General features: G+C 58.2%; 52 protein-coding genes. 29 read left to right on the forward strand and 23 right to left on the reverse strand.

Translation table 11 applies throughout. The features are described from left to right. Positions 1-1220: 1220 nt before the first annotated feature. The 9 genes from JTP94_RS10145 to JTP94_RS10185 all read right to left on the reverse strand — a co-directional run bounded on the left by JTP94_RS10145 (position 1221) and on the right by JTP94_RS10185 (position 10709). Entirely contained in the window at positions 1221-1658 is a 438-nt protein-coding gene (locus tag JTP94_RS10145; protein WP_204850376.1) for a RidA family protein, read from the reverse strand. An 18-nt stretch (positions 1659-1676) separates the two neighbouring features. Further along, positions 1677-2588 carry a bifunctional methylenetetrahydrofolate dehydrogenase/methenyltetrahydrofolate cyclohydrolase FolD gene (gene folD, locus JTP94_RS10150; protein ID WP_204850377.1) on the reverse strand — a complete coding sequence of 304 codons (912 nt, stop codon included), beginning with the start codon at positions 2586-2588 and terminating at the stop codon, positions 1677-1679. After that, a complete protein-coding gene (gene purU, locus JTP94_RS10155; protein ID WP_204850378.1) occupies positions 2585-3469 on the reverse strand; it encodes a formyltetrahydrofolate deformylase in 885 nt (294 codons plus the stop codon). Before purU ends, folD begins: the two co-directional genes overlap by 4 nt. Positions 3470-3569: 100 nt before the next feature. Next, a complete protein-coding gene (locus JTP94_RS10160) occupies positions 3570-4553 on the reverse strand; it encodes a threonine/serine dehydratase (RefSeq protein ID WP_204850379.1) in 984 nt (327 codons plus the stop codon). 58 nt (positions 4554-4611) lie between these two features. Continuing rightward, positions 4612-5727: a low specificity L-threonine aldolase gene (locus JTP94_RS10165; protein WP_204850380.1), complete on the reverse strand. Its 1116-nt coding sequence runs from the start codon at positions 5725-5727 to the stop codon at positions 4612-4614. Next, on the reverse strand, positions 5678-6301 hold the full coding sequence (locus JTP94_RS10170) for a sarcosine oxidase subunit gamma (protein WP_204850381.1): 624 nt from the start codon (positions 6299-6301) through the stop codon (positions 5678-5680). Before JTP94_RS10170 ends, JTP94_RS10165 begins: the two co-directional genes overlap by 50 nt. Position 6302: 1 nt before the next feature. After that, positions 6303-9188, reverse strand: coding sequence for a 2Fe-2S iron-sulfur cluster-binding protein (locus JTP94_RS10175; protein WP_204850382.1), 2886 nt, complete (start codon positions 9186-9188; stop codon positions 6303-6305). Continuing rightward, a complete protein-coding gene (locus tag JTP94_RS10180; RefSeq protein WP_204850383.1) occupies positions 9185-9460 on the reverse strand; it encodes a sarcosine oxidase subunit delta in 276 nt (91 codons plus the stop codon). Before JTP94_RS10180 ends, JTP94_RS10175 begins: the two co-directional genes overlap by 4 nt. 10 nt (positions 9461-9470) lie before the next feature. Then, entirely contained in the window at positions 9471-10709 is a 1239-nt protein-coding gene (locus JTP94_RS10185; RefSeq protein WP_204850384.1) for an FAD-dependent oxidoreductase, read from the reverse strand. Positions 10710-10830: 121 nt separating this feature from the next. Here JTP94_RS10185 and JTP94_RS10190 point away from each other — a divergent pair, with 121 nt between their 5' ends. Further along, positions 10831-11886, forward strand: coding sequence for a GlxA family transcriptional regulator (locus JTP94_RS10190; protein WP_246754782.1), 1056 nt, complete (start codon positions 10831-10833; stop codon positions 11884-11886). Positions 11887-12214: 328 nt separating this feature from the next. On the opposite strand, the gene JTP94_RS10195 is transcribed toward JTP94_RS10190, so the two are convergent. The 3 genes from JTP94_RS10195 to JTP94_RS10205 form a co-directional block, all read right to left on the reverse strand. Next, positions 12215-13624 (reverse strand): amidase, encoded by a 1410-nt coding sequence (locus tag JTP94_RS10195; protein ID WP_204850385.1) that lies wholly within the window; start codon positions 13622-13624, stop codon positions 12215-12217. After that, entirely contained in the window at positions 13617-13832 is a 216-nt protein-coding gene (locus tag JTP94_RS10200; protein ID WP_204850386.1) for a hypothetical protein, read from the reverse strand. The genes JTP94_RS10195 and JTP94_RS10200 overlap by 8 nt, the downstream gene beginning before the upstream one ends. Before the next feature lie 62 nt (positions 13833-13894). After that, on the reverse strand, positions 13895-15130 hold the full coding sequence (locus tag JTP94_RS10205) for a Xaa-Pro peptidase family protein (protein ID WP_246754784.1): 1236 nt from the start codon (positions 15128-15130) through the stop codon (positions 13895-13897). Positions 15131-15263: 133 nt separating this feature from the next. Between JTP94_RS10205 and ehuB the strand changes: the two genes are divergently transcribed. The 8 genes from ehuB (at position 15264) to JTP94_RS35890 (ending at position 20857) form a co-directional block, all read left to right on the forward strand. Continuing rightward, positions 15264-16109, forward strand: coding sequence for an ectoine/hydroxyectoine ABC transporter substrate-binding protein EhuB (ehuB, locus tag JTP94_RS10210; RefSeq protein ID WP_246754785.1), 846 nt, complete (start codon positions 15264-15266; stop codon positions 16107-16109). A gap of 63 nt (positions 16110-16172) precedes the next feature. Continuing rightward, on the forward strand, positions 16173-16838 hold the full coding sequence (gene ehuC / locus JTP94_RS10215; RefSeq protein ID WP_204850387.1) for an ectoine/hydroxyectoine ABC transporter permease subunit EhuC: 666 nt from the start codon (positions 16173-16175) through the stop codon (positions 16836-16838). Positions 16839-16841: 3 nt separating this feature from the next. After that, complete coding sequence (gene ehuD, locus JTP94_RS10220) at positions 16842-17507, forward strand: ectoine/hydroxyectoine ABC transporter permease subunit EhuD (RefSeq protein ID WP_204850388.1); 666 nt, start codon at positions 16842-16844, stop codon at positions 17505-17507. After that, a complete protein-coding gene (gene ehuA, locus JTP94_RS10225) occupies positions 17507-18322 on the forward strand; it encodes an ectoine/hydroxyectoine ABC transporter ATP-binding protein EhuA (RefSeq protein WP_281434790.1) in 816 nt (271 codons plus the stop codon). The genes ehuD and ehuA overlap by 1 nt, the downstream gene beginning before the upstream one ends. Positions 18323-18335: 13 nt before the next feature. Further along, positions 18336-18785: an NAD(P)-binding domain-containing protein gene (locus JTP94_RS10230; protein WP_204850389.1), complete on the forward strand. Its 450-nt coding sequence runs from the start codon at positions 18336-18338 to the stop codon at positions 18783-18785. Beyond that, positions 18782-19129 carry an aspartate dehydrogenase domain-containing protein gene (locus JTP94_RS10235; protein ID WP_204850390.1) on the forward strand — a complete coding sequence of 116 codons (348 nt, stop codon included), beginning with the start codon at positions 18782-18784 and terminating at the stop codon, positions 19127-19129. Before JTP94_RS10230 ends, JTP94_RS10235 begins: the two co-directional genes overlap by 4 nt. Continuing rightward, positions 19126-19917 (forward strand): GntR family transcriptional regulator, encoded by a 792-nt coding sequence (locus JTP94_RS10240; protein WP_246754787.1) that lies wholly within the window; start codon positions 19126-19128, stop codon positions 19915-19917. Before JTP94_RS10235 ends, JTP94_RS10240 begins: the two co-directional genes overlap by 4 nt. A 115-nt stretch (positions 19918-20032) precedes the next feature. Continuing rightward, on the forward strand, positions 20033-20857 hold the full coding sequence (locus tag JTP94_RS35890; protein ID WP_204850391.1) for an NAD(P)-binding domain-containing protein: 825 nt from the start codon (positions 20033-20035) through the stop codon (positions 20855-20857). Positions 20858-21036: 179 nt separating this feature from the next. On the opposite strand, the gene JTP94_RS10250 is transcribed toward JTP94_RS35890, so the two are convergent. The 3 genes from JTP94_RS10250 to JTP94_RS10260 all read right to left on the reverse strand — a co-directional run bounded on the left by JTP94_RS10250 (position 21037) and on the right by JTP94_RS10260 (position 26014). After that, a complete protein-coding gene (locus JTP94_RS10250) occupies positions 21037-21765 on the reverse strand; it encodes a hypothetical protein (RefSeq protein ID WP_204850392.1) in 729 nt (242 codons plus the stop codon). A 5-nt stretch (positions 21766-21770) separates the two neighbouring features. Continuing rightward, positions 21771-24650 (reverse strand): class I SAM-dependent DNA methyltransferase, encoded by a 2880-nt coding sequence (locus tag JTP94_RS10255; protein ID WP_204850393.1) that lies wholly within the window; start codon positions 24648-24650, stop codon positions 21771-21773. A gap of 236 nt (positions 24651-24886) precedes the next feature. Then, positions 24887-26014 carry an RHE_PE00001 family protein gene (locus JTP94_RS10260; RefSeq protein ID WP_204850394.1) on the reverse strand — a complete coding sequence of 376 codons (1128 nt, stop codon included), beginning with the start codon at positions 26012-26014 and terminating at the stop codon, positions 24887-24889. Positions 26015-26545: 531 nt separating this feature from the next. Here JTP94_RS10260 and JTP94_RS10265 point away from each other — a divergent pair. Beyond that, a complete protein-coding gene (locus JTP94_RS10265; protein WP_204850395.1) occupies positions 26546-27463 on the forward strand; it encodes a recombinase family protein in 918 nt (305 codons plus the stop codon). On the opposite strand, the gene JTP94_RS10270 is transcribed toward JTP94_RS10265, so the two are convergent. The 3 genes from JTP94_RS10270 to JTP94_RS10280 are packed head-to-tail and all read right to left on the reverse strand — an operon-like array spanning position 27414 to position 31098. Next, a complete protein-coding gene (locus tag JTP94_RS10270; RefSeq protein ID WP_246754789.1) occupies positions 27414-28646 on the reverse strand; it encodes a TniQ family protein in 1233 nt (410 codons plus the stop codon). The two genes, JTP94_RS10265 and JTP94_RS10270, sit on opposite strands and share 50 nt — an antisense overlap. Next, positions 28544-29461 carry a TniB family NTP-binding protein gene (locus JTP94_RS10275; protein ID WP_204850397.1) on the reverse strand — a complete coding sequence of 306 codons (918 nt, stop codon included), beginning with the start codon at positions 29459-29461 and terminating at the stop codon, positions 28544-28546. The genes JTP94_RS10270 and JTP94_RS10275 overlap by 103 nt, the downstream gene beginning before the upstream one ends. Further along, a complete protein-coding gene (locus tag JTP94_RS10280; protein ID WP_204850398.1) occupies positions 29458-31098 on the reverse strand; it encodes a Mu transposase C-terminal domain-containing protein in 1641 nt (546 codons plus the stop codon). Before JTP94_RS10280 ends, JTP94_RS10275 begins: the two co-directional genes overlap by 4 nt. Positions 31099-31291: 193 nt before the next feature. On the opposite strand from JTP94_RS10280, the gene JTP94_RS10285 reads away from it, so the two are divergent. After that, positions 31292-32443, forward strand: a complete 1152-nt coding sequence (locus JTP94_RS10285) for a site-specific integrase (RefSeq protein WP_204850399.1) — start codon at positions 31292-31294, stop codon at positions 32441-32443. A 69-nt stretch (positions 32444-32512) separates the two neighbouring features. Here the strand turns inward: JTP94_RS10285 and JTP94_RS10290 are convergent, their stop codons facing one another. Further along, on the reverse strand, positions 32513-33583 hold the full coding sequence (locus JTP94_RS10290) for a hypothetical protein (RefSeq protein WP_204850400.1): 1071 nt from the start codon (positions 33581-33583) through the stop codon (positions 32513-32515). A gap of 486 nt (positions 33584-34069) precedes the next feature. Here JTP94_RS10290 and repA point away from each other — a divergent pair, with 486 nt between their 5' ends. From repA to repC, 3 genes are all read left to right on the forward strand, one after another. Beyond that, the gene (gene repA, locus JTP94_RS10295; RefSeq protein ID WP_204850401.1) at positions 34070-35281 is read left to right on the forward strand and encodes a plasmid partitioning protein RepA; all 1212 of its coding nucleotides are present in this window, start codon (positions 34070-34072) and stop codon (positions 35279-35281) included. Beyond that, positions 35278-36321 (forward strand): plasmid partitioning protein RepB, encoded by a 1044-nt coding sequence (gene repB / locus JTP94_RS10300; protein ID WP_204850402.1) that lies wholly within the window; start codon positions 35278-35280, stop codon positions 36319-36321. Before repA ends, repB begins: the two co-directional genes overlap by 4 nt. Positions 36322-36475: 154 nt before the next feature. After that, entirely contained in the window at positions 36476-37690 is a 1215-nt protein-coding gene (gene repC, locus JTP94_RS10305) for a plasmid replication protein RepC (RefSeq protein ID WP_204850403.1), read from the forward strand. Between the two features lie 898 nt (positions 37691-38588). Here the strand turns inward: repC and JTP94_RS10310 are convergent. Together JTP94_RS10310 and JTP94_RS10315 are read right to left on the reverse strand one after the other, a co-directional pair. Beyond that, a complete protein-coding gene (locus JTP94_RS10310) occupies positions 38589-39926 on the reverse strand; it encodes a hypothetical protein (protein WP_204850404.1) in 1338 nt (445 codons plus the stop codon). Positions 39927-40079: 153 nt separating this feature from the next. Further along, on the reverse strand, positions 40080-40580 hold the full coding sequence (locus JTP94_RS10315; RefSeq protein WP_204850426.1) for a ProQ/FINO family protein: 501 nt from the start codon (positions 40578-40580) through the stop codon (positions 40080-40082). A 79-nt stretch (positions 40581-40659) separates the two neighbouring features. Here JTP94_RS10315 and JTP94_RS10320 point away from each other — a divergent pair, with 79 nt between their 5' ends. The 13 genes from JTP94_RS10320 (at position 40660) to JTP94_RS10380 (ending at position 55102) form a co-directional block, all read left to right on the forward strand. Beyond that, the gene (locus JTP94_RS10320; RefSeq protein WP_312038146.1) at positions 40660-41085 is read left to right on the forward strand and encodes a hypothetical protein; all 426 of its coding nucleotides are present in this window, start codon (positions 40660-40662) and stop codon (positions 41083-41085) included. Continuing rightward, entirely contained in the window at positions 41086-41547 is a 462-nt protein-coding gene (locus tag JTP94_RS10325) for a hypothetical protein (protein ID WP_064682844.1), read from the forward strand. Positions 41548-41828: 281 nt separating this feature from the next. Further along, on the forward strand, positions 41829-43958 hold the full coding sequence (locus JTP94_RS10330) for a ParB/RepB/Spo0J family partition protein (RefSeq protein ID WP_204850405.1): 2130 nt from the start codon (positions 41829-41831) through the stop codon (positions 43956-43958). Between the two features lie 104 nt (positions 43959-44062). After that, positions 44063-44719, forward strand: a complete 657-nt coding sequence (locus JTP94_RS10335) for a hypothetical protein (protein WP_204850406.1) — start codon at positions 44063-44065, stop codon at positions 44717-44719. A gap of 75 nt (positions 44720-44794) precedes the next feature. Continuing rightward, entirely contained in the window at positions 44795-45985 is a 1191-nt protein-coding gene (locus tag JTP94_RS10340; protein WP_204850407.1) for a DUF932 domain-containing protein, read from the forward strand. Between the two features lie 90 nt (positions 45986-46075). Beyond that, on the forward strand, positions 46076-46330 hold the full coding sequence (locus JTP94_RS10345) for a DUF6117 family protein (RefSeq protein ID WP_204850408.1): 255 nt from the start codon (positions 46076-46078) through the stop codon (positions 46328-46330). A gap of 129 nt (positions 46331-46459) precedes the next feature. Next, the gene (locus JTP94_RS10350) at positions 46460-50851 is read left to right on the forward strand and encodes a strawberry notch-like NTP hydrolase domain-containing protein (RefSeq protein WP_204850409.1); all 4392 of its coding nucleotides are present in this window, start codon (positions 46460-46462) and stop codon (positions 50849-50851) included. A gap of 13 nt (positions 50852-50864) precedes the next feature. After that, on the forward strand, positions 50865-51899 hold the full coding sequence (locus JTP94_RS10355; RefSeq protein ID WP_204850410.1) for a toprim domain-containing protein: 1035 nt from the start codon (positions 50865-50867) through the stop codon (positions 51897-51899). Positions 51900-52231: 332 nt separating this feature from the next. Then, positions 52232-53173: a DUF2493 domain-containing protein gene (locus JTP94_RS10360; protein ID WP_204850411.1), complete on the forward strand. Its 942-nt coding sequence runs from the start codon at positions 52232-52234 to the stop codon at positions 53171-53173. 82 nt (positions 53174-53255) lie between these two features. After that, positions 53256-53516, forward strand: coding sequence for a type II toxin-antitoxin system Phd/YefM family antitoxin (locus tag JTP94_RS10365; protein ID WP_064245283.1), 261 nt, complete (start codon positions 53256-53258; stop codon positions 53514-53516). Next, positions 53506-53925, forward strand: a complete 420-nt coding sequence (locus JTP94_RS10370) for a hypothetical protein (protein ID WP_113397258.1) — start codon at positions 53506-53508, stop codon at positions 53923-53925. The genes JTP94_RS10365 and JTP94_RS10370 overlap by 11 nt, the downstream gene beginning before the upstream one ends. Before the next feature lie 464 nt (positions 53926-54389). Next, positions 54390-54713 carry a DUF736 domain-containing protein gene (locus tag JTP94_RS10375; protein WP_064245277.1) on the forward strand — a complete coding sequence of 108 codons (324 nt, stop codon included), beginning with the start codon at positions 54390-54392 and terminating at the stop codon, positions 54711-54713. A gap of 56 nt (positions 54714-54769) precedes the next feature. Continuing rightward, a complete protein-coding gene (locus JTP94_RS10380) occupies positions 54770-55102 on the forward strand; it encodes a hypothetical protein (protein WP_204850412.1) in 333 nt (110 codons plus the stop codon). Positions 55103-55165: 63 nt separating this feature from the next. On the opposite strand, the gene JTP94_RS10385 is transcribed toward JTP94_RS10380, so the two are convergent. Further along, complete coding sequence (locus JTP94_RS10385; protein ID WP_204850413.1) at positions 55166-55444, reverse strand: HU family DNA-binding protein; 279 nt, start codon at positions 55442-55444, stop codon at positions 55166-55168. 416 nt (positions 55445-55860) lie between these two features. Between JTP94_RS10385 and JTP94_RS10390 the strand changes: the two genes are divergently transcribed. Next, complete coding sequence (locus tag JTP94_RS10390) at positions 55861-56025, forward strand: hypothetical protein (RefSeq protein ID WP_168320284.1); 165 nt, start codon at positions 55861-55863, stop codon at positions 56023-56025. Between the two features lie 201 nt (positions 56026-56226). Here JTP94_RS10390 and JTP94_RS10395 read toward each other — a convergent pair whose 3' ends face one another. Continuing rightward, on the reverse strand, positions 56227-56502 hold the full coding sequence (locus JTP94_RS10395) for a WGR domain-containing protein (RefSeq protein WP_130760009.1): 276 nt from the start codon (positions 56500-56502) through the stop codon (positions 56227-56229). Between the two features lie 503 nt (positions 56503-57005). On the opposite strand from JTP94_RS10395, the gene JTP94_RS10400 reads away from it, so the two are divergent. After that, entirely contained in the window at positions 57006-57413 is a 408-nt protein-coding gene (locus JTP94_RS10400; protein ID WP_204850414.1) for a hypothetical protein, read from the forward strand. Positions 57414-57671: the final 258 nt, after the last annotated feature.

Raw genomic sequence — 57671 nt, forward strand, 5'->3', positions numbered from 1 at the left:
CGCAGCGTCCGGACGGCGCAAATATCGACGATCTGCTCCCATTTAACTTCGCCAAATCCACTGCCGCATAAGCCGCTGCGGGCCTCACAATCCACTGCGTCAACGCGCAGCGAAATGAGCGCTTACGGTTGACTAGCCGAACTAGAGAACCTCTGACCTGCCTCTGGGACATCAGTTCATGAACGATCACGTTGGCAGAGAGGAGCCGCTAACCATTTTGGTCGGCAATAACCTCGGTCGGACGACGTGGGTATCGCAAGTCCCGTTAGGAAGGATCGTACATTCGGCTTTCTGCCCGGAGGAATTGGCGGGATCCACCCTCACGAGGGAGGCTGTCCGGTCTATGGCCAGGCAGATCATCTTCGGGCTGGTAAGCAGCGCGCGAGCGCAACGGGTCGAGAAGGGCATCGCAATCCTTCCGGAATTCGACAGAATTCTGTCGTTGCTGCGAGTTCCTTTCCCCCGCAGGCTCCGACCTCTCCTTGCTCATATCCAGGAAGTCGTTCCCGGCAATGCTGCCGTCCGTGCGGAACGCATATTTTGGCATACCAGAGAGACCTTGGTTTTCGCGTCTACCTCCGGTCCGAATACGCCTGGAAAATGATGTTCGGTCACGCAGACATTGCGGCTATCAGGCTCGCGCTTGACATGTGCGGCACTATCCTTCGCACGAACCAATACCCGCCCGGAGAATTTCTGCCGGACACGGAAGTAAGCCACGACGAACTGAGTGTCTGGCGGGAGGCTCGCGCGTGTTCGCAGTCGTTCACCAAAGCGGCGATGGAGTTGTACCTAGAGATGTCGCGGGACGAAGAGCGCGAGTTGTTCCTAAGGCTGTAGTGGACGACGCGACGCACGTCGAGGGCGGGATCGGTAAGACTCCAGGAAATATAAATCGTCGTCGATCGGCACAATTCGGGCGCGAGGATGACTGGCGCCAAAATCGCCATAAGATATTGAGGACGTAACCACGTGGTTTCGGGTCAGCACTTAGCGCATACGAAGCTTTGAGCCCACACGTCGAGGAATTCTCGGCATTGTTCGACTTCCAGAAGTGAGCCATTGAGAGGACGTGAACGTCACCGCTGCAATGAGTGCCTTTGGCAAAGTCGGGAGACATAGCGGGTTCTGTATCGCGGAGCCGAAAGATTTTCTTGGCTGAGTTCGATGGCTGGCACACTGTGACACTGTGACTGGAATATCCGATGAATAATCCCCGCTCACAGCGAGACGATAACGGTCATCTGGATTTCGACCATTGACCCGCCGGGCAAGGAGCTCACACCGACCGCCGCGCGCGTCCCAACAGCCTCTTCTCCAAGTTTCGCCAGGAGGAAGTTCGAGGCAAAGTCCGCCAGACGGGAATGCTCCCGAAAATCTTGAGAGGCCGCAATGAACACAGTCATGGTCAGGACTTCCGATAACCTCTCGCCTGGCCCCAACACACTACCGGCCGCTTTGAGGGCATTCGATGTCGCGAGTTCGACTGCCTCCTTATAATCATTAAGGTCGTCATCACATGTGACCGTGCCGGTCCGCACTAGCGCGCCTTGAAATCGGGGGGTCATGCCTGAGGTGTAAACGATGTCGCGATGACGTTTTGCGACCACATAGTTGCCTTGAGCGACAGGAGTGCCGGTTTCCGGTTGAATTTGCATATGTATCTCCTCTTGAACTCAGAATGATCTCAGCTCAAATTTCCTTCCGACCGCTCGATGCGACGCTGCGACAGTATTCGCGATGAGCATTGCTATTGTCATTGGGCCGACCCCGCCGGGGACGGGCGTGATAACGCCGGCAATGCTTGCGACTTCCTCGAATGCCACGTCACCGACGAGGAGGGTTTTGCCCTCACCTTTTTCCGGGGCTTCAACCCGGTTGATACCGACATCGATCACGGTCGCACCCGGCTTCACCCAATCAGACTTGACCATCTGCGGACGGCCGACAGCTGCAACGAGAATGTCCCCTCTTCTGCAAATGGCGGCCAACTCTTTTGTCTTGGAGTGCGCAATCGTTACAGTCGCGTTGGCGTTTAGCAACAACTGGGCCATTGGCTTACCAAAGAGATTGGAACGACCAATGACAACTGCGTTGAGACCCGAGAGATCATCACCGTGGATGCGGCGCACGAACACCATTGCACCAGCGGGTGTGCACGATATCATTCCGCTTTTCAGATCGCCTGTCGCCAGCTTGCCGGCATTGACTACGTGTAGACCGTCGACATCCTTCTCCGGCAGGATAGCCTGAATGATCGCATCACTGTTCAAATGCTTCGGGAGCGGCAGTTGAACCAGAATGCCGTGAACCTCTGTATCAGCGTTGAGAGACTCAATCAGGGTTAGGAGCTGCTGCTGTGTCGTGTCAGCCGGCAACGTGTGCTGCGCAGATGCGAACCCGCATTCTTTCGCCATACGGCTTTTCGCACTAACGTAGGTATGACTTGCTGGGTCATCTCCGACGATAACCACAGCTAATCCCGTTCGGGCGCCGGTCTCCTTTTCGAGTGTGGCGGCCGCAGCCTTCACCGCATCGATTACCGAGGCCGCAACAGACTTTCCGTCAATAATTGTCGCGCCAGTCATCCCATGCGTTCCGATGCAAAGCTGCCAGGGCTGGCTGGAAACACCACCGTTCGATTGCCGTTCAAGAATACCCTGTGATGGATGTGCGCGTGGATGGCGCGGGCCAGCACCTGACTTTCGACATCGCGACCGATGGAAACATAGTCCTCGGCGCTTTGGGCGTGGGTGATGCGAGCTGTGTCCTGCTCGATGATCGGCCCCTCATCGAGGTCGGCAGTGACGTAGTGCGCGGTTGCACCTATGAGTTTCACACCACGCTCATAAGCCTGTTTGTAGGGATTGGCTCCCTTGAAACTCGGCAGGAAGGAGTGATGAATATTAATGATCTTTCCCGACATCTTTTGGCACATGGCGTCGGAAAGAACCTGCATGTAGCGGGCCAACACGATTAGCTCGGTCCCAGTCTGCTCGACAAGATCCATAATCTGAGCTTCGGCTTTAGGCTTGTTCTCTTTAGTGACCTTGATGTGATGGAAAGGAATGTCGTGATTGACGACAACTTTTTGATAGTCGAAATGGTTTGAGACCACCCCGACGATGTCAATTGGAAGCGCACCAATACGCCAGCGGTAAAGCAGATCGTTGAGGCAGTGTCCGAACCTCGACACCATCAGGAGAACCTTCATTCTCTGGGTGTGAATATGAAGCTCAGCCTCCATCTCGAACTTCTCGGCGATCGGAGCAAGCGCTTTTGTCAGCTCTTCGGCGGTCGCACCTTCCTCCGAGACGAAGGACGTCCGTATAAAAAAGCGTCCAGTGCTTAGGTCATCAAATTGCGAGCTGTCGACGATATTACAGCCCTTCTCGGAAAGCAAACCCGACAATGCGGCGACGATCCCTCTCTTGGATTGGCATGTTGCGGTTAGGATATAAGTGGTCATTGCACACCTTCTTTAGTTTTCAAGCCGACAACCGATCTGCTGGAAGCGCGTTGAAAAGCTTTTTATCTATTTGGCGGAGGCTTCGGGACAGCTTCGGGTTCTAACGAAGGCCGTCGGAAGAGTTGAGATATGATCGCCACGTATCGAGGTCCGCATTACCGCCAGAGACGACGACGATGACTGTTTTGCCCTTCCAAGTCTCGTGGTCGCGCAAGGCTGCAGCCGCCGCTGCCGCGCCGCCGGGCTCAACAACAAGTTTTAGATCGTCAGCAAGCGTCCGCATGGCACGAATGACGTCAGCCTCCGACACAGCAAACCCCTCTGCGACCAGCGCTTTGTTGATCGGAAAAGTTTTTTCCCCTGGGATTTGCGTTACGATGGAATCGCAAATCGAACTATGGCCAGGCTCGTTCGCAACACGGTCACCAACAAGGAGAGATCTTCGAGTATCGTCGAAATGTTCAGGCTCGGCTGTGTAAATCACTGTTTTAGGAGACTCGTGAGCCATCGCCGTCGCGACTCCGGCTATCAGACCGCCTCCACCAACAGGACATATCAATGCATCCGCTGTAATGTTGCGCTGCGTTAACTGATTTGCGATCTCCAGCCCGATTGTGCCTTGTCCAGACATCAGGACATAGTCGTCATAGGGAGGTACGAGCACCGCTCCGGTCTCGTCGGCGATATCACGGGCGATCTTAGCCCTGTCACCCGTAATTCTGTCGTAGGTAACGACCTTTGCACCGTACTCAGCGGTGTTGCGTAATTTCACCGCAGGCGCATCATCCGGCATGACTATCGTGGAGTTTACTCCAAGTTCCGAAGCTGCGGCAGCTACTCCCTGAGCGTGGTTTCCAGATGAAAACGCGACGACCCCGGCTGCCCGTTCCTCTTTAGTAAGGGAGGCAATTTTTACATATGCACCCCTAATCTTAAACGATCCGGTTCGCTGCAGGCATTCTGCCTTGACCAGTAATCGGAAACCGATCCTCCTATTCAGGAGTTCAGATTCAAGTAAAGGCGTTACACGCGTCACTCCCTTGAGGGTGCGCGCAGCCTTGGCGATCATCTCGAAATCAAGCATTCTCGTACTTTCTGTAATTAGGCTGACTGTTAGTCAAAACATGTCGAGCCGAAGCCGCCTAATCGGCAACGTCGCTTGAAGAGGCGTACTCGTTGCAGGTGTCTTCGAAGCGTTGGATTTCTTCAGCTTTGTCGCAATACGACATGACCAGTCGAAATCCGTCACGACCCTCCCCTAGATCCCATGGCCGGAGGTGAAACCCTCTCTGTCGAAGAGATTCTGAAAGACGTCGAGGCAGGAACACGAACAACTCGTTGATCTGCACTGGATGAGCAAATTCAACACATGCGCATCGCTTTAGTGCTGCCTCGATTCGGGCGGCATTTTTGTTTGCTTGAAGCGCATTGGTACGCCAAAGATCATTGTCAAGAAAGCTCAGAAGCTGCGCGGACATGTAGCGCATCTTCGAGAACAGATGTCCCGCGCGCTTGTGCAGGAACCCAAGCACTCTGGCGATCCCAGGGTCAAAGGTGATGACCGCTTCCGCGTTCATTGTACCGTTTTTGGTCGTGCCGAACGTCAGGATGTCGACACCGGCCTTCCAGGTCATTTCGGCGGGAGTGACACCTGAACTGACCAAAGCGTTCGAGATCCTTGCGCCATCAAGGTGAACCTTCAGACCCGCTCTATGAGCGATTTCGCTCAACTCGCTGAGTTCGCCTGTTTCGTAGAGAACACCCGCTTCGGTCGCCTGCGTGACGCTGATGGCACTTGCCGCCATGTGATGGACATTGCCGATCCCGTGCTTTCGCAATGCCTCTTCCAAGCTCGCGGACGATATCTTATTGTGTTCGCCCTGGAGAAGTGTCATCCGGCCACCACCGCTGTAGAATTCGGGTGCACCGCCTTCCGTCGTTACGATATGCGAGCTTTCATGGCAGACAATGGTGCCATAGGGTGGCGTGATGGCTCCAAGCGCGAGACCGTTGCCATCAGTGCCTGTCGCTACGGGAAACACAAAAGACTCGCGCTCGAAAAACTCGCCATAGGCAGTGCTAAGTCCTGCCGTGAGGTGATCCGCGCCATAGGCGGTTTCCGTGCCCTGGTTGCAGCGCAACACGGCACTCATGACCTGGTCACAAACGGGTGCCCCGTTGTCCGAATTGAAGTGATAGGTGGCTATTTCACTTCCTCCCGGCCGGAGCAAAACCGCCGCCATATTCGGCAGACGCATCTTCCAGCACTTCCCAGAGGTAGTCGGCAGAAGCAAAGTCGGTGAGAAGGTGGAGTCCTTCAGGCGCGCCTCCGATTTCCCGGATGATAACAGCCCCGATCCGTGCAACGATTGTTTGCGCGGTTTCACCTTGAGGAAAACTCGCGTCACGAAGATCGACGCCGCAGATCTTTGACATCATGTCCCGAACACGGACGCCTTCGAGGAAAAGCCAGCTATGGCTGTCAGCACGCGGCAGTGGATAGCCCATGCGAACCGCGCCGCTAGCACTCTCTGCGGCCCAGGATGCCTCAAGTTCGGCTGCGACACCGCTGGAGGAGGCACGGCCGTCTAGAACGAGGTACTCTTCCTTCCCGAGCCGAGCAACCACAGTGCCGTCGGAAAGCGTGACCGCTCTGTTCGGTCGCTCCGGGAGAACGGAGAGCTTGGATGCAAGCCACTCACCCGTTCCGACACCCTTGAATCCAGTCCGTCCGATAGGCGTCAGATCATGAATGACCACGTTTTCGGGTTGGCGGAGAGCACGACTTTGCCCGATCCGATGAGCGAAAGGGCTTTTTGCGATCGCAGCCATTTTACATCTCCTGTCGCTTGTTGTCGGGATCATAGAAGTGCGGGTCGACGACCTGGGCCTGATGCTGGCTGCCGTCGATCGAGCGGAGCGTGATACGGCTCCCGAGATCCGCGTCGGCCCGGTCGGCGTAAGCGAGCCCAATGACCTTTGAGAGACTCGGAGAGTTGGTGAGAGACGTGATGAAGCCGGCGATCTGCCCGTCTTTCACGACCAGATTAGATTCCTGCAAGCCTGACGCAGGAATTCGGTCAAGAGTAAAGCCGACGAGCTTACGGTTCGACAAAGTCTTTCCGCGGATCTCAAGACTGCGTTTGCCAATGAAAAAGGGCTTGGAGTTCGCGACGGCCCAGCTCATGTCGAGTTCTTCGGGCGTCGTCATACCGTCCGTGTCTTGTCCGATGATGACATGACCCTTTTCAAGCCGCATGACACGCTGCGCTTCGAGACCAAACGGCTTGATCCGGTATTCCTGGCCCGCTTCTTTTATCGCACGCCAAAGGGCCGCGCCGTAGCGTGAAGGAACATGAATCTCATAGCCCAACTCTCCGATAAAACCGACACGGAACACCCGCGCAGGGATTCCAGCGACTTTACCCTCGCGGTAGGCGAGATAGGGAAACTGCTCAGACGATACGTCAATGTCCTCCGTTAGCTTTTCAAGCACCTTTCGGGCGTTGGGGCCTGCAAGATTTACCCCTGCATACGCCGCAGTGACGTTTGCAATGTCTACATCAAGCCGCCACTGGGCATTCCACCACAGCATGTTGCGATAAATGCGATCGACACCGGTCGTAGTAGCGGTGACATAAAAGTAATGCTCGCCTCTCCGGCATGCCACGCCGTCGTCAATGACAGCGCCGGCTTCGTTCGTCATGAGAAGATAGCGCGTCTTGCCGACCGGAAGCTTCGCATAAGCGAATGTGTACATGCGGTTCAGAAACTCGGCAGCATCCGGGCCGCGTATATCCAAGCCGCCCAGCGTCGATACATCGATCATACCGACGTTGTTGCGCGCGTTGCGCACTTCGTCAGCAATAATGTTTTTGTCGTCAGGTCCAGTTCCGTAAAAGGCCGGTCGCATCCAGTTTCCGGCGAGAAGCCAGGAAGCTCCTTCTGCGCTATGCTGCTCATGCATCGGCGTCCGGCGCATGGGGGTGAACTTCCGACCAGCCAGAGTCGCAATCTTTTCGGTCGTGACCGGAGGCCGCGCTGTCGTCACACCGACCTCGCTAATCGTGCGACCCGTTTCCTTTGCTACCAACATTGCTGTAGCCAGTGCGGCATGGCGCCCCTGGCTTGGACCCATTCCAACTGTGGAGAAACGCTTGACAAGTTCAAGCTCGCGATACCCATCCGCGACCGCGTTCTTGATATCCTTGATCTGCAGGTCTTCATCGAAATCGACGAAATCTTTGCCAGCCGGGTGCGGAAAGATTGGACGCGGATGGTTGGGCGACACTGGAGTGCGCGTCGGGCGCGCTGGCCGATCTCCAACCGACAGGCCACAATTGGCAGCCGCCTGCGCACCTTGCGCAAACCCATCGGCGATACAGGATTCGATATCGAAGAAGCCGTCGACAGAACCTGTCAGTAGCACGCCTTCGTCTTGCCCTTGGATGGTGAATTGGGCAGAGATGTCGTCATAGGCCAACTTGCCTTTGGCCTGAAGCGGCAGTTGATAGGCAGGCGCATATCCAACCGACATACACACAAGATCACAGTCCAACCGGAGTCGGATCTTGCTAGCAGTTCCGGACCCATCGAGCTCAGCAAGCTCGACCGCTTGGACATGCCTGTGGCCGACGGCAGGCATGGCATCCCAGACGCACCAGCCATCAAGTACTTCAACCTTTCGCGACTTCAACTCTTCGCGATTTGGTCCATCGACGACGCTCTTGCGAAGGTCGCAGACAGCAGCGAGCCTCACGCCAGCATCGAGAAGATCCAGCGCGACACCGTAAGCATCATCATTCGAGGCAAGCACAACTGCGCGCTTTCCTGGTTTAACACCGAAAAGCTTCATGAGCCGTTGAGCTGCCGACCCCTGCATAATGCCGGGCAGGTCGTTGTTGCGAAACTGCGATGGTTGTTCGATCATGCCCGTGGCGAGGATGACCTGCTTCGCCCGGAGCTTGTACAGTCGGTTGCCACGGATGACAGGAAGCCAGTTGTCCGCGTACCAGGCGTTGCAGGTAGCGCTCGTCCAAATTTCGATCCCTGGATGATCGGTGGCCTCCCGAACAAGGTCGCGGTCCGTCTCGACGCGCGCATAGGTAAGCGCTCCTCCAATCACTGGGTTCTCATCAACTACCAGAACAGAAGCGCCAGCATCGGCCGCAGCGATCGCCGCAGCCAGACCTGCAGGCCCGGCTCCGACCACAAATATATCGTACCAGCCGTAGGCCTTGTCGTAATATCCTTCTGTGGCCTTGGTGGTGTCCAGCTTGCCCAAGCCCGCCCTTGCCCGAATCCGCGGCTCCCAAACCCGCTCCCAGATGCCCTTTGGCTTAAAGAAGGTTCGGTAGTAAAACCCAACAGGCATGAATCGCGACAATCGGTTCATCGCGAATCCACTGTCCCTGCGGGCCGAGTGGCTGACATTCTGCGCTCGAACGGCGAGCCCTTCTGAAATCGGATGGCGATCCGCGAAGACGCTTACGTCGTTGCCGATCTGTACAAGTGTGTTTGAGTCTTGCGCGGCCATCGTCAGTATGCCCCGCGGCCGATGATATTTGAACGACCTCGACAGTATCCATTCGTCGTTCGCGGCAAGCGCCGACGCGACAGTGTCCCCCGCAACGCCTTCGTATTCTCTGTCATCGAACGTGAAGCGGATCTTTTTCGATCCGTCGATCAGCAGTCCCTGCCTCAGTCTTGGCTTATTCATTTAACCTCTCCCAAAGGACCGTCAGCAGGCACGGCGAAGGTGGCAAGTATCTCGTCGGTCACGGTATTTCGCTCGGCGAGGAACCAGAGGTTCGTGGGTGTATGGCACCACCACTCGCGTACGACGCCAGCTGAGTTGTTCGACATCCAGAGGTAATCCGACCACTGCTTGTCGCTCGCCTGGATCGGATCGACGTGCAGATGGACTTCGCCATGGCACTGGAACTCGGTTATGTTTCGCGGCCCATTGAGAGGGCATGTCATGATTTTCATGTAAGGCTCCTCAGTGGCTTGCGGCCGTAGCGCCCATTTCGTTGACCAGGTCAAAGCGTTCGAAACGATCCAACTGGAATGGGAGGATTTCCTCTGGGACACGATTGTCAGCGATGGCCTTCGCCAGGAAGAAGCCACTGGCGGGCGTCGCCTTGAAGCCCCATGTTCCCCATCCGGCGTCCAACCAGTAATTTGCAAGAGGGCTCTGACCCATGATTGGACTGTAATCAGGCGTCATGTCGGTAATACCTGCCCATTGACGCAAGACCTTCAGCTCTCCGATAAATGGGAACAGTTCCAAAGCCGAGGCGGCAAGCCCCTCCTTAAGTTCGAGGGTCGATCGGGTGTTGTAGAGTTCATAAGGATCGGAACCGCCGCCGATGACGAGTTCACCTCTGGCTGATTGGGAGATGTAGCAGTGCAGCGCGGTGGAAGAGACCATCGGATCAAGGAACGGCTTGATCGGATGGGTCACCATTGCCTGGAGCGGATAGCTTCGTATTGGCAACTTCAAGCCAACCATCTTTGCGACGACGGAGGAATAGCCTGCAACACATTGCACCACGAGCCCAGCGGAGATATCGCCGCGGTTAGTCCGGATGCGCGTCACATTATTGTTCGCAACGTCCATGCCAAGGACTTCGGTACGCTGGTGGAGCTCAACGCCACGCTCGCACGCTCTAATCGCGTACCCCCAAACCACCGCGTCGTGCCGGGCGATAGCGGCGTTCCGATGCCAAAGCCCGGAAAGGATGGGCATGCCTTTAATGTCGAGATTGAGAGAGGGAACAAGCTCTTTGATCTGCTTTCGATCAAGTATCTCGTTTGCTTCACCGCAGAAAACGCCGGCGTCCGCGCGCAATCGTAGTGATCGTGAGACCCCGTCTGAGTGAGACAGTGTGAGCTGCCCTCGTCTGGAGTACATCATATTATAGTCCAGCTCGTTGGAGAGCGACTCATACAATCTTAGCGACTTGGCGTAGAACTTGATCGAACGTTGATCCGTGTAGTTCGATCGAATTACAGTCGTGTTTCGGGCGGTGTTACCCCCACCAAGGTAGCCTTTCTCAAGGATTGCGACATTGCGAATGTTGTGGTGCTTGGCCAAGTGGTACGCAAGAGACGCACCGTGCCCCCCGCCTCCGATGATCACCACGTCGTAGTGAGCTTTCAAATCAGGAGTGACGGGGATTTCCTGGCGGGCTGGGTACCGCTTCGAAAAGCCATACTTAAGAAGGGCAAACACCATAACCAAGGTCCTGTTTCGTGGTGGCATGTGTGAACGTCGCTTGCGCGCCAGGGGTAAAGACCGCGCTGACACCATCCACATCCTGAAAACCAGATTGGCATACCTTAAAAAGATGATTTGCATGAATAAGACGCAAACTATAGATAATTTGCCATTTCTGGAGGAAGCAACAGCAATTGTCGCTTTTAGCGGTTTTGAGGTACACCACGTGATGCGTTTGGCATTTATTCTGACAACGGGTTACTCACTTATGGCCACGGCTTCGGCAGTGGAGCCACTGCGAGCAGCCAATCATCTGGCGGGAAAAAAACTGTACGAGATCAGCTTTGTTTCTGCGGAAGGAGGATTGGCCAAATCTACGGCTGGTGGCGGGTTTGAAACGCTTACAATGGCAGGGGCAGGATCTGATTTCGATCTCGTTTTCGTGGTCGCGGGCGGAAACCCGATGAGCTATGAAGACCCTGATCTGGGTCGATATCTCCGGAAGCTCAATGCAAACAAGGTGAAGCTCGGTGGTATTTCTGGTGGAGCAGCGATTCTGGCCAGATTTGGTTTATTGGAAAACCGGCGATTTGCAGTTCATTGGCAACATATCGAGGCGCTCGAGGAGCTATCATCAGCCCTGCTGATTGAACGCCGGCTTTTCGTGATCGACAGGGACCGGTACACCTGCGCTGGAGGTGTAGCAGCGCTTGATATGATGCTTGCGATTGTCGCTTCAGAGCATGGAACGGTGTTCGCGCGGTCGGTGAGCGACTGGTTTATTCACACACAGATGCGTCTCGCGGACGAGCCCCAGCGCGCGACCCTTGCTCAGCAATTGAATATCACTCACCCTGCGCTGATCGCGGCGACTAATTTGATGGCGAGCCATATCGCTGACCCCTTGAATGAGCAACAGATAGCTGACCTTTCCGGTCTGAGTTCGAGGCAGTTGCAACGACTTTTCACAGAGCAGATTGGTGAACCAATCATGCAATTCTATCGAAAGATGCGCTTGGAAAAAGCAAATGAACTGCTACAGCAATCGACATTGCCTATAACTGAGGTCGCGATAGCCGCCGGATTTTCGAGCCTGTCGCATTTTTCCCGAACGTTCCGCGAGCAGTTCAACTCCACACCGCGGCGCCGGCGTGCCGATAGTCGAAAGAATATGACAGTCTTGCGTACGATGTAGCTTCTGCCGGGAACCACGGCTGGGCGACTTCGAAGCTTAGAAAGTTTTGTGTGGCGGGCTCAAGCCGGAAACGGCAGACGCCCGAGCTGTTGGGCTCGGGCGTTCGAAATAACGCCTTGTCGGCGAATAACTTCGCCTTTAGCTTTTGCGCGCCTCGTGAAACGAGCTCCGCTCAAGCGATCGCGCAACATGCAGAACAATGTCTTCGTCGAAGCGGGGGCCGATCAATCGCACCGCAGCCGGAATTCCTTCGCCGCGCAATAGGGCTCGGCGAAAGACATGATGCTGCCGGTTCCCATCCGGCTGAGAGACGAGCCAGCTCCAGGCGCTACTGAACACCTAGCTTTGGTAGAGGGATGGAGAAACGGCCGCTTCTTTCAATTGCATGCGCAGCCCGAAAAACCGTTAACTCGTCGAAGTAGCGTCCGACCAGCTGCAGCCCGATAGGCAGGCCCTCCGTGTGGATAGCACACGGCATTGTCAACGCCGGGTGACCCGTCATGTTGAAAAAGGTAGTATAGCGGGTGATCGCGTTGCCGATGGCTTCGTTCACACCGTTTCTTGTCACTTTGACTGTCCCTACTTTTTGGGCAATCTCCGGTGTGGCGGGAGTGAGGATAAGATCGACATCGTCGAAGAGCTTGTTCGTCTGTTGTCGATAGAGCTCGACGAACCGCTTCGCCTTAACATAGTGCTCAGCCAGAATGCATTGCCCGAGTGCGAGACCGGCGCGGAAGTCTGCTCCATAGAGATCTCCCCGCTCCTGCACATATGCTGAGTGGGCGCTGAGCGCTTCAGGCATTTGAACCGTTAATGAGACGGTACGGCTATGCTGCATGTCTGGAAAGGTGACAGGCACCAACGTTGCGCCAGCGCCGACAAGATATTCCTTGACGGACTCTAACGCGGCAAGGATCTCACCGTCGGCACGCTCATAGTAGAAGTTTTTGGGTATGCCGATTCGCAGACCCGAAACGCTCTGTCCTAAAGCGTCGCTATAGTTGTCCACGGGCCGATTGACCGAAGCCGGGTCGGATGGATCGTAGCCTGCAACAATACGCAATAGTTCAGCGCAGTCCGCGATCGTCCGCGTCATCAGGCCGACATGGTCGAGCGTCCAGCAATAAGGCACAACGCCCGCCGTGGGAATGCGACCAATCGTCGGCTTCAATCCTACAAGACCGTTGAGCGCGGCAGGCGCGCGGACGGAACCGCCTGTATCTGTCCCAAGTGCTGCGGGAACGAGCCCGAACGCCACTGCGGCAGCTGAGCCGCTCGACGAGCCGCCTGCGAGCCGAGTGGGATCATAAGCATTCACACAGGTGCCGTACACCTCGTTCTCGCCTGTCGCACCGTATGCAAACTCATGGAGATTAGTCTTGCCTAAACTAACTGCGTTGGCGGCACGAAGTTTTGCAATCGCATAAGCGTCGCTCTCTGCTACCCGATCGTGAAAGACACGCGAGCCGGCGGTAGTGAGAACGCCCTTAACGTCAAACAGGTCTTTTGAAGCGTAGGGCACTCCAGCGAAAGACGATGCGCTTAGGTCTTCGCGAGAAAGGCGCGCGGCCTGTTTCTTGGCGTCGTCGATCGTAGGCGTGATAAATGCCTTTGACAAAGGATTGTATCGGTCTATTCGCTCGGCGAAGACCTCAACAAGCTCTGCAGGCGTAATTTGCCCGGCCGAAATCAGTTGTTTGAGGCCTTTCACGTCTTTGAATGCAATATCGTCAGTCATTTGAATCTGCGCCCTGGACGCCCATTGCAGGAGGGATGGTTCCGAGATCAATCTTTCGAAGCTGTTCCAACTCGTTTAGCAGATCCTGGAATCCGGTGATGATCCCCAACTGTGGATTCACGAGTTCGCTGATTTCCGCGTCCGACCAACTGTGTGAGGCCATCTGCGTGCATATGCCGATCAGGGTTTCTTTTTGAAGTTTCTGCATTTGGTCCTCGCAGAGTTAGCAGCCAGCATGCGCCCACGCGTCGCGGGCGCACGCTTGAAAGCTTAGCGGACAATCAGCGTTTCGGGAGTTTTGTTGGTGAGGATTTCTCCGCCGTTCTCCGTGACCATGACTGTGTTGGATATGAAATAGTCGGCCACCTTCGTGTCTGTGAACCAGGAATGGGCGTGAACGACCATGCCGACTTCGATCTTCCGCGTGGACTTCGGAAACAGGCTCGTAACCATCGAACCGCCCGTCCAGCTCGGCGGGAAGCCGATACCGACGAGATAGCCGCAGTGATGGCGATGATAATCGACTAGGCCCGCACTCGCGGCAACTTCATGCCATGCATCGTAGGCATCTCCGGCCTTGGCGCCAGGTTTGAGCGCCTCGCAGATCGCCTTCATACCGCGGATTGCGAGTTCGGCAGATTCTTCTACACCCTTGGGCGCACTTCCCACGTAAACGAGCCGGCCCATCGGCGACTGGTACTTCCGGTACGCTGCGCAGGTTTCAAGGAACACCGCGTCGCCATTGCGGAACACATCACCGCGCCAGGTTGTGTGTTCTTCGCCGAGACGGCTCGTGGGACGAATGAAGGGGCCAAATCCTGGATATTCGCTACCCTCCAGGATCATCTTGTTATGATAGGCTGCGGCCACCTCGTAGTCTGATGCCCCATCATGAACGGCCTCAACTGCCGCCAAGGTGCCCATGTCAACGGCGTGTGCCGCTTTGCGCGTGTATTCCATCTCAAGTGGCGACTTGATCAGACGGATATCATCCAGGATACCAGATGCATCCTCCCACTGAACGCCAGTTTTGTCGTCTTGGATGCGCTCGGCGTGGCGTGGCGTCAGGAAGAGGCTCCGCTTCTCAATCCCCACGCGCTTGCCTGCGAGACCAAGGTCCTTCATCGCCTGGTGGACATAGTCCGAGAGCTCTTCGTGGTCCTTGTGGCCATAGAACTTTGCGTTCGTGACTTGATTTTCGACTGTGATCCGCTCCATCGCGCGGCAGCTAAGCGCCATCTCACCATCCCGGTTGAGAACAAGAACGTGCGCCGCAAAGAAACCCCAATGATCGAGGCCCGTCAGATAATAGATGTTTTCCGGGACGGCGATCAAAATGCCATCGAGGTTATTCTTGGCGAGCACATTGCGAGCCTTGGCGATACGCCGATCGAGTTCGTCTTTTGGGAACGCCGTTTCATAAGCCATCGTGAACCTCGCAGGTGTTGGCGTTGATGATAGGTATACCTTTTGGTACCGAAGCTTCGCATAAATCGCAATAGACATTTTGCCAATTGGCTATTCTGTAGGCTATTTGCCCCGCATTCAGGACCGAGGAAACTTTTTCTTGCCTTTGCGCTAAAATGAGTGGTACACCAATATGGCAATTGTGCCACGAAGCCCAAAAATGGGGGAACTCATGAAAATGAATAAAATCTTCGCTGCAGTCGCCGCAGCCGCCACGATGCTCGTCGGCGCAGCAACCGCTCATGCCGACGCTCTTACCGATAGCGCAAAGGCCGGTAAGCCCATTCGCATCGGGTTCGCTCATGAAATTCCGTGGGCCTATCCTGGCGAAAAGAATGAGCCTCTGGGCTTCGCAAATGCGCTGGCTCTCGGCGTTCTGAAATCGATGGGTTATACGAACATTGAGCCCGTCGTCACCGATTGGGGCGGGCTCATTCCCGGCCTTCAGGCGGGTCGTTTCGATATCATTACCGGCGGCATGTACATCACGGCTCCTCGCTGCAAAAACGTAAGTTTCGCCGAGCCCATGGGAAAATTTGGTGACTCCTTCATCGTAAAGAAGGGCAACCCTAAGGGCATAACAAACTATCAGGACATCAAGCAAAAAGATGCGACGATGGTAACTGTTGCAGGCTTTGTGAATGCCGATGCAGCAATGAAAGAAGGTGTTGCAGAGAGCAAGATCATGCAGGTGCCGAGCCTCACGGAAGTTCTTGCAGCGGTGAAGGCCGGTCGTGCCGACGCCGGCGCCGGTAATGATTTCGCTATGAAAGATCTCGCGAAAAGTTCTGGTGGCGAAATTGAAGTAACCGATCCCGCTGCTCTACCGGAAACGACTTTCAACTGGGTGGCGATCGCTTTCAAGAAGGAAGACAAGGACTTTCTCAAGGCTTACAACGAAGCACAGGCAAAATACCTTGGAACGCCCGAAATGCTTGAGGCCGTAGGTAAGTTTGAATACACGAAGGCCCAACTCCCGGGTGATGCGAAAACAGATTGGATTTGCGCTAACAGATAAACCTCCCAAGGTTGGGCGAGCTGTTATAAGGGCAGCTCGCCCGTACTATTGAAGTGAGCTGCAATGACCTACATCTCGTTTCTCGCCGAATACGGTAACCGCTTCATTGATGGGGCATTGATTACCGGACTACAGTTTCTTTGCTCGCTGGCCCTCGCCACCGTGCTCGCCCACGTCTTCGGCCTCATGCTATTGTCAGCCAATGTTGCCGTGAAAGGCGTGGCAGTCGTCTACGTAGAGTTTTTCAGGGGAACATCGCTTCTCGTACAGCTGTTCTGGCTGTTCTACGTGCTTCCGCTTTTTGGCGTGACCATGGACCCCTTCCTCACAGGTTTTTTGGCGGTAGGCCTCAATATCGGCGCGTATGGAGCGCAGCTCGTTCATGGCGCTATTAAATCCGTAGCGCGTGGTCAGTGGGAAGCATCTTATGCGCTATCGATGTCCCCGGCTAAGCGGATGCGGCGTATCATCGTTCCGCAGGCAATTGTCATCATGCTTCCGGCTTGGGGTAACCTTGTCATCGAACTGCTCAAAAGCACCGCGCTTGTAGCTCTCATTGCCGTGCCGGATCTGATGTTCGAGTCACGGCAACTGAACAGTTCGACTTATCTATCCACTTGGACATTCGGCACGGCGCTCATCATTTATTACGTTTTCGCTCGCTTCCTCATCACTCCGCTCATGCGATCCTTAGAGCATTTGATGGCGCGTCGGATGGGGGGGGCCTGAGCTATGCAATGGGACTGGCAATTTACCGCCGAGATCCTCCCTCGGATGCTTTGGGCTACCGTCAATACGCTGATGGCCGCTGGCATCGGCTACGCAATCGCCGCAATTCTTGGGTTGGTGTTTGCAATCGCCCAGCGGACTAGGTTTCGTGCGCTGACTGTCTCTGTGCGCGAGGTGGTCGAGTTCCTTCGTTCTACGCCGCTCGTTCTGCAGATTTTCTTTGTATACTATGTAGGTCCGGAATACGGAATGTCGTTGAGCCCGTGGGTCGCTGGCATGATCGCGATCGGCCTTCACTACGCGGCTTACCTGTCCGAAGTTTACCGAGGCGGCATTGAGTCGGTATCGAAGGGTCAGTGGGAAGCCTGCACCGCAATCAACCTATCCACTGTACAAACCTATCGTCGAATAGTTTTGCCACAGGCACTGCCGCCATCGGTCGCCGGCATGGGAAACTATCTGATCAGCATTTTTAAGGACACACCGATGCTTTCGGTCATCGGTGTCGCGGAGCTGATGCAAACCGCGAATGCAATCGGTGGTCAGAACTACCGCTATCTCGAACCCTACACGATCGTCGGCCTCGTTTTTCTCATCATCTCGCTGTTCTCCGCTGCCTTCATCCGCGGCTTCGAGGGATGGGTCCGCCGCAAGCTAGGAATGTACTAATGCAAGATCTTTCGTCATTTCCCCTCGAACTCACCGGACCCGATATTCCCATGGTGAGGTTCATGAACGTACGAAAGACCTATGGTGACTTCGTCGTCCTCGACAATCTCAATCTCGACATCGCCTCTGGCGAAATGGTGACCGTAATCGGGCCTTCAGGTTCGGGTAAAACCACAGTCCTGCGTATGCTGATGACCCTGGAGACCATAAACGGCGGCGTAATCTATGTGGATGGCAAGCCGCTGACCCACATGCCGAAGAACGGTGTCTTGGTCCCAGCCGACTCGAAATATCTTCGCCATGCGCGGTCCTCTATCGGCATGTGCTTCCAGCACTTCAATCTGTTTCCGCATATGACCGCCCTCGAAAACTGTATGGAGGGACCGGTCCAAGTTCTCGGTCTTCCACGACGGGAGGCCAAAGAGCGCGCCGAAGAGCTTCTCTCGATGGTTGGCATGATCGAGAAGAAGGACCAGCATCCGGCGCGCCTGTCCGGAGGCCAACAGCAACGTGTCGCGATAGCTCGTGCTCTGGCGATGAGGCCAAAGGTGATGCTATTTGACGAGGTAACGTCGGCGCTCGATCCGGAAGTGATTGGCGAAGTCACGAACGTCATAAAAGACCTTGTTACCAAGCATAACCTGACGATGCTAATGGTCACGCATCAGATGGGGTTTGCTCGGGACATCTCTGACCGCATCTGCTTCTTCTACGGCGGAAAGATCGAGGAGCAAAACACGCCCGATGAGCTCTTCACAAACCCGCAAAGCAAACGGACGCAGCAATTCTTGAGCGCGGTAAAGGCGGCAGATTGAGATCAGAGCGAATATGAGGATCGGAATTGCTGGAATTGGTGCTGTAGGCTCTGCCGTTGCACGCGCTTTGGATCAAGGAGAGATGCCCGGTTGCGAGTTGGCGGCTATCGCTGCTCGTGACGACGACCGTGCGGTACAATTCACATCGACGCTGTCGAAACGCGTGCCAGACGCGACGATGATCGAGCTGGCTGAGATGTGCGATATGGTGCTTGAGGCACTCCCGCCCTCGATGTTCGAGGCCATCGCGCTACCGACTCTTCGGACGGGCAAAACCTTGATTGCCCTGTCCGCGAGCCAACTTTTAGGGAGAGATAACCTGCTGGAGCTAGCCCGCCATTCAGGAGGACGGATTGTCATTCCGTCTGGCGCAATGCTTGGGTTGGACTCCTTGAACGCGGCGGCAGTGGGAAAGCTCCATGAAGTTAAGATAATCACCCGTAAGCCCCAGCCAGCCTTATGAGTGCAAAGTCCATAATCCGGAATGAAATTGATCTGGACGGCATCAAAGCGGCGGTCTGCATTCTGAACGGGACTGTCAGTGATGTCGCCAGAGAATTCCCCGCCAACGGGAACGTCGCGGCGGCTGTAAGCCTTGCAGGGTTGGGAGCAGAACCAACGCAAATGGGAATATGGGCGGATCCGGATCTCACGTTCAATACACACTCAGTGAGCGTGCAGTCGGACAATTCGGACTTTTCAATGTCCATAAAGAACCGCCCCAGCGATGACATCGGACCGATTACGTCGCAAAGTGTGAAAGCTTACTTGCGCCAGCTGCATGCGGTACTGAGGATAGGGACATGAAGATTGTAGCAGCTTTCACTTTCCTTGGGAAAAGGGACTTCACAATGACAAGCACGGACGCATCAGCAGGCCCACAGTCGATACTCGCGGCTGATGACATCTCCTTCGAAGAAGAACCACAGGCCGCCGGAAAACTAAGTAAGCAAGACATATACCTTGAGCTGCGCCGCAGAATTTGTCTCCTCGATTATCAGCCCGGCAGCCGTCTGAACGAGAGAGAACTCGCTTCGGAATTCGGCGTAAGCCGGACCCCCCTCCGAACTGTTCTTCAGCGCCTCGAGTACGACGGCCTGATCGTGAGCCAACATGGCAACGGTACCGAAGTCACTTCCATCGAACTTGGTTCCATGCGTGACATCTACATCGTTCGCATGAGACTCATGGATGCCATGGCGGAATCTACCCCAAATCCGGTCACTGACGATATCCTGGAAAGCATTCAGGATCTTGAGCGCGAATGTCGGGATCTGATGGGCACAAAGGATAAACGGTCATTCGCTGAAATCATTATGCGACTGCATCAGGTCTTGCACGGTCTGAGCAGCAATGGCCCTCTCAGAGACTTCAACGATATCCTGTTCTTTCAGTCAGCGAGATTCTGGTTCCTTTTGCTTGAGAAGATGGATTTTGGACAACAAGTTGAAGACCTTCTCGATGAACTGCGCATGATAAGAAGGAGCTTGGAGTTGCGGGATGTTCGCTTAGTCGCGACCATTCACAAGTCCCACCTGGCAATAGTACTGTCACGCCTCGACGCCATGGAAGTAGAGCGACCATCAGCGTCCTAGTCGTGTCGCTCTTACTTGTGTCACGCTCGCCGCAAGCCGTCATCGCTCATCGAGGCGCGGATGTTCGACAGCTCAAAGCACTGCACTTGAATCCGGATAAAGAGGAGCAACGCTCGTGGGTGATCCGACAATTGGCATCATTGGAACCGGAGACTTCGCCGCCTACTTCATTTCCGCCCTCCGCAATGGCGGCCATCATGGTCGAATACTGCTATCTCCCTACAGTCTAAAGCGAGCTCAATCTCTCGCTGCCGACCAAAACTGTATTGTTTCCGAGAGCGACGGGGCGTTGATCGCTCAGTCAGACTGGGTGGTGCTGGCCGTTCGGCCAGAACAATTCGAAGAAGTTCTGCCAAGATTGCAGCTTCGTGCTGAACAGACTCTGATTTCTGCGGTAGCCGGGGTCAGAATCGATCAGTTGCGTGAAGCCGCTGGCGGGCTGGTTCGCGTCGTGCGTATCATGCCATCTAGCTATATTAGTGTGGTCGGCCAGGGTCTTTTTCCCTTGTATCCTGGTTTCACAGATGTTGAAGCAGTGTTAGGCCGCGCAGGCAACGTTCTGGTGTTCGAAAGTGAAGAGGGAATCGAACTCGCGATGATCGGAGCGTGCCTCGCAGGTTTTATGTATCGATTCACTGCTCAATTGGAGAGGTGGTTCATCGAGCACGGTCTCGAGCGCTCTAAGGCTCGGCATATAGTGGCGGGCAATTTTCTCGGCGCGGCCGGCAACGCGTTGACCCAGACGAATGTTTCGCTTGAAGAAATTTCAAACCGGATTGCAACGCCCGGAACATACACGAAAATTGGACTCGACCATCTTTTGAATGTGAATGCGTTTCATCCTTGGATTGAAGCGCTTGACCTCATCGATGACAGGATGAAATCTTGTTCCAACTCGCAAGCGGTTGACGGTAGGGACGATGGTTACCCACCGATTTGAGGTAGAAATAAAAATCAACTACGACTGTATCGGACAAGGCCAATAAAGCCGCAAAAGCATAGTGACGTAGGATGAGTTCTAGCCCCGTGCTTTTGAACCGATTCGAACCGTTGACCGAGCTATTTCGAGTAGGTGAGGTAACGGGTATTTACCGAACGTTTTTTCGGTGTGGGAAGCGCCTAACTTCTGGCGCCGCCAAGTTCGATCCAGAAATGATGGAGTGTGATCGGCTCCAGTGTGTTTTCCCTGCCGTGCGTTGACATGAATTGCCCGATCTTGAGACCCTTGTCTTGTAAAGTCTCGATCAAATGGTCGGCTTTGGTCCATCCGGCGACGCGTTCTTGAAGCAGGCCGTCGATCCATTCTGTCACACGGGATGACCAACTCGCGATATCGGAAACCTGTACATAAGCAATCATGCCAGCAACTTTGTGATCGGAGGCATGATGACCAGCCTTAAAGCGCTGAACCCCGCCTGTGGTTTTCTTGCTGCTGAAGACATATTCGCGCTCGTCACGATCCCTCCTGACGGGAGTGGGCAACCTCTTACATTCGAGAGGAAAGAGGATATCAAATTCAGTGTGCCTCCTTCCCTCGACTTCGATGACAGCCGAATTGGGAGCAATGATAAGATCGTGTTTCCGTGAGCCCTTAACCTTATCTCGCGTTTCCCTTCGGAACTGCAGAAAGTCAAATCCGTGAAGCCGCGATGCCGAAAGGAGATGGGCGCAGAGTTGATCGGTCAGCTCATCCTCGGCCTGGGCGAATGGTCGATCCTCGCGGTCGCGCCAAACGGGAAGTTGCGACCCAATAAATTCGAGGATCTTCTGCAACGAAGTCGCCCGCGGGAACAGGTTTTCCCGGAGAAGGCCGCTGGCGAGTATTGAGAATTCGGTGTCAGCAAACATCGATATCAATAGCCTTGCAGCCGGAGGTCGGACAAGGTCTCGTCCGCGTCGCGCAGCGCGACGGACCGCAACCAGTACCGCAGACGATTTGGTTTGATGAAGAATATGAAACGATCATCATAGATGCGGGCGATTCGCGTGACATTGATACTGGAGCCGCGCTGCTCTTTAAGTAACCGGTCAACCCGGCCGCGCAGTTTCTCTGCGCCTGACCAATCAACCGACGCTCCACCTCCAAAACTGAAGGGCTGGCACACAACTCCCGGCCAGACATAGGCGGTAAGTGGAACTAATGCGTCTTGACCATAGACAACGTTGATCTGGGAGCAGTAGACGTTCGCAAAGTCATCCAATGCTTTTTCGGCAGTCTTTTTGAGAGCCGCTGAGTCATCGCCCAATCTGACCAAATCGGATTGATAATCGACGATATCCGCCGCGATGATCGCTTCGTTCGCGCTGATCTCTAGCGCGCCATTTTCCATATAGGGTAGAGCGCGGATATCGCTCGCACCAATGGCCGTGGCTTTCTTTTTGAAGAGACGAGAACTGGAAAGGGCGACGAATGCTTGCAAGGCTTTCCTGTTCTCTGTGATCCACCGATCGACTGCTTTCAGTTTTGGTGCGTCACCTTTCTTTCCGGCAAAACCCACAATTTCGTTTTTGAATGCAAGAAAGGAGTCCTCCCAGACGGCGTGCTGAAGTCCTATATGTTTGCGCACCAGAAGCATGGGTGGCGAAAAATTCTCAGCGGTCCTGGGCCCTTCAAAATCCCTTTGCTCTATGACGCGAAATTTGTCTGGATCAATCTGGTCTGTGATGAACGCAGACGATGGAAACATATTCTCGCCAATTAGGTGAGTGGCATCCCGCGATACTCCCCGGTCACCTTCGATATAGCCGTCGCCGAACGTCCATTCCTGGGCCTCGGCGTATTCCTTCAGAGTTGGGTATTCTTTCAGGCGCTCCAAGAATGCAAATGTACGTCCTCCACCGACAATGTTGGCGGGCCAGATATCATCGGCGTTCAGAGCAACTGTGTTTGGAACCCAATGCAGGTCGTAGTAGTCGATATCGAACCCCTGCCCTGCATTCGCCCGGCCGGTTCGTCGGAAGACGGCGTGAAGTATTCGGCTGTTTTCCTTTGGCGCCTCCGCCGCCGCGACGACGACAATGACCTTGGTGTCAGCAGCTTCGAATAGCCCCCGCACGGAGACGAAATCCAAGACTTCGCGCACCCGCCAGCTCTTGAAGAACGTGCGGCGGAATTTTGCTGACCCCTGGTTATAAAGGAAACCATCCTGTTGCAGCATACAGAGCGCCCCTCCAGCCGCGACAATCTTCATCGCCTCGTGCAGGAAGAGGTAACCAAGCTGCTTGTCGGGGAGAGCGCCGTCGAACTCCTTTTGGTAAGCAGCAAAAGCTTTTTCAGCGCCAGGCGTCGTGAGCTTCGACTCAAAAGGCGGGTTGCCAACGACCACACCAACACGAATGTGCCGGAGGCGCCGGCAGGTTTGAACGGCGTTGAAAAAGCAGTCATGGTGAAGGCTACGGTTTGCGAGGATCGGAAATAATTTGACCGAAGCTTTGATTTCCTCAGATTCAAGCGCGTCACAAAGAGCAAGACACAAACTGAAACCCGCCAGCTGAATTGCTCCAGCTTCCATATCAACGCCGTGCACACGTCGAATGAGGGTTTTGAGAACCCTGACGCTTGGATGAGCCCAGTTGTTCCGGCTGCGCCAGTGCAAAATAAGCCGCTTATAAGCCTCGACCAGGAAAATTCCTGAGCCGCAAGCGGGGTCTAATATGACCTGCTTCTCCGCTTCCAGTTGATCGAGCCGCTTCCAGCTCAACGCTTCTTCTAGAACCAGCCGGACGAGCGCGGGTGGTGTATAGACTGAACTGTTGTTATCCTTCACAAACAGCTGATAGATATGACTGATCAACTCAACAGGCAGATCGCCAAAGGAATACGTCTTCCAAAGTGTCAGCTGCCCGCCAGCTTCCTTTTGCGCTTCGACCAGATCCGCGAAACGGCGCAACTGGTCGGTACCTCGCAACATCGCCTTTTCTTCATCGTTCAGCCGGAAGACATGACCGTTGAACCGATCCTCCATCGATTGAAGCAGCCGAATTAGCGCGGGTCCATCAGCCAGAACTTCGAAGAACTTTGTCGCGCCATCGACGAACTGACCGAAATAGTCAGTGCTCAGCACCTTTCTCTCTTCAAGGTAAGCAATGAGCAAAGACAGAATTAGCAAACGCCGCGATAGGCCTTCGTTGAGCACTTTCTCGCTTATCAGAGTTCGGTAGAGAACATCGACCGCTGCGATCAACCTCCGATGCGCAGCACGCGTCGAGGACAGCATTTCACGACACACTTCTGGATCATCCCAAATAGTGCCGTTCCGAATCCTTGTCGCATCCCACCATGCTGCATCCTCTTCGATCCGAGCTGCCAACTCGAGGGTTTTAACGGGATTGCAGACGAGTTTGCCGTTCTTATCGAGGAAGTCGGAATTATGGGCGCAGCGGAAAAGCTGAATAAGCCCCGCGGTCTTGCGATAGACCAACGGAACGCCTCCCCAGCTCCAGAGACGCTGATGTAGCTCGGCAAACTGTTGATCGGTTCGTTCATCATCGACAAAGACAAAGGCTTGCGCATGACCAGGTCGACCGTTGCGCCCCGCCTCGAAAAACACGGAATGGGCGGAGAAGTCGCGTGCCTTCTCAATGATGGCAACTTCTTCGGGATCCCGATTGTTCGGATCAAAGCCATCGGCAAGCACAAGGCCGCTGACGGCGCGGCGGACACCGTCCTTCGTGAGATCGCCGAGCCACAGAGCGCCGCCGTTCGATGTCGCGGTTTGCGTCGGTGTCATCATCTGCCTTGGAGGATCGTCTCGCGGTGATGGCAATATGCCTGCGCAATCATTAAATAAATACTACTTGGAACAGCCCAGCCCCATCGATTCCGAGACCAACGGGCGAATCTGGCGCTTGGCGATATTGCGCGCAATGTTTCCTCCAGCCAAGCAAAAAAGAATCGGCATTTGATTCTGCCTGATTGCCTGCAAATACGCAAATTCTCTACCCGCTTTTTCTGCCTTCCATCGTTTTGCTAGATCACCCCCCATGCCCGAAACCTTCCCCGCCCCGTCATCTCCCGCAGACCGAGCTCGCCGACGATCCGGAGCGCTGACTGCGGCTTCACGTCGAGGGCTTTGGCGATCATGCCGGCGGAAACGAGCGGTTTCGCCATGACGAGTTCGATCAACTCCGCCAGTCTTGAGGATGTCCGCCGACCGGCCAGTTTTCGCTCCAGCATCTGCCGCGCCAGCGCCAGACGATTGTGTTGCTTCAGGCCGAGCTCGGCCGCCGCGATCAACCCCTGCGCGATCGCCAGCAGCCGGGTCTCACGATCACGATGCCGGCGGCGCTCGACGGGAATGGATTTCAGGCCGCAATTGACGGCGGTCAGATGCGAGCCGGTCGTCAGGCCGGCCTGGCGCAACATAGAAGCGGCCAGCAGCCGGCCGAGCCAGGGCGCGTGCTGCAACACCTGCAGCTCGTTCCAGTCATCGAGGGCGATGATCGCCCGCAGCACTGGGGGCAGGCCTTCGGTCGCTGCAAGCACGCCGCGCCATTCCTCCAGTCGTTCGCCCTCGTCCCAGTCGAGGTCATAGACTAGCGGATCCTTTTCACGGCCGGCGGGCGCTGTCGTCTTGTTCAATAATGCTTCCGATCGGGCCAGCACGATGTTGATGGCTGCCATTTCCTTGGCGAGAGGATCAAAACCGTCAGCCCCCTCCCCTCCCCCAACGGGTTCCATCGCCTCGGCCGCTGGCGGGCCGGAGGCAACTCCGGTATTGTCAGCCGCAACAGGTTCCGTTGTCATATCCCGTCCACGACCGCGGAGTATCCTGAGACCCTCGGGGCTCAGCGCCCAGCCGGGCGGCTGGCTCGCAATCCGCCGACGCGTCCTGAGCACGTCGCTGGCGATGGTGAGTTCGTGGGTCGGGGTGCGAACATCGGCGCGGGCGTCGTGCAGCACCAGGTCCTCGAGATGGACGAGTTCGCCGTCGATCCACAGCGAGGCGCAGGCATCAGTGAAATGCATGCGTTCGAGGAAGCCCTGCCCGACCGGGGAACGGGCGATGCGCTCGTCGAGCCGCACCAGAGCCGCTGTCGCATCAGAAAGCGGCCGCAGCAAGGTGGCATGAGGAATCTTTGAGAAATCGTAAGGCATTGAAATTATGGTAAATGATTTATCCAACGAACTCTAGTGGAGAGTTAAGGTTCGTCACTGCCTCTGATGGTTCAGACCATCTATCACTTCCGATAAGTATCAAGTATCGATAGTGATGGTTTTGAGGCGGAACGTTCAAAATGTCAGTCGTTGAGGATCGGCGGAAAGGCCGCAAATGCAGGCTTTTCCCCGCCTTTTCATTTTAGATCGGTGGAATATCCCGCTTCATTTGAGTGGAATAAGGTGCGCCGAACCGTTCGGCCGAGCGCCCCTCCCCCAAGCACATCTCGCCAGCGTCGGCCCACTACTACAGCGCAGCGCTCGATTCCTCGCAAAACAACCAGTTTCGGGGCACTTCGGCCGTGGAAGGCTGCTGACAGGCGCGCCGTGGCCTAGATGAGTCGTTGCCTACCCTTGATGAGAGAACGCGCTCAGCGGCTTTCCATTTTGGTCATAAAACACGCTTGCAAACCCTCATTTTCTCACGCATTCATTATCTGTACAAACGCCACCAAAAACGAGCAAAAGCCAATGCCACAGGTTGCAACCGTCAGCTCCCCTTCCCGGCCGCAACGGCTGATCGGATACGCGCGGGTTTCGACCGACGATCAGCTCAACGATGCCCAGGTTGATGAGTTGCGCGCAGCCGGCTGCGATCGCATTCATCAGGAGCACGGATCCGGCTTATCCCGCGCAAGACCGGTGCTCACCAAGTTGCTAAAAGATCTCACTACTGGCGACGTGCTGGTCGTCGTTCGTCTCGATCGCTTGGCACGATCGGTCAGCCATCTGCTTCAAGTGATCGAAGACCTCGAAAAGCGCGGAGTTCATTTCCGCTCGCTGCGCGATCCGATCGACACATCGACGCCGCAGGGGATGTTCTCCTTGCAGGTGCTCGGCGCCGTCGCCCAGCTTGAGCGCGCCCTGATCGCGGAGCGAACCAAAGCTGGCATCAAGGCTGCGAAGGCCAGAGGGAAGCTTCCCGGAAATCCCGGTCTGCGCGAGCGCCGACCAGAAGCGATCAAGGCGGTGTCGGAAGCACGCGAGAAACATTATCTCGGCGAACTGATTTCGTCGGCACAGACGTGGCTCCCGACTGTGCGGCAGCTCCGGCCGCAGCATAGCTGGGACAATGTCGTGCGCGTCCTCAACCGCCGCGGCCACGACTGGACCGTTGAGCGGCTCCGGCGCGCCGTCCATCGTATGGTGCGCGAGAGGCTCGCCGATCCCGGCTTGCTTGCCCGGTCGCCGCGTCGCACCCCGGAGGATCATCTCATGAAGCTGGTTGCCGCGATCACCATCGCCGATCCGGCTTTGTCGTTGCGCGACATCGCCGCGCAACTGGACCAAATGGGGGAGCGGCCGGTGCGTGGTGGTAGGAAGTGGCAGCCGTCTTCCGTCAGGGCCCTGTTGGACGAGGCACATCGCTTCGGCCTCGTTCGCTCCTGAGTGCCTGGTTCATAAGGCGCCCGAGCTTCCTGTCCCGCAAACTCCCCTTTACGGCCGAAATCGCTTTCCAATCCTGGCTGGCCAGGATCTGTTCGGCCAGTTGATGATACTCGATATCGGGTCTGAGCCTGAGCTTCGGAGCGGTTTCCAGAATTCCAACCGAATGGGGCGTTTCGGCGTCCTGTGGCAGTGAATTGCGTTTACGATTGGCCAACTCTCGCTCGAGGTAAGACGGCGGCGGTCCGAGCCATCGCCTTGCCTGCGCCAGATCAAGCAACTGCGCCACGGCCATGAATGTGACGATGCGCCACGGAAACGACAGGCAGACGAGAGGGTTGCCGCGGGCGGCGAAAGCGGGAAGGCGTCCCAAGGGAAGCTTCAGGTCAAACCATGCAATGAACGGTTTGCCATTTGCCTGTGACGGCGACCACAAGGTTTCGATCGCAACCTTTATCTCATCCAGTGCGACGCTGCTCTCCCTCCCCTCGATAGCGGCGTCTACCGCAGCCGTTAGCAGGAGCAGGAAATCTACCGTGGCCGTCCCTTCGACCTTCTTTCGTCCCCCCGATACCGCGGTCGAGCAGTGTCCACAGATAAGCCGCGCCTCTTCCTCGATACATTCGAAGCGGAAGCGGTCCCGTGCGAAACAGTGGTCACACCAATCTTGCAGCATGCAACGATGTTTCCGACAAACCGCTGTTTCGACATGAGCCCATTCACGGCGAAGATAGTGATCCCGGCCCACCGACACATCCTCATCAAGGCAATCGAGGCAGATCCCGCGCTCACGGCGGTCGGCAACATACCAGGTGATCGACCTCACCGATCGGCTCAACATCATTGCTTCGACTTCAGCGATCTTTAGTCTGGCGGTGCGCCCCCACGATCTAAGGACCAGCGGATCCGGGCGAAAATCCCGCAATTCGAAACTGCCGGAAGCCGGCGGCCGATCCTCATGCCCCAGCCAATGCTCGATTTCGCCCGGCGTGCATCCGTAGCGACAAGCCACTCTGGACTGCCAAGATGAGATCAGTTCATTTGGGTAAGGCCGCGGTGCGATCGGCAAGAGGGGGATTTGCCTCACCGCGCCGATCGCCGCTGGAGCGAGCGTTCCGACCGCCGAACCATGGCGACAAGCGGCAACACAAGGTCGTCGCGGCTGAAGCTGTCGGCGGTGATACATTCACTACCGTTGCGGATGGCGTCGGTAGCAACGGTCTCCATCAGCCGGAATATGCGCACAGTCACGCCATCGGTGAGCTCAAGAACCCGCCGGCGAACCGCCGGAGATGTCACTGCCGAAGGCCGGCGTAGGGGAAAAATCGACGCCAGGCTCGAAAGAAGCTGGCCCAGCTGTTGATCGTTCGACCAGCGCTCCAGGTGAAACGCTTCGAACCGCTCGGCGAGCTGCGGGTCCGTGAGAAGCGCCTGCCGGGCAAGATCGGTGCCGGCGCAGATCAACGGCACCTTCAGGTCGTTGGCAAGAAAGCGGATCACATTAAGGAAAATCCGTTGCTGGCGAAACGTGCCGGTCAGCATGGCGTGGATCTCGTCGATAACAAGCATTCGCACGCCCATCCTGCGCATCAGGCTACGGCAGATCGTTTTCAAGCGGAATGCCGCGTCGCTGTTCGGCCCCGGCGCGCCGAGCGCATTCAAGAGCTCGCCATAGACATCGCGCTCCAACGGCTCTGCGGGCATCTGCATCGCCACAACCGGCATGAAGGTCACGCCGGTTCCCCTGTCGAAAGTCACGGGATGATCACGAAGAAACTTGCGGATGATCTTTGTTTTTCCCATGCCGGTGTCGCCATATAGGAGCAGGCAGGGCATGCGGTCGCGCGGAGGATAGGAGAGCAGATCCTCGAGCCGCAGCAGGGCCGAATTCGCCTGAGCCGTTTCGAGCCAGCGATCTGCCCGGATCCAGGCGATGCGCTCACTGTCGCTCAACTCGGCATAACTCCGGTAGGCCGGGAGAAGATGGGCATAATCACTCACGACCATTCCTCCACGGCCAATGGCGACACGTCGACGCAGACATCGTCTTCGACGTCCGATTCCGGTAAATCGGTAGTCCGATCACGGGCTGCCAATGCACGCTCTTTCCGCTCAGCATGGCGGCGCATGGCCCGGGTCTGCTGAACGGCGCTCTCCATAAGCCGCCGTTGCTCGGCGATGGTTTCGAAAATCAGATGCTCGTCGACAGCTCGGACTCCCCGAGCCCTCAGTGCAGCACGCGCCAGGCGATGTTCTCCGAGCGTAATCGGCGGCCGGTCTAGGGCCGCAAAACGCACTGGCCAGATCGAACCGTCTGCCTGCTCTACATAAACACAGGAGAGATCGCGCGGATCATACTTGACCCGCATCTGGCGCGACGATCGCCCAGCCAAAGGACTGAGAACGTCATCCCAATAACGAATTCCGAACAGATGCAGGCCATCCCTGCGGATACAGCGCTCCTCGTAGGGGAGAAAATCGCGCAGAAACTGTTCTGGATCACGCGGCAGGCGCAGGGGCTGGGAACGGGCCGCGACCGCATCGTCCCAGGCTGTCCTCGGCGGAAGCAGCAATGCGCTGTGAACTTCGGCATGGTAGCGGCCGACGATCTGGAGGGCCAACCATCTCTCCAATTCGTCCAGTGTCATTGCGGCATGCTTCTGCGGATCGTAAGAGCCCCGCTTGGCAATGCTGCTCGAAGTGGATCCTGGCAGCAGATGCACTGCGCCCATCATGGTTCCGATCAGCCGTTCGATATGCCCGCCGTAATGCGGCCGCGCCACAGGCCGGTACATCAGGTCGATCCCATGCTCAGGGGCTCCCCTGACAAGGGCCTTGCCATGGAATTCTGCTCCATTGTCGAGGTGAATGACGTCAGGCAATCCAAAAACCGGCCACTCGGCATCAATGCCCTTCGCCTGCAGCCAAGGTTCTTTGGGCATCAGCAGGTTCTGGATCGCCAAGGCGACTGATGTCGACGATGGGCTTTCCAGGCTGAGATAGAAGCCGGCCACCATGCGGCTGGCAACATCGATCGCCAACGTCAGCCAGGGGCGCTGCAGCGGCTTGCGGCTAACCGCATCGACGATGAACAAATCCACCAGCGTGTGATCGATCTGAACAATCTGAAGGGCATAGTCGGCGTTATATTCTTGCACGACAACGCCGAACTTTTCGGATGCCGCCTTCGCTCCTTCCCTCCATCGCATAAGTATCTTAGGATCTATGCAGTCTACCCGCGCCCGGACAGCCGTCCACGATGGCGCGCGAACTCCGCGTTCATGGCAAATTTGCCGTACCCGATCGTGAAGAGCGGTGATCGTTGGCCGCTCGCGTTTCCGGTAGGTATCATGAATCGCCGCTTGAATGATCTCCTCAATGTCCTGCGGCAACAGCATTCTACCCTTGGAGGGTCCCGGCATAGCATCCAGCAATGAGCTCGTGACCGGCGATGCGCGATATTGGTTCAGCAGCTTATAGAAACGCGTTTGCCCCAACTTCAGCTCCCGGCAGGCCCTGCCCACATGCGCGGCAGAAAGGCGGGACAGCAAAGCCAAGGGGCGAATAACCTTCTCGCGCGACACAGCCCTCAGCCAGGCTGCGTCGTCGACGGTCAACTTGTCTGGTTTCCGGCCCATCGACGCTCGCTCTTACATCGATCTGCAAATCAGGCTAAATTCCACCGAACCTACTCAAGTTCACTCAATTAGAATGAGCGATTATTGTTACGCGGCAAAGACATGCAGTCCGCTTATTTAAAAAGAGGCACAAGCGAGAATCGGGGCAAATCACGGCTTTGAAGACCGCCGAAACCGTTCTTTTGGAGCGCCTATGGCCAAGCCCAAGACATCACTGACTGCCGTCCAGCGCCGCGCCGAAGAACTCGACACCATTGCCGCGGTGCTGCCGATCGAACGCCGCGACGAACTCGCAGAGCTGCTTTCCGACCACGACGTCGAAACGCTGCGCCATCTGGTCAACCAGGGTATGGGCGACAACACGCTGCGGGCGCTGACCTCGGATCTCGCTTATCTCGAAGCGTGGGGGCTGGCGACGACCGGACAATCCCTGCCCTGGCCGGCACCCGAGGCGTTGCTGCTGAAATTCGTTGCCCATCACCTCTGGGACCCGCAGCACCGCGAGACCGACCCTGATCATGGAATGCCGGCCGATGTCGACGACAACCTTCGAAGCCAGCGCTTTCTGAAATCCTCTGGCCCGCACGCGCCGGCCACCGTGCGCCGGCGGCTGGCGAACTGGTCGACATTGACCAAGTGGCGCGGCCTCAATGGTGCCTTCGCCTCCCCTGCCCTCAAGTCGGCCATCCGCCTTGCGGTTCGCGCCGTCCCCCGGACGCGGGGTCGCAAGAGTGCCAAGGCGGTGACGGGTGACGTGCTGGCAAAACTGCTGGCGACCTGCGGAACCGACAGTTTGCGTGATCTCCGCGATCGGGCAATCCTGATGGTCGCCTTTGCCTCCGGCGGCCGCCGGCGCAGCGAGATCGCCGGCTTGCGCCGTGAGCAGCTGACCGTCGAGGCGCCGATCCCAGTGGAGAATGGCGCGCCCCTCCCCTCTCTCGCCATTCATCTCGGTCGAACCAAGACTACGAATGGCGAGCAGGACGACGTCGTCTATCTGACCGGCCGGCCGGTGGAGGCGCTGAATGCCTGGATCACGGCGGCGAAAATCGAGAGCGGGAGCGTGTTTCGGGCGATCGGGCGCTGGGGGACTGTTTCGCGGCGCCAGATCGATCCGCAGTCGGTCAATGCCATCATCAAGCAGCGGGCGGAGATGGCCGGGTTGGCGCCTGGGGAGTTTTCCGCACATGGGCTGCGGTCTGGCTATCTGACCGAGGCTGCCAATCGTGGCATACCGCTTCCTGAGGCGATGGAGCAGTCGCGCCACCGATCGGTCCAACAGGCATCGAGCTATTACAACAGCGCCACCCGACGCAGCGGAAGGGCGGCGCGATTACTTTCGTAAATCTCCCAGCTGGATTCCCGTCACCGCTTCCCAGATTTCGCAACTCCGAGAAAGACTCGTTCGCCGTGGTCATTTGAAATAGTCTTCGAATGCTTTGAAGCTGTACTGCACGGGGTCACTCTCTGGCTTCAACTGAACTGAGATTTCATCGAAAACCTGTTGAATGTCAGCAAGGTCTGGATCGGTGTAGATCAACACGGTCACTCCGTGTGTTTTGAAAAACGCCTTCTGTTTTGCGACCTCACGATGGAAATTGGACGCTGCCTCTTGGTTCACCGCTTTCTGCGTCTTTGTCTTCAAGCCTGTCAGCCGACCATGGCTCGACCAGGGAGAAAGCTCGAACCCCACTTTGTCCATCGTGAATGGATGGATGACCGTGAAATCCAGACGATACTGGTGTTTGCTCGCCGCGCCGCCATAGCGGTATTCCGGAATGAGCAAGGGGACGTCGAGGGGCTTGTCGGACGCTTCAACGAATTGGGAGTAAAGTTCTGCAATTGCGTCCTGGTGGTCGGAGGCAGCGCCTCGCACCAGAACATTTTTGAAGAATTTTAGATACTCGGCCACACCTGAAAACGTCATTGTTTCGTTCTTGCCCGGTAGCACCAGTCCCGTCTCTAAAATGTGCCCGATCGACCAGTAACGCGGCTTGAACCGGCGTATTTCGCTCTTGTCGTTTTCCCATTCGCCATCGGCAAAGCGCGGCGTAACCAATAGACCGTAATTCGCGTGGTTCTGCCCGATCCATACCTCGGCCTCACCGACGGTTGGCCGCGGCCGGTAGAATTCTTCGTAGCGTTTGAGAAATGAGCGACGAAGAAAGAGATGGAGGTATTTTATGTAGTCCGGCGAACGCCTAACGTTATTGAAAAGTATGTTGTATTTGCTGTCTGAAGGCGTCGAGGCGCGAAACCTAATCCAGGCGTCCATCCAAACCGTCACAAACTGCTCCGGCCCAGATATGATGTCGTTATGGAGGTCGATAAATTCACCTGCTTTGCTACCGATAATCCCATTCAATGTCTGCTGATCCGGCAAATTGGCGTCCAGCAGAACGAGAGGCAGCAACTCATTCAATTCCGAATCGATTGCCCTGATCAGTTTGTTTCGCTCAGTTTTAAGCTTGTCTCTCGGTACCATTCTCTCGCTCTCAAGATCGCTCTTTTCGTCCTTGCGAGAAGCACTAAACCACACGCGTTAAAATTGCGCATAGGTGGTTTCCTGACGGGAACAACAAAGTCCCAGACCATACTTTGAAGCGAGAATTTTGCTGGCGCCGGCGCACCCACATCGCGGGGTCCAAGTCGACGCTGTTGACTGAGTCGCGAAGAGCGGCACTTGGATGCGTCAGTTTTTCGATCCCAACGGGCTGACCTTTCACTCGCGCCGGCTCGGTGAGCAAAGAATCCAGTTGATGAATGAGAGCTGCTATTGCTTGAGTGGCGGCTATAACACTCTGTTTGTAAAGGACATACCCGAGGTGCGATGTAATTCCTCGGCGAACGCGTTAAGGTTTTGTTAACCCTAAATAGCTTGCCAGCCTGTCAGAATCGATGCTTATTGCCAGCAGCGGAGTGATTAGGAAATTCCGCTCAGAAGCGCTATTTCAAGAAATCAGGTCCGGGGATGCCCAAAATCGCTGCAAAATTACCGCCAAAAGATGAAGACCTGATGGGCTTGATTGAGCGCCATTCTCGTTCCTTGTCGGCGCAACTGCAAGAGCATCAGCTCGCGACCTTTCCCCCCACGGCGGAAAAGGGCATCCGCACGTTTCAGCCCGCTGAGGCAGCAAAGCTGGTCGGCGTGAAAGAGGTTTATCTCCGTCAGCTCGCAAACGAGCTCGAGGGGCTTGAGGTCAGCACCAGTCCGACCGGGCGCCGGTCATATTCCGTCGAGGATATGCACAAGATCCGCAAGCACCTCGACCAGGTCGGCCGTGGCAATCGTCGTTATCTCCCACACCGTCGCGACGATGAAGCGTTGCAGGTTATCTCGGTTATGAATTTCAAGGGCGGCTCCGGTAAAACCACGACTGCTGCTCACCTGGCCCAATATCTCGCGCTTCGCGGCTACCGCGTGCTGGCGATCGATCTGGACCCGCAGGCGAGCCTTTCCACACTCTTTGGCAACCAGCCGGAAACCGATGTCGGCGTAAATGAGACGCTCTACGGTGCGATCCGGTATGATGACGCTCGCCCAATGGCCGAAATTGTTCGCGCGACCTACATCCCCGATCTTCATCTGATCCCCGGCAACCTTGAACTTATGGAGTTTGAACACGATACGCCGCGAGCGCTGATGAAGCGGAAGATCGGCGATACCATGTTCTTCCACCGGATCAGCGAGGTGCTTGACCAGGTCGCGCCCAATTACGACATCGTGGTGATCGACTGCCCACCGCAACTGGGCTACCTGACCCTCTCCGCCCTGACTGCAGCCACCTCTGTTCTGATCACCGTGCATCCACAGATGCTCGATGTGATGTCGATGAACCAGTTCTTGTCGATGACATCGGATCTGCTTCGGGAGATCTCATCGCACGGCGCGCGCTTTGATTATAACTGGATGCGCTATCTCGTGACACGGTTCGAGCCGAGTGATGGGCCACAGAACCAGATGGTCGGATATCTCAGGGCGATATTCGGAGAAAATGTTCTAAACTTCCCGATGCTGAAGACAACGGCCGTTTCCGACGCCGGTCTTACCAACCAGACCCTTTTCGAAGTGGAGAGAGGCCAATTCACGCGGGCCACGTACGATCGCGCGCTTGAGGCGATGAACAACGTCAACGACGAGATCGAGTCGCTGATCAAGAAAGCATGGGGAAGAAAGTCATGAGCAGGAAGGACATCCTTCGCACCCCCAAGCCAACCGCCGCCGCCGCGGCGCCGGTTGAAAGACCGACTAAGAGCCGAAGCATTCTTCCGCTCATGGGTTCCCCACCGGCGGAAGGACCGACACCGGCGTCATCGCGGCTCACCAGCCAGGTTGGCGGCGCTTTCGCAGAAGGCAAGGCAAGATTTGAGCGCGCCGAAGAAATCGAAAAACGCCTGGCTGAAGGCCAGACCATCATTGAGTTAGATACGGATACAATCGACCCGTCTTTCATTCCGGACCGCATGCCCGGTGATATCGACGGTCTAGTTGAAGCGATCCGCGAGCAAGGCCAGCAGATCCCGATTCTTGTGCGCCCTCACCCCGAAACCCCGGGTCGCTATCAAGTCGCATTCGGGCACCGTCGTCTGCGTGCAGTCTCGGAACTCAACCGTCCCGTCAAGGCGGTCGTCAGGGACCTGACCGACGAGCAGCTCGTCATTGCCCAGGGCCAGGAAAACAATGAACGTGAGGATCTGACATTCATCGAAAAGGCGCGTTTTGCCTCCCGGTTGACCGAGAGGTTTTCGCGAGATGTGGTGATGGCCGCGTTGTCAGTCTACAAAAGTGATCTGTCTAATATGCTGTCCGTCGTAACGCGCATTCCCAAGGATATTGTCGATGCGATCGGCCCGGCGCCGGGGATTGGCTTAAAAAGTTGGGTGGCTCTCGCCGACCTTCTCGCACGTGACGCCGACCTCGAACATGCCTCAACCTTCTTGCGATCGGCGGAGGCGAAGGCCCTGCCCTCGGCTGACCGGTTTAAGTCACTTGTTGCCAGCCTCAAACCCGTGCCAACAAAGCGCGGGCTTCCGCATGTTCTGACGACGCCCACCGGCGTGCGTCTGGCCCAGGTGACGAAGAGCAAAACCAAATTGGACCTGTCGATTGACCGGCGCGAGATGCCTGACTTCGCCGCATTCGTGCTCGAGCGATTGCCAGTACTCTTTGAGGAGCATCGCGCCAAGAGCGGTGCTGAAGACCAGTTGAACAACGGAGACTAAGCGCAAAAAGAAAAAGGCCCCCAAAACGTCGCCGTCGTGGAAACCTCTTTCAGATCTAAGCAACCTGAGAATCGCACTTCCACGAATGTTCGTCAAGAGTCTTGGCACCGATTTGGTGAGCCGATTTCTTTTGCCTTGTGAAAGGTGAAAGACGATGCAGACAGGAAGTGTGACGACGCCCTTTGGGCGGCGGCCGATGACGCTTGCTCTCGTGAGGCGGCAGGTTGCTACAAGCGAGATCAAGGCGGGCAAATCAGTCGAGAAGTGGAAGGTCTTCCGGGATGCTTCCGAGGCCAGGGAAGCACTCGGCCTGCAGTCGAACAGCCTTGCTGTTCTTGACGCCCTAATGAGTTTCTATCCGGAGAACGAATTGCGCCAGGAAGCACAATTGGTGGTGTTCCCCTCGAATGCACAGCTGATCCTTCGTACCCACGGTATGGCCGGGGCGACACTTCGCCGCCATCTTGCATTGCTCGTAGAGTCCGGGCTGATCGTTCGGAAGGACAGCGCGAACGGCAAACGCTACGCTCGCAAGAATACCGCCGGCGAAATCGAGAATGCCTTTGGCTTCGATCTCTCGCCAATCCTCGCCCGATCCGAAGAATTGGCGCTCGTCGCGCAAAAAGTCGTCGCTGCACGGTCCGCATTCAGGCGGGCCAAGGAGAACCTGACGATCTGCCGACGTGACGTTCGCAAGCTGATTTCCGCAGCAATGGAGGAGGGCGCCGAGGGCGACTGGGCGGCCATCGAAGCGATCTATGTCGAACTTGCGAGCCGCATACCACGCTCCCCGACTATGACAGACATCACGAACATTCTCGACGAGATGGAACTGCTCCGCGAAGAGGTCATTAATCGATTGGATAGTCAGGAAAATTCACAATTTAATAGCAGCAATGCTGCTCATATTGAGCAGCACATACAGAATTCAAATCCCGAATCCTTCAATGAACTTGAACCTAGCTCCGAAAAAGAGCAGGGCGCAAAGCCGGGCAAACCCGACAAGCCAAAGGTCGAACCGATGAAGGCTTTCCCTCTTGGTGTGGTGTTGAAGGCCTGTCAGCAGATGGTTGACTATGGACCGGGCGGCGCGGTCGGAAGCTGGCGCGACCTCATGTCGGCCGCGGTGGTGGTGAGATCGATGCTGGGGATCAGCCCAACAGCTTACCAAGATGCGTGCCAGGTCATGGGGCCGGAAAACGCCGCGGTGGCGGTCGGCTGCATACTTGAGCGCGCAAATCTGATCAATACCCCAGGTGGGTACTTACGGGATCTGACGCGGCGCGCTGAGCGCGGTGAGTTTTCTCTCGGTCCGGTGATAATGGCGCTGCTCCGCAACAATGGGGGCAGCCTCCTTCGAGCCGTGTAATCGGCCGTTAGTTGCGACTAACCGGGCTAAGCGGCTCAAATGATAGGTGTTTCCGGATTGCTTGGCGTTTCCGTCGCCGTTCCGGGCGATTTCGCGGTTTGGCAAAGTTCGTTGTACTGCAATACCGGCATCGCGATATTGGAGCCCGGAGGACGGAATGTATAGTGCTGGGATGTAGAGTAGCAGGTGCAGATGCGTGGGTAAATTCGACCCTACCAGCGTCTCAAATACAAACTGGTCAGAGTTTCAGTTCACAGATGATCGGGTGCAAGACAGGTGCATGCGTTGGTTCGCTCGAATTGCTCGACAGGCATCGCTGACGCGATGCTCATGGTCGTTAGTCGTGACTAACCGCCTCAAGTTACTGAAATCATACCTTTTTCGAAGGTATTGACCAACGGTCTTTGTTGCCGCCAGTTTCTTCGAGTTCAGCAGCGCGCCGGCAACGAGTTCCTGGGCTTTCGAGAGATCCTTGGATCCCCGGCTGCTGCGTACTCCTGAGTTGCGTCGGATACCGGCTCAAGATCATCGGGTTCATAACGCGATGATGCTGCGTGTTCACGAACGCATCGCAGGACCGGCTAGCGGGCGCGGATCGACCCTACGCGCCGCCAGTGGGTCGTTCCTCACGGTCTTGAGAACGCATGATCTAAGCTGCTCGCCCGGCGAGACAGGGGGAAGAAGAGTGGCGAGTGCCGTGCGGCGAAACCCCAGGCTTCAATCTCGGCTGACCCCCGTTTGCCAGGCGGCCTAACGTTAGTCAGCCAGCCCACAGCGGCGCGGGAGGCAACCGCGCCAGTTCATCATAGGGGCTGCTATACCGTGTGATTTTGTTGGAAATAGAATCTTTCGATAAATGCAAAACGACACTTTGGAGCATAGGCTTACCGTCGGCCGCCTAGGCCATGCTGCGTTCGCAGGTGACTGAGAAACGACTTAAGCGTTCATCGTCGACGACTCGCGTACGAATACCCCGCAGTTCCACCGCGCCGAGCGTTTCTCTCAGGCGAGAGACGCGGTTTCGGGCTTCGAGGGTCGTAGCAAGCGCGAACCGCAATCCTCGGAACCCAAGGATGTCTGGATGAAAATTGTTCGCCGAGCCATGATGCGGCAATGTAATGATCGCAATCCGGTCATCAAAGCCTTCGAAAAATGTCCGCCATGGCTTTCGCCATTTATCTTGGCGAAGCGCGGCGTCGCCCGTGCCCAACCAGCCGATGCCATCAGCTGACCAGAAGAAGCTACCGTAGGGTGGTTCTTCGAGCGAGGAGCGCCATTGCCGGGACGGCTCTGTGTGGCTTGAACTTGCGACGGCCCGTTGAGATAACGGCCCAGAGTAAAGTGACATCGAAATCGCATTGTGTCCTCCAGCGAAATGCCGGTTGTAGATTTCGACCAGCCGCCTCGCACTTTCGATAGACCGTAGGTGCTGAAGCAGCGATTTAGAGAGCTTTGTCTCTTCATTTCCCCGGAAGCCAAGCGCCTTCTTGATATCCCTAAGAAACCGCTTTCGGGCCGGATCGTCGACCGGATGGACATAGGGCAGGAGAATCCAATCGCCCCTGCGCCATGCGTCACCTGTAAAGGCTTGCCACTCCAGTTGGAGATACGAACCGGATGCAGCCACAAACGCCCCGCTTTGCGTCTGTCGTGCTGTCGGATCCGCAGGAGTGAGCTTTTCAGCGATCGGCCCGTGTGGCGCACGCATGTAAGTCGCCAGTCTGTTTGCCGAAAAGCCTTTGGACGGAGCGTCATCAAGTCGTATTCGGCGTCCAGCGGACGGATCGTCAATCGGACTGTCGGGTTCTGCGCCACGGGCCGGAGGGATATCGTCGGGCCTGCCCGGCTGAAGGAAGATGACTCGCTCCGCGCCTCTCCCGAGCCACCAGTCTACAGGGTTCTCAAAGTAGTCGAGTGAAGATCGGGAGGCCGCACCGAGCTCGAAATCGGAGAGAATGAAAAGCAGGCGCTCTACGACGTCCAGATAGGGAAGAATGACCGTCTTCGCTGGCGCCATTGCCTGCAGACGATCGATGCCGTTGATGTGGTCGGCATGAAGATGCGAAACAAAAAGCACGTCCGTCTTTCCGTCGGATGCCGCACGGTAGAGCGACAGTTCACTGTTGAAGGCGTCGCTTCGTTCCGAGCCGCAATCATAGACATAGGAAAAGCTTGTGACGGGGCGCTCATTGGCCGAGCGTACGCCGTCGGGCGGCCCCTCGACCGTCGAGATCAAGCCGGAGTGAAAACCGCCATGGCCGACCGGGTGCTGGGTACGTGTGATTTTTGCGTGTTGCATCTGCGTCCGGATTTTTCAGGGGTAAGGGTCCTCGTTGGAAGTCGAGGATCTCTCGTTCGAGAATCGATTGGGGCGGCGTTCGACTTCGGCTCAAGACATGGTGGATGACGTGTGTTGCATTTTTCCGCGGCCGAGGAGGCTGGCGCGGATCTGCTCTGATTTTGTCGCGCCCGGCGTCGGGGAAGGGGAGGGTGAAGAGGGCTCTGAGTTTCGCTCACCGCCGGCTGCCTTTTGCTTCAGCCTAAGAAAGCGGTTCTGAGCCGTCATGCGATCACCCTCACTCAGCGCTTCCAGCGGCCTACCGTCCAGATCATGGCGAACGGAATCGGGCTGGGCGCTTGCGAAATAATAACGCTTCGAGTGGACAAAGGCAGCAACCGCGCGGCGCAACGTCGTCATGCCAACACCAGGTTTCAAGAGCGGGCGAATTTCCTCAAAGAGTCCGATAGCAAACGGTCGGATAAGATCACCCGGCCTTGCCGGTAAGATCCTGACCGGACGAGCAAGCAACGCGTTTATAGCGTCTGCTTTCTGGATCTCGATCTGCGAAGCTACGATCGGGCCGCGGCTGACTGTCCAATTTTTTGTCATACGTTCCAACCCATCTTCTCTTCCCTGCAAGGCTGGGACCTGCGTCGTCTAAGCTATTCTTGTTGCAGAAGTGCATATTGTGGAAGTCGATCTCAAGGCCCCAACGGTGCTCCATCCTTCTATTTGGTACAAAACAGTCTGGGCAGGGACGCTATTTACATACTCGCCTGCGCGAGTGGCGCTCTCTGGCAGAATCCTCTATATTGCAAACATGAGCGACGAACAGACCATATCGAACTCCACCAAGTCGGCCGTTGAAAAGGTCCTCCGTGACCGGCTTGGCCAGGCAGGGTTTTCTGGCGCCGACATTCGGGCCGATCGAGACAGCGATGGCGATCCGATCCTGCTGGTCGACGTGAAGTATGCTTATTCGGACAAGCCGATCAATTCGAAACTCACTTACGGTCTTTCCACCGAGGTGCGAAAAGCTTTGAGCGCCCTTGGCGAGACGCGGTTTCCGCATATTCGGCATCATTTCGACGAACAGCAGAAGATCGCAAGCTAAGTGTCGAATGATTTAATCGCCACCGCTCGGCGGCTTGCCAAGGCCAGCCCGAAGCGTCCACGCCAGTCCGACCTCAAACGTGGTGTCAGTACAGCTTACTATGCGCTGTTTCATGCGCTGGCTCGCGATTGTGCCGATCTTCTGGTGGGGACAGGCGATACGCGCAGTGAGCCGGCATGGACGCAAGTCTATCGGACTCTCGAGCATGGTGTCGCGAAAAATTCCTGCAAAGCAGCGGCAAGCCGCGGCTTTCCGGGTAGTATCGTCTCATTCGCCGATACGTTTGTCATCCTGCAGGAAGAACGTCACCGCGCCGATTACGACCCGCTTGCGCGTTATGTCCGGGCCGAGGTCCTCGTTCTGATCGACAACTGTGAGCAGGCAATCAGAGATCTTGCATCGGCGCCGCGATCGGATCGCAAGGCGTTCGCGGTATGGGTTCTGCTCCAGAAAAAAAGATAAGGCCCTCTCCTAGAGTTAGCCGCAGAACAAATCAAGAACACAAATAGTTTTCGAACATGAGCTCTGTGTGCAACGCTCAAGCCTGGCTGCCCCAGTCGTCACCCGAAGGGCCCAATCCCTGACCCAGTATTGCCGGCTCCTGGGCGCAGGGGAAGGGTCGCCTGCCGAAGAGACGGTGGGACATGGTGGGAAGGCGATAGAGGGAGAGGAGGGAAGGGGATTTGTGGCGGGATAGGAGGCTGGAGAGAGGTTCCGGCCGGTCCGCCACGGAGAAAACCGACATGGCACAAGCCATCCAGAAAATCACCCTCAGTGCAGCCCGGGATATTCCCTTCAATAAGCTGGTGCTCAGCCAGCAGAACGTCCGCAAGATCAAGGCAGGCGTCTCGATCGAAGACCTGGCGGAAGACATCGCCCATCGCGGTCTGCTCACCAGCCTCAACGTCCGCCCCGAACTCGATGGCGATGGCAACGAGACCGGCGTCTACCGCATCCCGGCTGGCGGGCGCCGTTATCGCGCCCTCGAACGCCTCGTCGCGCAGAAGCGGTTGGCCAAAACCGCCGGTGTTCCCTGCATCGTCAGCAAAGGTGAAACCCTCGAAGTCGAGGACTCGCTCGCCGAAAACGTCCAGCGCGTCAGTCTGCACCCGCTCGATCAGTTCCGCGCCTTTCAGACCTTGCGGGAGCAGGGGCTTGGCGAGGAGGAGATCGCCGCGCGCTTCTTCGTTTCGGTCGCGACCGTCAGGCAGCGGCTTCGTCTGGCGTCCGTCTCCCCGCGGCTTCTCGACCTCTATGCCGAGGACGAGATGACGCTGGAGCAGATCATGGCGTTCTCGATCACCAACGACCACGTCCGCCAGGAGCAGGTCTGGGATACGGTCTCCCGTTCGCATAGTCGCGAGCCCTATTACATCCGCCGGCTGTTGACCGAAACCGCAATCCGCGCCAGCGACCGCCGCGCCGTCTATGTCGGCATCGAAGCCTACGAGGCCGCAGGCGGTGTGACGATGCGCGATCTCTTCGACCAGGATCAGGGCGGCTGGCTGCAGGATCCGGCGCTGCTCGAGCAGCTCGTGATGGAAAAGCTGAAAGCTGACGCCGAGGCAATTCGGATAAGCGAAGGCTGGAAATGGGTCGAAGCCGCCTTCGACTTCCCCTACGGCCACACGTCCGGCCTGCGCCGCGTCTACGGCGAGCAGGCTGAAATGACTGAAGATGAACTGGCCCGCTATGACGCCACCCGTGCCGAATACGACAAGCTCGACGCAGAATATGCGGAGGCAGATGAGTACTCGGAAGCGACCGAACAGAAACTGGAGGAGCTTGGTGCCGAGCTCGACCGGCTCAACGACCGTCCGTACGTGTTTGATCCACAGGAGGTCGCCCGCGGCGGTGTCTTCGTGTCGATCGGCGCCAGCGGCGAGCCCAAGATCGAGCGAGGCTTCGTGCGGGCCGAGGATGAACCAAAGGATGAGACCGATCCCTCGGCTGATACCGGCGACGATGGTGCCGATCATGGCAGTGATCTTCCGGCAACCCGGGCGGCCGGCGGCGAGGGCACGCAACCGGATGACGAGGACGAAACGATCAAGCCGCTTCCCGACCGCCTCGTTCTCGATCTCACGGCAGCTCGGACAATCGCTTTGCGCAACGCGTTGGCAAACAATCCTGTCATCGCCTTTGTCGCAGTGCTGCATGCCTTCGTCCTGAAGACCTTCTACGTTTACGGTTCGGATTCGTGCCTGGAGGTGACGCTGCAGAGCGCTCGCTTCAGCCAGACGCCCGGTCTCGGCGAAACGGTCTGGGCGAAGGAGATCGATCAAAGGCAGGAAGGCTGGGGCCAGGATTTGCCCAAGGACCCGAACGATCTCTGGGATTTCCTGATCAAGCTCGACGAGGTCAGCCGCCAGGCCCTGTTTGCGCATTGCGCCGCGTTGTCGGTCAACGCGGTGATCGAACCCTGGAACAAGCGGACCCGGGCGATCGCCCACGCCGAGCAACTGGCCCGCTCCATCGGTTTCGACATGGTGGAAGCCGGTTGGACGTCGACCGCCGACAATTATCTCGGCCGTGTCACAAAAGCGCACATCCTGCAGGCGGTTCGTGAGGCAAAGGGGGACCAGGGGGCGGAGCTGATCGGCCATCTCAAGAAAACCGACATGGCCCGCGAGGCCGAGCGGCTGATGACAGGCTGCGGCTGGTTGCCTGAACCCCTTCGCATGACGATCGGGGAAGGCACGATCGAAAGCGACGCTGTCGCAGATAGTGCCGTCCAGCCCGATGAGGTTGAGCCTGTATTCGGAGCTTCAGACCTGCCGGCCTTCCTGCTCGACGAGCCGGAAACGTCGAGCGATGGCGACGGCGATATGGAAAGTGGGATCGACGGCGAGCATCTCGCTGCCGCCGAATAGGTTCACGAGCGTCACATCAGCCTGACCCGATCGCATTTGCGGTTGGGTCTTCTTTCCCAACAGCCCGGCCATCGCGCCGGGCTTTTCCTTTTCAGGAGGCACCTATGCCTGACTTCACCATCGAAACCACCTATCGCCTGCCGGTCTTCCGGCGTCGCACCTATGAAGCCGGCACGCTGGACGAGGCGTGCCGTGCTGCCATCGAAGATGACAGTTGGGATATCGCCGAGAAGGACTTCGATTCCTCGGGCGCAATTCATATCACCGGCATCTGGGACGGCGCACATGCGGCCTATGCGGGTCCGCCGATCCAGATCCCCCAGCAATTCGATGAACCTGTCCAACGCCGGGCGCGTCATTTCGAGATCCTGCTCGGACTGCTGAAGATCCTGTTCGATGACGTCCGTGCTGCCCGGCCACCGTCGCTCGATTGGCTCGACCGATCTGCCTGGGCGATTGCCCGAGGAGAAGCCATTCTCGCCGGAGACCCGGATCCTGAAGAGCCGGTCGACCCACCCAGGACCGGTCATGTGCTCGCCAAGCTGCAGGAGGATCAGGTCCGCCATGCGGTCGCCGCCGTGCTGGAGATCGACCGAAGTTTCGACCCTCTCACCCCGGAGGCGGTCACTGATGACGACATCCACGCGGCGTGCATCACCGCAGTTACGGCATTCGACGTCTCGGATGTCGTTGGCAGCGCCGAGTTCCAGGCGGCGCTCTTGGCAATCCGGTCGGCACGCCGCCGACTGGCTTCCGATTGATCCTTCCTATTCCTCAAACATCACTCAACCTCGCCCGGCCGCCGTGCCGGGTTTCTGCTTTTAAGGAGACAGCTTATGACCACTCTCACCTCCAACAACCCGTCCGCCCGTTCCGCCTTCAAGGTCGATATCACACGCGGCGAGCGGATCGGCCGCGTTTCGTCGGAATGGTTTTCCCGTCCTGACGATGAACGCTTCCTGTCGCTGAGCGATCTCTACGACACCGTCCGGTCCCGCGCCGAGCGCGCCCATGCCCGAACGATCGAAAGCGCTGCGATCCGGGTCGAGGCAACGCGCGACAATGCGGAGCGGCTTGAGCTTGTTGTCCCAGGTCAGCGCCAAGCGATCGCACCGACCCACTGGAGCTACGGGCAGCTTTGCAGCCTGGTTGGCGCTCCCGCCACCTATATGCGGCAACTGCCGGCGCCGCTTGCTGCCATCAACCTGCAGCATGGCCTGCTCAACCATCGTGCCGAGCTCGTCAAGACGCTTGAGATGGATGACGGCCGGCTGGAACTGCGGGCAGTGACCGGACCGGAATACGGTCGGATCTGGGATCATGAACTGGTCTCGTCGGTCATGAAGATCGCCGGCAATGGAACCGGCGACACGATGTGGAAAGTACCAGGTGTTCTCGACTGGGCGACGATGACCCACAATCCCTTCGTCGACATCACCAAGGACACGACGACGCTTTATGCCAGCGACCGGGACGTTTTCCTGTTCCTGGTCGACGACACCCATCCGATCGAAGCCGGACGGCTGCCGAACGGTGGGCCCGATCTTTACTTCCGCGGCTTCTACGCCTGGAACTCGGAGGTTGGATCGAAGACGCTCGGTATAGCCTCCTTCTATCTGCGAGCGGTCTGCGCCAACCGCAATCTCTGGGGTACGGAGAATTTCGAGGAGATCACCATCCGCCATTCGAAGTTCGCCGCCCAGCGCTTTGCGCATGAGGCAGCACCCGCGCTGACCAGCTTTGCCAATTCGTCGCCGGCCCCTTTCATCGCCGGCATCAAGGCGGCACGGGAGCGGATCGTCGCGCGCAAGGAGGACGACCGCGAAACCTTCCTGCGCCGGCGCGGATTCTCAAAAAGTGAGACCGGCAAGGTGATCGAGATGGTGCTGTCGGAGGAGGGGCGGCCGCCGGAGTCGGTCTTCGATTTCGTGCAGGGCATCACCGCGCTGGCGCGCACCAAGACCAATCAGGACACGCGTCTGGAACTCGAAGGCAAAGCGAAAAAGCTGCTGGAGAGTGCCTCCTGACGCGCCTCGAGACAGATCAAACTAGCCTCAACATCAACATCACCATCAGCCCGGCCCCGTGTCGGGCATTTCCGTTCATGGAGCACTGCAATGGCTATCCCCGATTACGCACGCTTGAATTTCGACACGCTGCTTCGCGCCGCGTCCGATGGCAATCTCGCTCTCATGGAATGCCTTGATGCCGCCACACGCGAGCCGCGTTACGTGCCCTGCGCCGTCGGCCGCAGTGACGGCGAATGCGCCTTCACGCCGTTTGGCCATCTTGCCGAAGGCAATCCCTACGATGCCTATCTGCCGCCCGATCCCGATGATCCGACTGGCTTCCTCGTAAGCCCGACGACCTAGGCACTGACAATAGCCGGCGGTTTAAGCCAGCGATCCCCGATCCTGCCCTGGCTGCCCGATTTCGTTCCTCCGACCTTCGGCAGGACGCTGGGCTCCCCTGTTCTTTCCTCACTCTTGGAGCATCCTTCGATGAATATCATCTCGCATTCCCAGATCGTCTCCACCTCTCCACGTCCTGATATCAAAACGCGCACTGAAGCACTTATGGATGCTGGCGGTCAGATCACGCCGTTTCTGGAGCAAGGTAAAATCGTCACCACAGCTGACCTGCGGCAAATCATGACCGAGGTTTTCGGCGGCAGCGACGCCGAGGGCCTCTGGCTCTGGAAGGAGGCCTATGAGGCGGCTGAGATCGCCCAGGTCCTGTTTCTGCGTAAATTCCGCGGTGTCGTATCCGGAACCCAGTCGCCCCGAGCGACGCTCGCGATGCTGACGAAACTGGTAAACCTCGTGCCGACCCATACACGCCGATCCGAAGAGAGCCAGGCACGTCAGCAATTCTCGACCCCGATCCCGCTTGCCTATGTCGCATCTCGTGCTGCCGGCATCATAGCCGCTGACGTGGTGCTCGAGCCGTCGGCTGGGACCGGCATGCTGGCGATCTTTGCGGAGCTCGCAGGCGCTCGCTTGGCGCTCAACGAATATGCGGTGGTCCGACACTCGCTGCTGGGGCGGCTCTTCGCCGGCGTTTCGGCCTCCCAACACGATGCCGCGCATATCGACGATTACCTCGACCGATCCATTCGGCCGACCGTGGTGCTGATGAACCCGCCTTTCTCAGCGGGCGTTCAAGTCGAAGGTCGCGTGGCTGATGCCGCCTGGCGGCATCTGGCCTCCGTGTTCGCGCGGCTTGCTCCCGGTGGGCGGTTGGTCGCGATCACTGGTGCGGGCCTTTCTCCCGACAATCCCGCATGGCGGGACGCTTTTGTGCGGCTGCAGGAGAAGAGTACGGTCCTGTTCAGCGCGGCGATTGGGGGCAGCATCTACACCCGTCATGGAACGACAATGAAAACGCGCCTGATCGTGATCGACAAGATTCCGGCTGACGATCCGTTGAAGCTTGTGACGTCGAGCGGCACTGCGCACGATCTGGAAACACTGCTCACCTGGATCACCCGCCTTCCACCCCGCGCGCCTGCGGCGGCGCCTAATTCCATTGGTGCGCTCTCCAACGGTATCCTGCGCGCGCACACGATGCGTCCAGCAGCGGGTGCCAAACCGTTGCATCGCCTCGCGGTCGGCGGGCAGGCGAAGCCTTCACCCATGGCCCGTCCTGCTCCCGTCGATGATGAGATCATTGAACTCTCCTACGAACTGCACGATGCTGCTGCGCCGGACCATATTGGCGCCGCCGATGGTCTCTACGAGCCCTATCGGCTGCAGTCGATCCACATCCCCGACGCAAAGCCCCATCCCGACACGCTGGTCGAATCCCTTGCCATGGCATGCGTCGCACCGCCGAAACCGACCTATCGTCCGCACCTGCCGAAGCGCATCGTCATCAGCGGCGATCTCTCGGATGCCCAGCTCGAGAGCGTCATCTATGCCGGCGAAGCCCATTCCGGCTATCTCGCCGGCTACTGGAATGTCGATGCCTCCTTCGACAACCTGAAGGCTGTCGCGCCTAACATCGACCACGCCGTCCGCTTCCGTCGCGGCTGGTTCCTCGGTGATGGCACGGGCGCGGGCAAGGGCCGCCAGGCCGCCGGCATCATCCTCGACAATTGGCTCAAAGGCCGCCGTCGCCATGTCTGGATTTCGAAGTCCGACAAGCTGATCGAGGACGCCCAGCGTGACTGGGGTGCGCTGGGCCAGGAAAAGCTGCTGGTGACCCCGCTGTCGCGGTTCCGCCAGGGCAGCCCGATCAAACTGGAAGAAGGCATCCTCTTTACGACCTTCGCGACGCTGCGCACCGACGAGCGGGAAGGCAAACGCTCGCGCGTCCAGCAGATGGTCGACTGGCTCGGCGTCGATTTCGACGGCGTGATCGTCTTCGACGAAGGCCATGCGATGGCAAACGCAGCCGGCGGCAAGTCCGACCGCGGCGACAAGGCGGCGTCGCAGCAGGGCAGGGCAGGCCTTCGTCTGCAGCGCGCACTGCCGGATGCCCGCGTCGTTTACGTTTCGGCGACCGGCGCCACGGACGTCGAATCGCTGGCCTATGTCGAACGGCTCGGTCTCTGGGGCAGCGCCGACTTTCCCTTCCCGACGCGCTCCGAATTCATCGCGGCGATCGAGGACGGCGGCGTCGCCGCCATGGAGGTGCTGGCGCGCGACCTGAAAGCCATGGGCCTCTACGCATCGCGGTCGCTCTCCTTCGAAGGCGTGGAATACGAAATCCTCGAGCACGAGCTGACCGAGGAACAGGTTCGCATCTACGACTCCTATGCTGAGGCCTTCCAAGTCATCCACAATCACCTGGACGCCGCAATGGAGGCATCCGGTATAACCGGCAAATCCGGGACATTGAACAAAAACGCTAAGGCCGCCGCACGCTCGGCCTTCGAAAGCTCGAAGCAGCGCTTCTTCAATCATCTTCTGACCTCGATGAAGACGCCGGCCCTTCTGAAAGCGACCGCTGCAGATCTGAAAGAGGGTCACGCTGCGATCGTCCAGCTCGTCTCGACGGGCGCGGCTTTGACCGAGCGCCGGCTGGCACAGATCCCGACCGAGGAATGGGGCGATCTGCAGGTCGACGTGACGCCGCGGGAATATGTCATCGACTATCTGATGTACTCCTTCCCGGTGCAGCTCTTCGAGGAATTCTCCGACGCCGAGGGCAATCTCAGTTCCCGTCCCGTCCATGACGCAAACGGGAACCCGGTGATCTGCCGGGAGGCGGAACGTCGGCGCGACGAGCTAGTGGAAACCTTGGGTAGCCTGCCGGCGATCCCGACGGCGCTCGACCAGATCGTCCAGCACTTCGGAACCAGCCAGGTCGCCGAGATCACCGGCCGCTCGCGTCGCATCGTCCGCCGCGAGGACAGCACGTCCATCGCCCGCTATGCCGTGCAGAACCGGCCGGCCAGCGCCAATCTCGACGAGGCCCGCGCCTTCATGGACGACGATAAAGACATTCTGGTCTTCAGCGACGCCGGCGGGACCGGCAGATCCTACCACGCGGATCTCGCCGCCAAAAATCAGCGCCTGCGTCTTCACAACCTTCTGGAAGCGGGTTGGCGCGCCGACGTGGCGATCCAGGGTCTTGGGCGCAGCCATCGCACCAACCAGAAACAGCCGCCCCGGTTTCGGATGATCGCCACCAACGTCAAAGCCGAGCGGCGCTTCCTCTCGACCATCGCCAGACGTCTCGATACGCTCGGCGCCATCACCCGGGGGCAGCGTCAGACCGGCGGGCAGGGGATGTTTCGCAGCGAGGACAATCTCGAATCCCAATATGCCCGCGACGCGCTGCGGCAATTCTACGGACTGCTGTATGCCGGCAGGATCGAAGGCTGCTCGCTGGACAAGTTCGAAAGCATCACCGGCCTGTCGCTCACCTCGGAGGAGGGCGGACTGAAGGATGAACTGCCGCCGATCCAGACATTCCTCAATCGGATGCTGGCACTGACCATCACCATGCAGAACCTGCTGTTCGAGGCCTTCGAGCAGCTGCTGGCCGCCCGCATCGAGGGGGCTATTGCCGCCGGCATCTATGACAAGGGCCTGGAGACGATCACCGCCGACAGCATGACAATCGCCGACCGGCGGCTGATCTACACGCATCCGGTCACCGGCGCGCAGTCGCACCTCTTGACCATCGAGCGCAGGGATCGCAATGCGCCGATGCTGCTCCATGATGTGCAGGCTCTGGTCGGTCGCGATCCCCGCGTGAAGCTGATGATCAACGGCAAGTCGGGGCGACCGGCGGTGATGGTGCCGACCCGTTCGATCATGCTGGACGATGGCTCGGTCCAGCCGCGCGTGTCGCTGATCCGGCCGATGGACGAGCTCCGGTTCGAGACCCGCCAGCTTGAAGAGACGTCCTGGGAGGAAGCCGACGAACAGGCCTTCGCCCTTGCCTGGAATACCGAGGTCGCCGCCGTGCCGGAATTCTCGACGTCGGTGATGCATATCGTCACCGGACTGCTCCTGCCGATCTGGAAACTGCTGCCGCAGGATTTCTGCCGCATTCGTCGTCTGGAGACGGATGACGGCGAGCAGATCGTCGGCCGCGTCATCGCGCCCGACCGGCTGGCCGGCCTTTGCCGCAACTTCGGGATCGATCAGACGCAAGTATTGAGCGGCGACCAAGCCTGGACGGCGCTGGTCGACGGATCCTCGATCGTCGGCCTTGCCGGTGACGTGACGCTCCGCCGCGTCCGCGTCATGAACGAGTACCGAGTCGAACTAACCGGCTTTACCGACGGCATGCGCGACTGGCTGCGGTCGATCGGGCTGTTCTCCGAGATGATCAATTGGAAGCTGCGCTTCTTCGTGCCGGTGACAGATGAGGGCGCGGAGATCCTGTCGAAGCTGATGCAGCGTCATCGCCTCGTCGATGTCGCGCGCCGGTCCTGATGGAGGCCTGCCCATGCTGTCCGCCTCGGATCTGGCGGGCCGTCTCGCGCAAGACGCGGAGGCGGTCTGCCGTCACTATCTTTCCGCCGGCCGCCGCGCCGGCAACTACTGGCTCGTCGGCGACGTCGCCAACAGCAGGGGCCGGTCGCTCTATGTGCATCTGATCGGCCCGCGTGCTGGGCGGTGGACGGATGCGGCGACCGGTCAGTTTGGTGACCTGCTCGATCTCGTCCGCGAGGCCTGCGGTCTCGTGGACTTCCGTGACGTTGCCGAGGAGGCGCGCCATTTTCTCAGTCTGCCCCAACCCGAACCGGTGTCGGACCTCAGGGGCGACGTCGGTGATGGCCCTCCGGCCGAGCGGCCGGCGACGGAGCGGGCACGACGGCTGTTTCGAATGACGGAGCCGTTGGCGGGTACGCTCGCCGACATCTATCTGCGCGAACGCGGCATTCTGCGGGCGTCCGCCCATGGCGCGCTGCGTTTCCATCCGTCGTGCTACTATCGCGATCTCGTCACTGCTCGGACGACCAGCTTTCCGGCTCTCATTGCGGCAGTGACCGATGCGGCCGGAGCCATCACCGGCGTGCATCGCAGCTGGCTCGATCCCGACGGCGTCGGCAAGGCCAAGGTGGACGATCCGCGCCGTGCTCTCGGTGGGTTGCTCGGTAATGGCGTCCGTTTCCGCTATCCCGTTACCGATCCTGTACCGGTCCTGGCAGCGGGCGAGGGCCTCGAGACCATGCTGTCGCTCTCACATGTGATGCCAGGCATGCCGATGGTCGCCGCCCTGACGGCCAATCATCTTGCGGGCTTCCACTTCCCGCCCGGATGCCGGCGTATCTATATCGCGGCCGACGCGGATGCCGCAGGCCGGCATGGGATCGAGGGATTGAGCCGACGGGCGCAGGCGCACGGGATCCTGCCGTTGGTGCTGTCGCCGGAACTAGGCGACTTCAACGATGATCTGCGCCGGCTGGGTCCCGACCGGCTGACAGCAAGCCTCAGGGCTCAACTCACTCCGGAAGATGCGGTGGCCTTCCTGCCCTGATGAGGCTTGTCGGAAGGAGCACAGGCGGGATTGCTGCAGCGCGGGTGAGAGGACGGTCCGTGGTGCCGGCTCCCCGTGTGAATGCGCGCCCGCGGGCCTGCTGAGAGGCGACCCTTATCACGCGGGCCTCCGGGCCTTCAGCGGGTCGGTCGGGTTTCTTCCCCTGCCGGCCGCAGGCGCGGCCCGTCATTCCTCGCGGATCAAGAAACTCTCCCTCCGCCGCCCGGCGCTTCGCTGGGCCGCTGCGCTTCACTTGCGGTTCCGGCCTCGGCCCGCGTGACCGGGTTCGCCGTCAGGCCGCGAGAGGCGCGGCCCACGAAACGGAGACCATCATGGACCTGATCCTTCACCCCGACGACGGCTTCGAGCCCCATCACGCTTCCTCTCCGACCGACAGCTTCATCTACGAGATGCAGGTCTTCGGCTATCGCCCCTTCCAGGACGAGCCCGATCCGCGGCCATTGCCGGAGGAACCTCAGGTCCAGTCATCGATCACAACGATCTTCGACGCCCTCGCCGAGATGCTCGGCGACACCCGCCTGGAGCCCGATCTCGAAGACCTGTTTTGGTCGATCCCCAATCTGTTCCATCGTGCCGGCGAGCGCATCCAGCGCGAGCTCGATCGCAACGAGGAGGCGCAGCGTACCGGCCAGCGCGAGCAGGACGGCTCGGAGGTCAAGAGTGTCGAGCTCGAGCGCCTCATCGCCGAGGGCATCACGCTGTTGGAACGCCGCAACGCCTTCGAGTTCATGCGCGATGTTTCCGCCGATCTGTTCGAGGCGCAAACCGGGTCCGCCTGGCGGCCCCGCACTGGTTCCAAAGTGAACCATGCCAACATGACGGCGGCGATGATCGATAGCCGGGACTTCCTCTCCGCGCGGCGGCGCGCCGAGACCGAGGTGCTGATCCCCGCCGGCACCAAGATCGCCTTCTCCGGTGGCATGGACTACAATGATCATGAGCGGATCTGGGCCAAGCTCGATCAGGCGCATGCCAAGCATGCCGACATGGTGCTGCTGCACGGCGGTTCGCCGAAGGGCGCCGACCGGATTGCTGCATGCTGGGCTGAAGCCCGCAAGGTGACGCAGATCACCTTCAAGCCGAATTGGACGAAACACGCCAAGGCCGCACCGTTTCGGCGCAATGACGATATGCTGTCGGTCATGCCCGCCGGATTGATCGTCTTTCCCGGAAACGGCATCACAGGCAATCTCGCCGACAAGGCACGCCGGCTCGGCATTCCGGTCTGGCAGGCTTCAGGAGACGGTGCGTGAGCGCCGTCTTCCCGGATACATGGAAAAGATGGAAAACATGGGAAAAATGGATTATATGGGAATCGAAGTGGAGATCTTTGCGATGAAGCAGTTCACGACAGGCGACCTCAACAAGCAGATCGGCGACGTTACCGATGCGGCAAGCCGCGAGCCGGTTGTTCTGACTCGCCACAAGAAGCCTCGCTTCGTGCTGATGAGCTACGATCACTATGAGCGCATGCGCACCGGTGGCGACCCCCGCCGCGCCTTTCATATCTCGGAAATGCCCGCCGAGCATGCGGAACTGTTCGACGAGGCGCTCGATCGGCTGGCGCGCGGCGAAGGCTACGACGATGAGCCGTGAATTCCGACCCGGCGAGGTCATCTCCTATCCCTACCTCTGGGCTTGGCAGCAGCAGCGCGGTGAGACCGAAGGCCGCAAGCAGCGTCCCGTCTGCGTCGTCATCGCCATCCGCAATGCGGCCGATGGAAATACCCATCTGGCGCTTCTCGCCATCACCACCCAACCGCCGCAAACGGGTCGCGCCTCATTGGAGATCCCGGACATCGAGCGCAAGCGCGCGGGCTTAAGCGATCTGAAGCAGTGCTGGATCATGGTCGACGAATACAATTACGATATCGTCGAGCGCTCCTGGTATATTGAGCCCGGTCAGGACATCGTCGGCCGCTTCAGCAAACCCTTCATGGTGAAGATCGCCAGACTGTTTGCCGAGGCGCGCGGCCGAACCGGCCGGGTCAACCGCCTCGACTGAGACTTGCCGCATCCCCGCCGGGCGCTGGGGCGACATCCCTTGAAATCACGTGTGTCACGCGGTTGCGCTCCGCAGAACTGCAGTCGCGTCAGGAGAAGCCTGCGGTTCGAGCGTGATGCCGACCGAAGCCGTCTTTGACGATGAGGATGGGATCAGGACTGTGCCGATCTCTCGCGATGTGCCCGACTGGTTGACGGCCGGCGTCCGTTGACCCGAACACCACCAACGCATGTCACGAGCGCGGCACTCCGCGCGGCAGCAAACGGGCGCCACGGCGAGGTCTCCTGACGACGTCGCAATCAAAGACCATTCCCGTTCTTTATGTCGCCTTTCTAAGGGACCGGCCACGATCAGCGTCAACCCGCAAGGGGTTTCCCTTCGCTACGCTGCGGTGACGCCTGCGGCGCGGCCCCTTCTTCGGGCGCCATCGGGAATGGTCCCGATGCAACGAAGGAGACAATCCCATGGCTACCACGATCGCAACTCTCACCGAAAAGACCGACGGCACTCTCGAAGGCGTCTTCGCCACCATACGGGTCAACGCCCCCATCGCCCTCGTGCCGAACGCCAACAAGGCGAGCGAAGAAGCCCCGGACTACCGCATTATCCACCGTAAGACCGGCTTTGAGATCGGCGCAGGCTGGAACCGCGTCTCCCGCCAGACCGGCGAAGAATACATCTCCACGAAGCTCGAAGCGCCCGAGATCGGCGTGATCTTCGGCAACGTCGCCCCAGCGCCCGGCGGCGAGCCCGGCAAGAAGGTCATCCTCTGGAACAGCCCGGCCTGAACCGGACCGCCGGCCCCGAAACCGGGGCCGGCCTCCCCATTCCAAAGGAGGCCGCCATGAGCCGCTACACAATAACCGTCACCAGGACCGCAGTCCGCCACGCCGACCCGGATGCCATTATCGGCTATGACCGCCCGCTTCAGACGTTCTTCCTCCAGGCATTTCCGGATGCCGGTGGCGAGGATCTCGAACTCTGGCTTGGCACTGACTTAAGGGAGTTCGAAACCCTGTCGCAACTGCGGTCCGCAGTGATCGCACGCGGTTTCGACTTCATACCCTTGGCATCTGGCATTCTTCACAAGCTGCTGGACGACCATGCCCGCGAAGCCCGTCATGCGGTTAGCGACACGATCATCCAGGATCTTCTCAACGGGACATCCGCCCGCTGACGCAATCCCAAAACGAAAATAGCCCGGCACGGCGCCGGGCTATTTTTTGGCATGCTGACAAGATTACTTGTTCAGCGCATCCTTCAGTGCCTTGGCCGGCGTAAAGGCTAGCTTCTTGGCCGCGGCAACCTTGATCGTCGCGCCGGTCGACGGGTTGCGAGCCTCGCGCTCCGGTGTCGCCTTCACCTTGAACTTGCCGAAGCCGGGGAGGCTTGTCTCGTTGCCGGCAACCGCGGCCTCGGTGATCGAAGCGATGACAGCTTCGACGATCGTCTTGGCCTGCACCTTTGTAAGGCTGTGGTCGGTTGCGATCTTGTCGGCGATTTCATTGGTCGTGGTCATATTATTCTCCGCATCATCGTTGATGCGAGAATCCCTGACAGGGGATCAAAGCGCTGTCATCGACGCACCGCGCGAAGATCGACGATTTGCCCATTTTTCCACAACTACCAAGGGCTTTAAGGCATCTCCGTGGGTCTGCGTGGTGGATCCGTAAGCGGGCATCGAGCCCGCTTGCGGATCTCTGGTGCCATACCTGAGGAAATGTCTGCTCAGTCCGTCCGAGGGTGTCATGGGGGCATGACGGCCTCAAGGACGAGCGGTGCCCCCAATTTTGCCTCCGCTCCGGTTCCCTGCACTCCGACAAAATCGGCACCCCCACACGCCGCCGCTGGCGGTCGCGTTCCGCGATCCCTGACCCCGCCACGCCCCCATGACCGCGCGCGTCGTCTTTCACAAACGTCAAGGAGACGACGACGATGCTTCTGGAACAACACATTGAAGAGCTTCGCCTCGAACTGCGCGAAGCAATCGACCCCGTCGAGCGCCGCGAGATCGAAATCGAACTGGAGCTGGCTCGCGCCGAGCTGGCAGTGATCACCGCAGAGCAGGAGGGCGCAATCGGCGCCGAGCCACCCTTCTGAGGGTGGCTTTCGCCATGTCGCCTGGCCTGACGCGCCGGATCGACCGGCGCTTCAGGCCCGAAGCATCGCTTCGCCATCCGCACGTGCCAGATCCTGCGGTGTTTCCTACGGAAACGGCGAAAGCGGCCGGACACCCCCACTCCTGTTTCGATCCCATGCCAATCGACATGAGGATGCGTCCGCCCCACGGCACTCCCTTCGCTATCGATCACCCGACGCATCTTGCCGTATATGCGGTTTCGGCCTGTATCCGCGCGACCGCCTCTTTCGCAAAAGCTGAAGGAAGAGCCTGACTGCCTCTTCCTCCCGCGTGAAATGATGCTCCCGCCTTTGACCTCTTGCACCGATGCGGCCCCATCGGCGGATGAGACAGGCATCGCCGAACAGATTCGGTTCAATCGACATGGCATAGTAGCGGGCCATGTTTTTCTTGGCGTCGATGCGTTCGACATAGAGCTGGTAGCGTTGCGCGATCATGACACGGAGAATCGGGCAGGGCCGACTCGGCGTCCAACGACATGTTTGAATCGGTCGGTCTCGATTGATTCATGCTGATGATGGGTTGTCAGCGGATGATTCGAGCGAGCCGCCTGCGGCGGACGGTGCTATTCGCTCTCGCTCACGGAGCCCGCAATCGGTCTCCGCCCATTCGGGTCACGCCCCTCTCGCGGCTGCTGCGCCGGCGGCGCGAAGTCGCCGCGACCATGGCCGAGGATAGACTGCATGGCCGGCTGGACGCCGGATACAGACACGGCGCCTGGGGCGCCGTGGTCTATCTCTCTCTGACGTTCCATTGTGCACCCACCACTCCGGCGTCAAGGACTGCGCGGCCCCTCCAATTTTCCGCCGCTGTCCCTTCGGGCCATCACCAGAAAATCGGTTCCTCCGCTTGCCGCCGCTGGCGGTCGCGTCCGCGATCCCTGACCCCTCGCGGCTACGGTGCGGCCTCCTTTCGTCAGAGGACGAAAAGGAGACATCTTATGACACAGCGCAAGATCAAATACATCGACGGCGGCAGCCCGGAATACTGGCGGCAGCGGACCGAGGGTTTTCGTCTCATCCGTGAAGCCGAACGCTCTCATGAGCGCGTCAAGCGGGCACCGATGTACATCTCCGGCGGTTATGACGTGGACGGCGATGTCATCCCGGTGGAGAACCTCGGTCCATGGGACGCCATGGACGAAGCGATCCGAGCCATCGAGGCCAACGAAACGGCGGTCGACATTCTCGTCGCTCAGCGCCGCACGGAGATCGGCTTGTGGCGCATCAATGCGGTGATCCGCGAACTCGAACAGGCCGAACTCGAACAGGCCGAACTCGGACAGGCCGAGGCATGTCATGTCGAGGATCCCGAGAGCAATCCGCTCTGGGGACCCGACAGCGATTGACGTCAAGACGAGAGGCGGCAGCGCCTCTCGTCTCTCCTGCTGGCTTGACCGCTTGTCCGGCATCGAGCCTGCGCGCGGTCTTGAGGGGAAAGACTCGCCGCCTCTCCCCTCAAGCACCCCTCTCCCTGCGGAGCGGGTAGCCACCCGCCCGGCCTTTCGGGCCGGTAAACGGACGCTGCCGCGACTTCCCCAAACAACACGGAGAGGACGAACTCCTTGCGCTACGCCCTCATGCTTCGGGCTCCGCTCCAGGTGTTC

Source organism: Martinezella lusitana, assembly GCF_016901135.1.
Taxonomy (GTDB): Bacteria; Pseudomonadota; Alphaproteobacteria; order Rhizobiales; family Rhizobiaceae; genus Rhizobium; species Rhizobium lusitanum_D.

Excerpts from the sequence above, each read along its gene's own strand:
- JTP94_RS10145 (WP_204850376.1), bottom strand. The coding sequence starts at position 1,658 with ATGCAAATTCAACCGGAAACCGGCACTCCTGTCGCTCAAGGCAACTAT.
- folD (WP_204850377.1), bottom strand. The coding sequence starts at position 2,588 with ATGACTGGCGCGACAATTATTGACGGAAAGTCTGTTGCGGCCTCGGTA.
- purU (WP_204850378.1), bottom strand. The coding sequence starts at position 3,469 with ATGACCACTTATATCCTAACCGCAACATGCCAATCCAAGAGAGGGATC.
- JTP94_RS10160 (WP_204850379.1), bottom strand. The coding sequence starts at position 4,553 with ATGCTTGATTTCGAGATGATCGCCAAGGCTGCGCGCACCCTCAAGGGA.
- JTP94_RS10165 (WP_204850380.1), bottom strand. The coding sequence starts at position 5,727 with ATGCGTCTGCCGAATATGGCGGCGGTTTTGCTCCGGCCGGGAGGAAGT.
- JTP94_RS10170 (WP_204850381.1), bottom strand. The coding sequence starts at position 6,301 with ATGGCTGCGATCGCAAAAAGCCCTTTCGCTCATCGGATCGGGCAAAGT.
- JTP94_RS10175 (WP_204850382.1), bottom strand. The coding sequence starts at position 9,188 with ATGAATAAGCCAAGACTGAGGCAGGGACTGCTGATCGACGGATCGAAA.
- JTP94_RS10180 (WP_204850383.1), bottom strand. The coding sequence starts at position 9,460 with ATGAAAATCATGACATGCCCTCTCAATGGGCCGCGAAACATAACCGAG.
- JTP94_RS10185 (WP_204850384.1), bottom strand. The coding sequence starts at position 10,709 with ATGGTGTTTGCCCTTCTTAAGTATGGCTTTTCGAAGCGGTACCCAGCC.
- JTP94_RS10190 (WP_246754782.1), top strand. The coding sequence starts at position 10,831 with ATGAATAAGACGCAAACTATAGATAATTTGCCATTTCTGGAGGAAGCA.
- JTP94_RS10195 (WP_204850385.1), bottom strand. The coding sequence starts at position 13,624 with ATGACTGACGATATTGCATTCAAAGACGTGAAAGGCCTCAAACAACTG.
- JTP94_RS10200 (WP_204850386.1), bottom strand. The coding sequence starts at position 13,832 with ATGCAGAAACTTCAAAAAGAAACCCTGATCGGCATATGCACGCAGATG.
- JTP94_RS10205 (WP_246754784.1), bottom strand. The coding sequence starts at position 15,130 with ATGTCTATTGCGATTTATGCGAAGCTTCGGTACCAAAAGGTATACCTA.
- ehuB (WP_246754785.1), top strand. The coding sequence starts at position 15,264 with ATGAAAATGAATAAAATCTTCGCTGCAGTCGCCGCAGCCGCCACGATG.
- ehuC (WP_204850387.1), top strand. The coding sequence starts at position 16,173 with ATGACCTACATCTCGTTTCTCGCCGAATACGGTAACCGCTTCATTGAT.
- ehuD (WP_204850388.1), top strand. The coding sequence starts at position 16,842 with ATGCAATGGGACTGGCAATTTACCGCCGAGATCCTCCCTCGGATGCTT.
- ehuA (WP_281434790.1), top strand. The coding sequence starts at position 17,507 with ATGCAAGATCTTTCGTCATTTCCCCTCGAACTCACCGGACCCGATATT.
- JTP94_RS10230 (WP_204850389.1), top strand. The coding sequence starts at position 18,336 with ATGAGGATCGGAATTGCTGGAATTGGTGCTGTAGGCTCTGCCGTTGCA.
- JTP94_RS10235 (WP_204850390.1), top strand. The coding sequence starts at position 18,782 with ATGAGTGCAAAGTCCATAATCCGGAATGAAATTGATCTGGACGGCATC.
- JTP94_RS10240 (WP_246754787.1), top strand. The coding sequence starts at position 19,126 with ATGAAGATTGTAGCAGCTTTCACTTTCCTTGGGAAAAGGGACTTCACA.
- JTP94_RS10250 (WP_204850392.1), bottom strand. The coding sequence starts at position 21,765 with ATGTTTGCTGACACCGAATTCTCAATACTCGCCAGCGGCCTTCTCCGG.
- JTP94_RS10255 (WP_204850393.1), bottom strand. The coding sequence starts at position 24,650 with ATGATGACACCGACGCAAACCGCGACATCGAACGGCGGCGCTCTGTGG.
- JTP94_RS10260 (WP_204850394.1), bottom strand. The coding sequence starts at position 26,014 with ATGCCTTACGATTTCTCAAAGATTCCTCATGCCACCTTGCTGCGGCCG.
- JTP94_RS10265 (WP_204850395.1), top strand. The coding sequence starts at position 26,546 with ATGCCACAGGTTGCAACCGTCAGCTCCCCTTCCCGGCCGCAACGGCTG.
- JTP94_RS10270 (WP_246754789.1), bottom strand. The coding sequence starts at position 28,646 with ATGTATCACCGCCGACAGCTTCAGCCGCGACGACCTTGTGTTGCCGCT.
- JTP94_RS10280 (WP_204850398.1), bottom strand. The coding sequence starts at position 31,098 with ATGGGCCGGAAACCAGACAAGTTGACCGTCGACGACGCAGCCTGGCTG.
- JTP94_RS10285 (WP_204850399.1), top strand. The coding sequence starts at position 31,292 with ATGGCCAAGCCCAAGACATCACTGACTGCCGTCCAGCGCCGCGCCGAA.
- JTP94_RS10290 (WP_204850400.1), bottom strand. The coding sequence starts at position 33,583 with ATGGTACCGAGAGACAAGCTTAAAACTGAGCGAAACAAACTGATCAGG.
- repA (WP_204850401.1), top strand. The coding sequence starts at position 34,070 with ATGCCCAAAATCGCTGCAAAATTACCGCCAAAAGATGAAGACCTGATG.
- repB (WP_204850402.1), top strand. The coding sequence starts at position 35,278 with ATGAGCAGGAAGGACATCCTTCGCACCCCCAAGCCAACCGCCGCCGCC.
- repC (WP_204850403.1), top strand. The coding sequence starts at position 36,476 with ATGCAGACAGGAAGTGTGACGACGCCCTTTGGGCGGCGGCCGATGACG.
- JTP94_RS10315 (WP_204850426.1), bottom strand. The coding sequence starts at position 40,580 with ATGACAAAAAATTGGACAGTCAGCCGCGGCCCGATCGTAGCTTCGCAG.
- JTP94_RS10330 (WP_204850405.1), top strand. The coding sequence starts at position 41,829 with ATGGCACAAGCCATCCAGAAAATCACCCTCAGTGCAGCCCGGGATATT.
- JTP94_RS10335 (WP_204850406.1), top strand. The coding sequence starts at position 44,063 with ATGCCTGACTTCACCATCGAAACCACCTATCGCCTGCCGGTCTTCCGG.
- JTP94_RS10340 (WP_204850407.1), top strand. The coding sequence starts at position 44,795 with ATGACCACTCTCACCTCCAACAACCCGTCCGCCCGTTCCGCCTTCAAG.
- JTP94_RS10345 (WP_204850408.1), top strand. The coding sequence starts at position 46,076 with ATGGCTATCCCCGATTACGCACGCTTGAATTTCGACACGCTGCTTCGC.
- JTP94_RS10350 (WP_204850409.1), top strand. The coding sequence starts at position 46,460 with ATGAATATCATCTCGCATTCCCAGATCGTCTCCACCTCTCCACGTCCT.
- JTP94_RS10355 (WP_204850410.1), top strand. The coding sequence starts at position 50,865 with ATGCTGTCCGCCTCGGATCTGGCGGGCCGTCTCGCGCAAGACGCGGAG.
- JTP94_RS10360 (WP_204850411.1), top strand. The coding sequence starts at position 52,232 with ATGGACCTGATCCTTCACCCCGACGACGGCTTCGAGCCCCATCACGCT.
- JTP94_RS10365 (WP_064245283.1), top strand. The coding sequence starts at position 53,256 with ATGAAGCAGTTCACGACAGGCGACCTCAACAAGCAGATCGGCGACGTT.
- JTP94_RS10370 (WP_113397258.1), top strand. The coding sequence starts at position 53,506 with ATGAGCCGTGAATTCCGACCCGGCGAGGTCATCTCCTATCCCTACCTC.
- JTP94_RS10375 (WP_064245277.1), top strand. The coding sequence starts at position 54,390 with ATGGCTACCACGATCGCAACTCTCACCGAAAAGACCGACGGCACTCTC.
- JTP94_RS10380 (WP_204850412.1), top strand. The coding sequence starts at position 54,770 with ATGAGCCGCTACACAATAACCGTCACCAGGACCGCAGTCCGCCACGCC.
- JTP94_RS10385 (WP_204850413.1), bottom strand. The coding sequence starts at position 55,444 with ATGACCACGACCAATGAAATCGCCGACAAGATCGCAACCGACCACAGC.
- JTP94_RS10390 (WP_168320284.1), top strand. The coding sequence starts at position 55,861 with ATGCTTCTGGAACAACACATTGAAGAGCTTCGCCTCGAACTGCGCGAA.
- JTP94_RS10395 (WP_130760009.1), bottom strand. The coding sequence starts at position 56,502 with ATGATCGCGCAACGCTACCAGCTCTATGTCGAACGCATCGACGCCAAG.
- JTP94_RS10400 (WP_204850414.1), top strand. The coding sequence starts at position 57,006 with ATGACACAGCGCAAGATCAAATACATCGACGGCGGCAGCCCGGAATAC.